54 protein-coding genes and 2 tRNA genes (1 of these 56 running past the window's edge) are annotated in these 56,523 nt (G+C 71.0%); 20 read left to right on the forward strand and 36 right to left on the reverse strand.

Annotation, left to right across the window (positions count from 1 at the left end; translation table 11 throughout):
- Positions 1-36 precede the first annotated feature (36 nt).
- Positions 37-1,179, forward strand: a complete 1,143-nt coding sequence (locus tag AB0K28_RS19480; protein ID WP_364371634.1) for a histidine kinase — start codon at positions 37-39, stop codon at positions 1,177-1,179.
- Positions 1,180-1,196: 17 nt separating this feature from the next.
- Here AB0K28_RS19480 and AB0K28_RS19485 read toward each other — a convergent pair whose 3' ends face one another.
- Positions 1,197-2,567, reverse strand: a complete 1,371-nt coding sequence (locus AB0K28_RS19485; protein ID WP_345390202.1) for a cystathionine beta-synthase — start codon at positions 2,565-2,567, stop codon at positions 1,197-1,199.
- 145 nt (positions 2,568-2,712) lie between these two features.
- Here AB0K28_RS19485 and AB0K28_RS19490 point away from each other — a divergent pair, with 145 nt between their 5' ends.
- The 3 genes from AB0K28_RS19490 to AB0K28_RS19500 all read left to right on the forward strand — a co-directional run bounded on the left by AB0K28_RS19490 (position 2,713) and on the right by AB0K28_RS19500 (position 6,401).
- Complete coding sequence (locus AB0K28_RS19490) at positions 2,713-3,681, forward strand: SGNH/GDSL hydrolase family protein (protein WP_364371638.1); 969 nt, start codon at positions 2,713-2,715, stop codon at positions 3,679-3,681.
- Between the two features lie 74 nt (positions 3,682-3,755).
- Positions 3,756-5,111, forward strand: coding sequence for a PQQ-binding-like beta-propeller repeat protein (locus tag AB0K28_RS19495; RefSeq protein WP_364371641.1), 1,356 nt, complete (start codon positions 3,756-3,758; stop codon positions 5,109-5,111).
- Positions 5,112-5,183: 72 nt separating this feature from the next.
- Positions 5,184-6,401: an acetyl-CoA C-acetyltransferase gene (locus AB0K28_RS19500; RefSeq protein ID WP_345390211.1), complete on the forward strand. Its 1,218-nt coding sequence runs from the start codon at positions 5,184-5,186 to the stop codon at positions 6,399-6,401.
- A 78-nt stretch (positions 6,402-6,479) separates the two neighbouring features.
- On the opposite strand, the gene AB0K28_RS19505 is transcribed toward AB0K28_RS19500, so the two are convergent.
- The 19 genes from AB0K28_RS19505 to AB0K28_RS19595 all read right to left on the reverse strand — a co-directional run bounded on the left by AB0K28_RS19505 (position 6,480) and on the right by AB0K28_RS19595 (position 23,775).
- Positions 6,480-6,887, reverse strand: coding sequence for a PPOX class F420-dependent oxidoreductase (locus tag AB0K28_RS19505; protein WP_364371644.1), 408 nt, complete (start codon positions 6,885-6,887; stop codon positions 6,480-6,482).
- 52 nt (positions 6,888-6,939) lie between these two features.
- The gene (locus AB0K28_RS19510; RefSeq protein ID WP_080045101.1) at positions 6,940-7,173 is read right to left on the reverse strand and encodes a DUF4287 domain-containing protein; all 234 of its coding nucleotides are present in this window, start codon (positions 7,171-7,173) and stop codon (positions 6,940-6,942) included.
- A gap of 166 nt (positions 7,174-7,339) precedes the next feature.
- Positions 7,340-8,134 (reverse strand): Bax inhibitor-1/YccA family protein, encoded by a 795-nt coding sequence (locus AB0K28_RS19515; RefSeq protein ID WP_364371648.1) that lies wholly within the window; start codon positions 8,132-8,134, stop codon positions 7,340-7,342.
- Between the two features lie 555 nt (positions 8,135-8,689).
- Positions 8,690-8,762, reverse strand: a tRNA-Leu gene (locus AB0K28_RS19520).
- Positions 8,763-8,811: 49 nt separating this feature from the next.
- The gene (locus AB0K28_RS19525; RefSeq protein ID WP_364371656.1) at positions 8,812-9,348 is read right to left on the reverse strand and encodes a peptide deformylase; all 537 of its coding nucleotides are present in this window, start codon (positions 9,346-9,348) and stop codon (positions 8,812-8,814) included.
- Complete coding sequence (locus tag AB0K28_RS19530; protein WP_345390223.1) at positions 9,345-9,860, reverse strand: ACT domain-containing protein; 516 nt, start codon at positions 9,858-9,860, stop codon at positions 9,345-9,347. Before AB0K28_RS19530 ends, AB0K28_RS19525 begins: the two co-directional genes overlap by 4 nt.
- Before the next feature lie 80 nt (positions 9,861-9,940).
- Positions 9,941-11,257 carry an NAD(P)/FAD-dependent oxidoreductase gene (locus AB0K28_RS19535; RefSeq protein WP_364371659.1) on the reverse strand — a complete coding sequence of 439 codons (1,317 nt, stop codon included), beginning with the start codon at positions 11,255-11,257 and terminating at the stop codon, positions 9,941-9,943.
- Positions 11,258-11,354: 97 nt separating this feature from the next.
- The gene (locus AB0K28_RS19540; protein WP_364371662.1) at positions 11,355-12,149 is read right to left on the reverse strand and encodes a uracil-DNA glycosylase; all 795 of its coding nucleotides are present in this window, start codon (positions 12,147-12,149) and stop codon (positions 11,355-11,357) included.
- An 18-nt stretch (positions 12,150-12,167) separates the two neighbouring features.
- Positions 12,168-13,076 (reverse strand): hypothetical protein, encoded by a 909-nt coding sequence (locus AB0K28_RS19545; RefSeq protein ID WP_364371665.1) that lies wholly within the window; start codon positions 13,074-13,076, stop codon positions 12,168-12,170.
- Positions 13,073-13,399, reverse strand: a complete 327-nt coding sequence (locus tag AB0K28_RS19550) for a PadR family transcriptional regulator (RefSeq protein WP_345390232.1) — start codon at positions 13,397-13,399, stop codon at positions 13,073-13,075. The genes AB0K28_RS19545 and AB0K28_RS19550 overlap by 4 nt, the downstream gene beginning before the upstream one ends.
- A 131-nt stretch (positions 13,400-13,530) precedes the next feature.
- Positions 13,531-14,688, reverse strand: coding sequence for a hypothetical protein (locus tag AB0K28_RS19555; RefSeq protein WP_364371668.1), 1,158 nt, complete (start codon positions 14,686-14,688; stop codon positions 13,531-13,533).
- Positions 14,689-14,860: 172 nt separating this feature from the next.
- Positions 14,861-15,808, reverse strand: a complete 948-nt coding sequence (locus tag AB0K28_RS19560) for a Ppx/GppA phosphatase family protein (RefSeq protein WP_364371671.1) — start codon at positions 15,806-15,808, stop codon at positions 14,861-14,863.
- The gene (locus AB0K28_RS19565) at positions 15,799-16,287 is read right to left on the reverse strand and encodes a DUF501 domain-containing protein (RefSeq protein ID WP_345409400.1); all 489 of its coding nucleotides are present in this window, start codon (positions 16,285-16,287) and stop codon (positions 15,799-15,801) included. Before AB0K28_RS19565 ends, AB0K28_RS19560 begins: the two co-directional genes overlap by 10 nt.
- Positions 16,277-16,837: a septum formation initiator family protein gene (locus AB0K28_RS19570; protein ID WP_364371674.1), complete on the reverse strand. Its 561-nt coding sequence runs from the start codon at positions 16,835-16,837 to the stop codon at positions 16,277-16,279. The genes AB0K28_RS19565 and AB0K28_RS19570 overlap by 11 nt, the downstream gene beginning before the upstream one ends.
- Positions 16,838-16,905: 68 nt before the next feature.
- The gene (gene eno / locus AB0K28_RS19575) at positions 16,906-18,183 is read right to left on the reverse strand and encodes a phosphopyruvate hydratase (protein ID WP_345390244.1); all 1,278 of its coding nucleotides are present in this window, start codon (positions 18,181-18,183) and stop codon (positions 16,906-16,908) included.
- 90 nt (positions 18,184-18,273) lie between these two features.
- The gene (locus tag AB0K28_RS19580; RefSeq protein ID WP_364371677.1) at positions 18,274-19,206 is read right to left on the reverse strand and encodes a MazG family protein; all 933 of its coding nucleotides are present in this window, start codon (positions 19,204-19,206) and stop codon (positions 18,274-18,276) included.
- A 2-nt stretch (positions 19,207-19,208) separates the two neighbouring features.
- Positions 19,209-19,802, reverse strand: coding sequence for a SurA N-terminal domain-containing protein (locus AB0K28_RS19585; protein WP_364371680.1), 594 nt, complete (start codon positions 19,800-19,802; stop codon positions 19,209-19,211).
- A 29-nt stretch (positions 19,803-19,831) separates the two neighbouring features.
- The gene (gene mfd, locus AB0K28_RS19590; RefSeq protein WP_364371683.1) at positions 19,832-23,320 is read right to left on the reverse strand and encodes a transcription-repair coupling factor; all 3,489 of its coding nucleotides are present in this window, start codon (positions 23,318-23,320) and stop codon (positions 19,832-19,834) included.
- Between the two features lie 92 nt (positions 23,321-23,412).
- The gene (locus tag AB0K28_RS19595; RefSeq protein ID WP_345390253.1) at positions 23,413-23,775 is read right to left on the reverse strand and encodes a signal peptidase I; all 363 of its coding nucleotides are present in this window, start codon (positions 23,773-23,775) and stop codon (positions 23,413-23,415) included.
- 62 nt (positions 23,776-23,837) lie between these two features.
- Between AB0K28_RS19595 and AB0K28_RS19600 the strand changes: the two genes are divergently transcribed.
- Positions 23,838-24,557 carry a methyltransferase domain-containing protein gene (locus tag AB0K28_RS19600; protein ID WP_345390256.1) on the forward strand — a complete coding sequence of 240 codons (720 nt, stop codon included), beginning with the start codon at positions 23,838-23,840 and terminating at the stop codon, positions 24,555-24,557.
- Positions 24,558-24,620: 63 nt separating this feature from the next.
- A complete protein-coding gene (gene cysC, locus AB0K28_RS19605) occupies positions 24,621-25,844 on the forward strand; it encodes an adenylyl-sulfate kinase (RefSeq protein ID WP_364371685.1) in 1,224 nt (407 codons plus the stop codon).
- Positions 25,845-25,850: 6 nt separating this feature from the next.
- On the opposite strand, the gene AB0K28_RS19610 is transcribed toward cysC, so the two are convergent.
- Positions 25,851-26,885 (reverse strand): hypothetical protein, encoded by a 1,035-nt coding sequence (locus tag AB0K28_RS19610; RefSeq protein WP_345390259.1) that lies wholly within the window; start codon positions 26,883-26,885, stop codon positions 25,851-25,853.
- Positions 26,886-27,229: 344 nt separating this feature from the next.
- Between AB0K28_RS19610 and AB0K28_RS19615 the strand changes: the two genes are divergently transcribed.
- Genes AB0K28_RS19615 through AB0K28_RS19640 form a run of 6 tightly spaced genes read left to right on the forward strand, consistent with a single transcriptional unit; the run spans position 27,230 to position 33,674 of the window.
- Positions 27,230-28,525: a Wzz/FepE/Etk N-terminal domain-containing protein gene (locus tag AB0K28_RS19615; RefSeq protein WP_364371688.1), complete on the forward strand. Its 1,296-nt coding sequence runs from the start codon at positions 27,230-27,232 to the stop codon at positions 28,523-28,525.
- Entirely contained in the window at positions 28,522-29,808 is a 1,287-nt protein-coding gene (locus tag AB0K28_RS19620) for a hypothetical protein (RefSeq protein WP_364371691.1), read from the forward strand. The genes AB0K28_RS19615 and AB0K28_RS19620 overlap by 4 nt, the downstream gene beginning before the upstream one ends.
- Complete coding sequence (locus tag AB0K28_RS19625; protein ID WP_364371694.1) at positions 29,805-30,701, forward strand: hypothetical protein; 897 nt, start codon at positions 29,805-29,807, stop codon at positions 30,699-30,701. The genes AB0K28_RS19620 and AB0K28_RS19625 overlap by 4 nt, the downstream gene beginning before the upstream one ends.
- Positions 30,698-31,552, forward strand: a complete 855-nt coding sequence (locus tag AB0K28_RS19630) for a sulfotransferase domain-containing protein (RefSeq protein WP_364371697.1) — start codon at positions 30,698-30,700, stop codon at positions 31,550-31,552. Before AB0K28_RS19625 ends, AB0K28_RS19630 begins: the two co-directional genes overlap by 4 nt.
- Positions 31,540-32,796, forward strand: a complete 1,257-nt coding sequence (locus tag AB0K28_RS19635) for a polysaccharide biosynthesis C-terminal domain-containing protein (RefSeq protein WP_364371700.1) — start codon at positions 31,540-31,542, stop codon at positions 32,794-32,796. Before AB0K28_RS19630 ends, AB0K28_RS19635 begins: the two co-directional genes overlap by 13 nt.
- Positions 32,793-33,674 (forward strand): sulfotransferase, encoded by an 882-nt coding sequence (locus tag AB0K28_RS19640; RefSeq protein ID WP_364371703.1) that lies wholly within the window; start codon positions 32,793-32,795, stop codon positions 33,672-33,674. The genes AB0K28_RS19635 and AB0K28_RS19640 overlap by 4 nt, the downstream gene beginning before the upstream one ends.
- Here the strand turns inward: AB0K28_RS19640 and AB0K28_RS19645 are convergent.
- From AB0K28_RS19645 to AB0K28_RS19700, 12 genes are all read right to left on the reverse strand, one after another.
- A complete protein-coding gene (locus tag AB0K28_RS19645) occupies positions 33,664-34,479 on the reverse strand; it encodes a WecB/TagA/CpsF family glycosyltransferase (RefSeq protein ID WP_364371706.1) in 816 nt (271 codons plus the stop codon). The genes AB0K28_RS19640 and AB0K28_RS19645 overlap by 11 nt on opposite strands.
- Positions 34,476-35,378 (reverse strand): glycosyltransferase family A protein, encoded by a 903-nt coding sequence (locus AB0K28_RS19650; RefSeq protein ID WP_364371709.1) that lies wholly within the window; start codon positions 35,376-35,378, stop codon positions 34,476-34,478. Before AB0K28_RS19650 ends, AB0K28_RS19645 begins: the two co-directional genes overlap by 4 nt.
- Positions 35,375-36,265: a sulfotransferase gene (locus AB0K28_RS19655; protein ID WP_345390283.1), complete on the reverse strand. Its 891-nt coding sequence runs from the start codon at positions 36,263-36,265 to the stop codon at positions 35,375-35,377. Before AB0K28_RS19655 ends, AB0K28_RS19650 begins: the two co-directional genes overlap by 4 nt.
- Positions 36,266-36,352: 87 nt before the next feature.
- Positions 36,353-37,618: a sulfate adenylyltransferase subunit CysN gene (cysN, locus tag AB0K28_RS19660; RefSeq protein ID WP_364371712.1), complete on the reverse strand. Its 1,266-nt coding sequence runs from the start codon at positions 37,616-37,618 to the stop codon at positions 36,353-36,355.
- Positions 37,618-38,532 carry a sulfate adenylyltransferase subunit CysD gene (gene cysD, locus AB0K28_RS19665; protein WP_364371715.1) on the reverse strand — a complete coding sequence of 305 codons (915 nt, stop codon included), beginning with the start codon at positions 38,530-38,532 and terminating at the stop codon, positions 37,618-37,620. The genes cysN and cysD overlap by 1 nt, the downstream gene beginning before the upstream one ends.
- Positions 38,533-38,551: 19 nt before the next feature.
- Positions 38,552-39,331 carry a 3'(2'),5'-bisphosphate nucleotidase CysQ gene (locus tag AB0K28_RS19670; RefSeq protein WP_345390289.1) on the reverse strand — a complete coding sequence of 260 codons (780 nt, stop codon included), beginning with the start codon at positions 39,329-39,331 and terminating at the stop codon, positions 38,552-38,554.
- A complete protein-coding gene (locus AB0K28_RS19675; protein WP_364371718.1) occupies positions 39,331-40,770 on the reverse strand; it encodes a sugar transferase in 1,440 nt (479 codons plus the stop codon). Before AB0K28_RS19675 ends, AB0K28_RS19670 begins: the two co-directional genes overlap by 1 nt.
- Before the next feature lie 108 nt (positions 40,771-40,878).
- Positions 40,879-41,463 carry an aminoacyl-tRNA hydrolase gene (pth, locus tag AB0K28_RS19680; protein ID WP_345390295.1) on the reverse strand — a complete coding sequence of 195 codons (585 nt, stop codon included), beginning with the start codon at positions 41,461-41,463 and terminating at the stop codon, positions 40,879-40,881.
- Positions 41,464-41,530: 67 nt separating this feature from the next.
- Complete coding sequence (locus AB0K28_RS19685; protein ID WP_345390298.1) at positions 41,531-42,142, reverse strand: 50S ribosomal protein L25/general stress protein Ctc; 612 nt, start codon at positions 42,140-42,142, stop codon at positions 41,531-41,533.
- A gap of 102 nt (positions 42,143-42,244) precedes the next feature.
- Entirely contained in the window at positions 42,245-43,222 is a 978-nt protein-coding gene (locus tag AB0K28_RS19690; protein ID WP_364371723.1) for a ribose-phosphate diphosphokinase, read from the reverse strand.
- Positions 43,219-44,667, reverse strand: a complete 1,449-nt coding sequence (gene glmU / locus AB0K28_RS19695; RefSeq protein ID WP_364371726.1) for a bifunctional UDP-N-acetylglucosamine diphosphorylase/glucosamine-1-phosphate N-acetyltransferase GlmU — start codon at positions 44,665-44,667, stop codon at positions 43,219-43,221. Before glmU ends, AB0K28_RS19690 begins: the two co-directional genes overlap by 4 nt.
- Before the next feature lie 141 nt (positions 44,668-44,808).
- Positions 44,809-44,880: transfer RNA gene (locus AB0K28_RS19700), tRNA-Gln, on the reverse strand.
- A gap of 252 nt (positions 44,881-45,132) precedes the next feature.
- Here AB0K28_RS19700 and AB0K28_RS19705 point away from each other — a divergent pair.
- From AB0K28_RS19705 to AB0K28_RS19720, 4 genes are all read left to right on the forward strand, one after another.
- Positions 45,133-46,071, forward strand: a complete 939-nt coding sequence (locus AB0K28_RS19705; RefSeq protein WP_364371729.1) for an acyl-CoA desaturase — start codon at positions 45,133-45,135, stop codon at positions 46,069-46,071.
- 76 nt (positions 46,072-46,147) lie between these two features.
- Positions 46,148-47,011 carry a TetR/AcrR family transcriptional regulator gene (locus tag AB0K28_RS19710; RefSeq protein ID WP_364371829.1) on the forward strand — a complete coding sequence of 288 codons (864 nt, stop codon included), beginning with the start codon at positions 46,148-46,150 and terminating at the stop codon, positions 47,009-47,011.
- Between the two features lie 118 nt (positions 47,012-47,129).
- Entirely contained in the window at positions 47,130-49,190 is a 2,061-nt protein-coding gene (locus tag AB0K28_RS19715) for an RNA degradosome polyphosphate kinase (protein ID WP_364371732.1), read from the forward strand.
- The gene (locus AB0K28_RS19720) at positions 49,180-50,019 is read left to right on the forward strand and encodes an NUDIX hydrolase (protein WP_364371735.1); all 840 of its coding nucleotides are present in this window, start codon (positions 49,180-49,182) and stop codon (positions 50,017-50,019) included. Before AB0K28_RS19715 ends, AB0K28_RS19720 begins: the two co-directional genes overlap by 11 nt.
- A 75-nt stretch (positions 50,020-50,094) precedes the next feature.
- Here the strand turns inward: AB0K28_RS19720 and AB0K28_RS19725 are convergent, their stop codons facing one another.
- Together AB0K28_RS19725 and AB0K28_RS19730 are read right to left on the reverse strand one after the other, a co-directional pair.
- Positions 50,095-51,549, reverse strand: coding sequence for a CYTH and CHAD domain-containing protein (locus AB0K28_RS19725; protein WP_345390310.1), 1,455 nt, complete (start codon positions 51,547-51,549; stop codon positions 50,095-50,097).
- 63 nt (positions 51,550-51,612) lie between these two features.
- Positions 51,613-52,359 (reverse strand): trans-aconitate 2-methyltransferase, encoded by a 747-nt coding sequence (locus tag AB0K28_RS19730; protein WP_364371738.1) that lies wholly within the window; start codon positions 52,357-52,359, stop codon positions 51,613-51,615.
- A gap of 81 nt (positions 52,360-52,440) precedes the next feature.
- On the opposite strand from AB0K28_RS19730, the gene AB0K28_RS19735 reads away from it, so the two are divergent.
- The 3 genes from AB0K28_RS19735 (at position 52,441) to AB0K28_RS19745 (ending at position 54,280) form a co-directional block, all read left to right on the forward strand.
- On the forward strand, positions 52,441-52,947 hold the full coding sequence (locus AB0K28_RS19735; RefSeq protein WP_364371741.1) for a MarR family transcriptional regulator: 507 nt from the start codon (positions 52,441-52,443) through the stop codon (positions 52,945-52,947).
- A 68-nt stretch (positions 52,948-53,015) separates the two neighbouring features.
- Positions 53,016-53,348 carry a helix-turn-helix transcriptional regulator gene (locus AB0K28_RS19740; RefSeq protein WP_345390321.1) on the forward strand — a complete coding sequence of 111 codons (333 nt, stop codon included), beginning with the start codon at positions 53,016-53,018 and terminating at the stop codon, positions 53,346-53,348.
- Positions 53,345-54,280 (forward strand): hypothetical protein, encoded by a 936-nt coding sequence (locus AB0K28_RS19745; protein WP_364371744.1) that lies wholly within the window; start codon positions 53,345-53,347, stop codon positions 54,278-54,280. The genes AB0K28_RS19740 and AB0K28_RS19745 overlap by 4 nt, the downstream gene beginning before the upstream one ends.
- Before the next feature lie 33 nt (positions 54,281-54,313).
- Here the strand turns inward: AB0K28_RS19745 and AB0K28_RS19750 are convergent, their stop codons facing one another.
- Positions 54,314-56,128, reverse strand: coding sequence for an ABC-F family ATP-binding cassette domain-containing protein (locus AB0K28_RS19750; RefSeq protein ID WP_345390330.1), 1,815 nt, complete (start codon positions 56,126-56,128; stop codon positions 54,314-54,316).
- A 159-nt stretch (positions 56,129-56,287) separates the two neighbouring features.
- On the opposite strand from AB0K28_RS19750, the gene AB0K28_RS19755 reads away from it, so the two are divergent.
- Positions 56,288-56,523, forward strand: partial view of an Orn/Lys/Arg decarboxylase N-terminal domain-containing protein gene (locus AB0K28_RS19755; RefSeq protein ID WP_364371747.1) — the 5' portion only. It continues 2,002 nt past the right edge of the window; the window shows 236 of its 2,238 coding nt (coding positions 1-236); the start codon lies at positions 56,288-56,290; its stop codon lies beyond the right edge, outside the window.

Raw genomic sequence — 56,523 nt, forward strand, 5'->3', positions numbered from 1 at the left:
TACGCCTTGTCCGACTTCAGGCTTAGGCTCGACGCCGTGGGGGACTCGAAACGCGTCGTGTACTGGATCCGCCGGCTCAGCGAGCTGGCCATGTACGGCTGGCTCGGCCTCCTCCTGCTGATCGATGTCGTGTTCGCCGCGGGTCTGGGGCCTCAGCAGTGGCTCGTCCCGATCTGCGGAGTGGCCGGCATCACGGCGCTGGTGCTGCGGCGCAGGTACCGTACGCAGGGCTACCTCGCCCTGCTCGGCCTGTCGTTCGTGACGTCGATGGCGCTGGCCGCCATCGGCAACGGCGGCCTGCCCGGCATGACGGAGACCGGCTCCCTGCTCATCCTGACCCTCGGCGTGCTGCGGCACGCCGAGCCGGTACGCAACGCCGCCCTGCTGTCCTGCCTCGGCCTCGCCGTCCTGATGGCCGAGGCCGGCGGCCGCGAGTACCACAACGCGGGGCTGATGTTCTCGTTCCTGCTGTTCGCGAGCTGGACGCTGACCGCGGGCGTCGGCGGCTACCTGCGCTTCCAGCAGGAGCGGCGGATCGAGGCGGTCCACTCCGTACGCAGGGCGGAGCGCCTTGAGCTGGCCAGGGAGCTGCATGACCTGGTCGCCCACCACATCACCGGCATCGTGGTGCAGGCCCAGGCCGCGCGTACGGTCGCCGAGAGCAGCCCGCAGGCCGTGCTGCCCGCGCTGGACGCGATCGCCTCGGCCGGCTCGGACGCGCTGACGTCGATGCGCCGCATGGTCACCGTGCTGCGCGCGGCGGACGAGGCAGGCAGGACGCCCGGCGTCACGCTGGCCGACCTGCGCATGATGACCGAGCGGTTCTCGGCCGAGGGGCCGAAGGTGGCCTTCGAGATCGGGCAGGGCATCGACGACCGTACGCTGCCGCCCGAGGTCATGACCACCCTGCACCGGGTGCTCCTGGAGGCGCTGACGAACGTGCGCAAGCACGCGGCGCGCACCGCCTGGGTGGAGGCGGAGCTACGCCGCCTTGAGCAGCTGGTGACGCTGCGGGTACGGAACTTCGGCTCCGGCTCGGATTCGCGCGTGTCCCGGCTCGGCGGCGGGTTCGGGCTGGTGGGCATGGCCGAGCGGGTGGAGGCGCTGGGGGGACGGCTCTACGCGGGCCCGTCCCCCGAGGGCGCGTGGGAAGTGGTGGCCGAGTTCCCGCTCTCCTGACAGGGAGCGGGAGCCCGTCAGTGGTTGGCCAGGAAGGCGAGCAGGTCCTGGCGGGTGATCAGCCCGGCCGGCTTGCCGTCCTCCAGCACAACCGCCGCATCGGCCTTCTCCAGCGCTTCCACCGCAATGGCCACAGGTTCACCAGAGCCGATCGTGGGTAGCGGCGCGGACATGTGATCGGAGATCGGATCGTCGGAGGAGAGCCTGCCGTGATAGAGGGCTTCGAGGAGATCGCGCTCGACGATGGATCCGACCACCTCGGCCGCCATGACCGGCGGCTCCTCCTTCATGACCGGCAGCTGCGACACCGAGTATTCGCGCATGATCGAGATGGCCGTGCCGACCGTCTCGTGCGGGTGCACGTGCACGAACTCCGGCAGCCCCGCCCCCTTGCGGGCCAGCACGTCGCCGACCGTGCCCTCGTCGGAGGACGTGATCAGGAAGCCGTAGTCGGCCATCCAGTCGTCGTTGAAGATCTTCGACAGGTAGCCGCGGCCGCCGTCGGGCAGCAGCACCACCACCACGTCGTCGGGCGCCGCCGTGGCCGCCACCCGCAGCGCCGCCACCACGGCCATGCCGCACGACCCGCCGACCAGCAGCCCTTCCTCGCGGGCGAGCCTGCGGGTCATGTTGAAGGAGTCCTTGTCGGACACGGCGATGATCTCGTCGCAGATCTCCGTGTCGTACGTGGCCGGCCAGATGTCCTCGCCCACGCCCTCCACGAGGTAGGGCCGCCCGGACCCGCCGGAGTAGACCGAGCCCTCGGGGTCGGCCCCGATGATCTTCACCCGGCCGCCGGAGACCTCCTTGAGGTAGCGCCCGGTGCCGGAGATCGTGCCGCCCGTGCCGATGCCCGCCACGAAGTGCGTGACCCGGCCCTCGGTCTGCTCCCAGATCTCGGGCCCCGTCGAGTGGTAGTGGGAGTCGGGGTTGTTCGGGTTGGAGTATTGGTCGGGCTTCCAGGCGTTGGGGATCTCGCGGGCCAGCCGGTCGGAGACCGAGTAGTAGGACTCGGGGTGGTCGGGCGAGACGGCGGTCGGGCAGACCACCACCTCGGCGCCGTACGCCCGCAGCACCGAGATCTTGTCCTGGGCCACCTTGTCGGGCACCACGAACAGGCACCTGTAGCCCTTCTGCTGGGCCACGATGGCCAGGCCGACGCCGGTGTTGCCCGAGGTCGGCTCGACGATCACGCCGCCGGGACGCAGCGCGCCCGACTTCTCGGCGGCCTCGATCATGCGCACCGCGATGCGGTCCTTGACCGAGCCCCCGGGGTTGAAGTACTCGACCTTGGCGAGCACCTGCGCGGGCACGCCCGCGGTGACTTTGTGCAGCCTGACGAGGGGCGTGTTGCCCATCAGGTCGACCAGGGAATCGTAAACGCGCACCGAGGTGTTCACCTTCTTTGCCGAAGCTTGGTCAGCTTGTCGATGGCCGAGGTCCAGTGGGGGTGGCCGGCCCTCGGTTAGTTTCATGCAAACGCTACCGCCGAGTTCGACTGGGGAGGGCACGTACGTGGTGTGGCCGGCTGGCATGGCACGCGCGGCAAGGAAGATCGCTACCGCTGCGGCGTTCGGAGGTGGCGGGCTGACGGCTCTCGGAGCCACGGCGTACGGCCTGCTGATCGCCGAAGGGCTGCTGGCACGCAAGGCCATCGGCCGCCCGCACGGCCTGGACGGCCCGCACTCCGACGGCGTCTACGGCGCCCATTTTCCCGGCGAGCCGATCAGGATGGCCATGCTGGGCGACTCCACGTCCGTCGGCCTGGGCATGACCGACCCGGCGCGGACGCCCGCGGTGCTGCTGGCCAACGGCCTGGCCGCGGTGGCCGACCGGCCGGTCGAGCTGAAGGTGGTGGGCAAGTCGGGCGCGCCGTCGGCGGAGCTGGCCGAGCAGGTGGACGCCGCGCTGCCCATGAGCCCCGACCTGGCGGTGATCTTCGTGGGGGCCAACGACATCATCACGCAGACGTCGCCCGCCACAGCCGTACGCCATCTGGTCAAGGCCGTGCGGCGGCTGCGTGACGCGGGGGCGGAGGTGGTTGTGGGCACGTGTCCCGACCTCGGCACCGTGCGGCCCATCGCGCAGCCGCTGCGCTGGGTGACGCGGCGCTGGAGCCGGCAGCTCGCCGCGGCGCAGACGGTGGCGGTGGTGGACGCGGGCGGCCGTACGGTGGCGTTCGCCGACGTCCTGGGCCCGGAGTTCGCTACAAATCCGACAGAAATGTTCGGACCGGATCGTTTCCATCCATCTGACCGAGGTTACGCGCAGGCCGCTTACGCGGTGCTACCGTCGGTGTGCGCTGCGTTGGGGCTGTGGCCTGAGCCGCGGCCCGCGCGCGGCGAAGCACTGCAACCGATCTACCTCGCGGCGGCTACGGCCGCGGAGGAGCCCGGCACCGAGGTCTCCGCGACCCGGGTCGACGGGCGGGCGACGGGCCTGCACGGCAAGTGGGCGACGTTGTTCCGCCGGCGGCTCGGCGAGGCGGTCAACGACACCTGACACCTGCGCACCCTCGACCGGTCACCCTCCGCTCCCGAGTCGCCACTCCCCGTCCTCATTGGAGTGGATTGCCCGTGCGCCGGCCCTCGTGGAAACCGTCCCTCGCCCTCGCTGGCACCTTCACCGCCGGCCTCGCCGTCGCCGGCTGCTCCGGCAGCGACGCCGCCACCTCCGCCTACCCCTCCTGGCACAACACCAGGATCAACGTCGTCAGCAGGGTGGCGGTGGGCGCCGACGTGGTCGCCGTCACCTCGATGAGGCCGGAGGGCGCGCTGGAGACCGTCGCCATGAGCCTGCGCGACGGCCGGCAGTTGTGGGCCCATCCGGCCACCATGGCGGGCCGCCTGCCCGGCATGGGCGTCTCGGCCCCCGCGCTCGTGCGGCAGGCCGACGGTCACAGCGTGGTGGTGGCGCTCGATCCCGCCAAGCAGGGCCGCTGGAACGCCACACTCATCGCCCGCGACGCGCGTACGGGGGCGAAGAAGTGGACCAGGCCCGTGCACTCGACGTTCGGCCCGCAGCGCTGCGGCCCCTACGTGTGCCTGTCCGAGCACACGGCGCTGGCCAAGGCCCGCATGGTGGTGCTCGACCCGGCGACGGGCAAGCAGTTGTGGAAGCTGCCCGGCATCTCCGAGGTCGAGTGGTCGGACAAGAGCCGGGTGCTGCTGCTCAGGCTGGCCGCCAACCCCATGGTGGAGTCGTACGAGCTGAAGACCGGCAAGCTGCAGTGGCAGCAGCCGATCGAGCAGGCGCTCGGCCCCGGCATCGACCTGTCGGGCGGCTGGGCGTTCGGGGCGGCGGGCGACGACCTGGTGGGCTACGTCGCCCCGTACACGAACCCGAAGACGAAGAAGGTCTCGGCGTTCGGGCTGTTCAGCGTCAAGATCGCCGACGGGACCATCAACTGGATGCGGCCCTCTGTCGTACGCGTCTATCCGAGCGGCAGCCCGGGGCTCGCCCCCGTCGTCCGTCCCGTCGACCCCAACGGCGCCTACGGCGGCTTCGCCCGGCTCGACCCGGCCAGCGGGCGGGTGGTCGGCCAGATCACCGCCTCCGAGGTGCCCGGCTCCGGCTGGTGGCTGGCCTTCCCCGATCGCATGGACAAGCTGGGCTTCCTGCAGCACCGCGCCAAGGGCACGGCCTTCGACCTGGCGGCCGGCCGTCCGGTGCCGGCGGAGGGCGAGCGCGGCTGGTCGTTCTGCGTCACCGACCCCAAGCCGCTGCCGCTGCGCGGCCAGCCGCCCGGCTTCTACTCCACGGCCGCGCTCTGCGAGTACGACCTCGGCACCGGCAAGCGCATCACTCCCCCTTCGACGCCGCCGCCCTGGTTCACCGGCAGCCAGGAGGGCTGGCGGCTGTGGCGGGACGAGCGGGGCGGCCTGCACGCGGTGAACGACCAGACGGCGAACTCGCCCGGAATGTACGGATAAGAACGGCCCCGTCGGCCCCTGCGCAGAGAACTGGAATATAGTTCTACTATAAGCGCCGACAAAGGAGGGGCCATGCCCGAGGCAGTCATCGTCGCAACCGCGCGTTCCCCGATCGGACGAGCCTTCAAGGGGTCGCTCAAGGACATCAGGCCCGATGATCTGACCGTCCAGATGATCAAGGCGGCGCTGGCCAAGGTGCCCCAGCTCGACCCCGCCTCGATCGAGGACATCATGCTCGGTTGCGGCCTGCCCGGCGGCGAGCAGGGCTTCAACATGGCCAGGGTCGTGGCGGTGATGCTGGGCCTCGACGACGTGCCCGGCACCACCGTGACCCGCTACTGCTCCTCGTCGCTGCAGACCACCCGGATGGCCTTCCACGCCATCAAGGCGGGCGAGGGCGACGTGTTCGTCTCGGCGGGCGTCGAGACCGTCTCCCGCTTCACCAAGGGCAACTCCGACTCGCTGCCCGACACGCACAACCCGGCCTTCCTCGGCGCCCGCGAGCGCAGCAAGGGGCTCGCCGAGGGCGGCCACGTCTGGCACGACCCGCGCGAGGACGGCGAGCTGCCCGACGTCTACATCGCCATGGGCCAGACCGCCGAGAACCTCGCCCAGCTCAAGGGCGTCTCCCGCCAGGAGCAGGACGAGTTCGGCGTGCGCTCGCAGAACCTCGCCGAGAAGGCGCTGGCCGACGGGTTCTGGCAGAAGGACATCACGCCGGTGACGCTGCCCGACGGCACCGTGGTGGCCAAGGACGACGGGCCCAGGGCGGGCACCACGTACGAGAAGGTCTCCACCCTCGCGCCCGTCTTCCGCCCCGACGGCACGGTCACCGCCGGCAACTGCTGCCCGCTCAACGACGGCGCCGCGGCGGTCGTCATCATGAGCGACGTCAAGGCAGCCGAGCTGGGCATCACGCCGCTGGCCAGGATCGTCTCGACCGGCGTGACCGGCCTGTCGCCCGAGATCATGGGACTCGGCCCGGTCGAGGCGTCGAAGCAGGCACTGGCCAGGGCCGGCATGTCGATCGACGACATCGACCTGGTGGAGATCAACGAGGCGTTCGCCGCGCAGGTCATCCCGTCGTACCGGGAGCTCGGCATCGACATCGACCGGCTCAACGTCAACGGCGGCGCCATCGCGGTGGGCCACCCGTTCGGCATGACCGGCGCGCGCATCACCTCGACGCTGATCAACGGCCTCCAGCACCACGACAAGAGCATCGGCCTGGAGACGATGTGCGTGGGCGGCGGCCAGGGCATGGCCATGGTCATCGAGCGCCTGAGCTGAGCGTGCGGGCCGCGCGCCACGACGGCGTGCGGCCTCAGTGCGGGCCGCGCGACCGGGGACGCCTCCCGGCGTGCGGCCTCAGCCGTGGCGGTCGGGGCCGGCGTGGACCGGGGTGATGCGCATGAGGACGCGGCGCTCGCGTTCCATGGCGGCGCGGTAGTCGTCCCAGTCGGGGTGCTCGCCCGAGATGTCGCGGTAGTAGGTGATCAGCCGCTCCATCGCCTCGGGCAGGTGGACGATCTCGGCGGTGCCGTCGACCTGGATCCACTCGCCGAAGAAGCGGTCGGTGAAGACGCACAGCGACACGTGGGGGTCGCGCAGCGCGTTGCGCACCTTGGCCGCGGTCTCGCGGGTGCTGATCACGACGTGGTCACCCTGCACGCCTGCCGTGACCGGCGACATCTGCGGGCGCCCATCGCGGTGCCGGGTCAGCAGGACGGCGTGGTGGTGATCGCGGAGGAAACCGAGGGCCTTGTTGAGATCCATACCCCCATGATGACGCGCCCGCGCTTACGGCACGGGCGCGTGACGGTTGGGCTTAGATGAAGCCCATGCGGTTACGGCGGTGCCGCTCGTGCTCGTGTACGATCGCGGCGGCGTAGCCGTGGGTCAGCCCGTGCTCGTCGGCGAGCCAGTTGGCCCGTTCGTCGCACCTCAGGAAGCTCGGGCCGTTGTCGATGGCTTGGAACCACTCTGGGAGTTCGCGTCCCGTGATGGTCGGGACCCTGGCGATGAGCTTTGTCTGCGTCTCCGGTGAGTGGTTCAAGGACATGGGCACCTCCGCGGATTAAGGTCCTTTGCTTGACACTGCAACACGGACGTGCGAATGGCAAGCCCTCAGTCCGGCATCATTTTGTGACGGCAGGTAGATTTTCCGTCGCAGAGCGAAAGGGCCCCGCCGGTGCGGCGGAGCCCTTCACGAGACGGTTGCGAGCAGGTCAGTCGCTACTGGTGAAGTAGCTGATGAACCGCAGCACCTCCAGGTAGATCCACACCAGGCTCAGCGTGAGGCCGAAGGCGCACTGCCAGGCGAACTTCTCCGGCGCGCCCTGCTTGACGCCCTGCTCGATCGAGTCGAAGTCGAGCAGCAGGAAGAAGCAGCCGAGCAGGATCATGGCGATGCTGAAGATCCAGCCGAGCGGGCTGTCGGTGCGCAGGCCCAGGCCGCCGTCGACCCAGATGCCCATGACGAGGTTGACCAGGACCAGGCCGAGCGCGGCGAGACCGGCCGCGATGGTGAACTTCACCAGCTTGGGTGTCACGCGAACGATGCGCAGCGCGTAGACGGTCAGCACCGCGCCGAACGCGAACGCCGTTCCTAGGACCGCCTGCAGCACGATGCCGCTGATCATGCCTTCGAAGACAGCGCTGATCTTGCCGAGGAAGACGCCCTCGAACACCGCGTACGCCAGGATGAGCGCCGGGTTGGTGCTCTGGGTGAACGAGGCGATCAGGCCGAGGACCAGCGCGATGACCGCCGCGCCGATGGCGACCACCGGGGGGACGTCGAGGATCCAGGCCGCGGCGGCGGCGACGACCAGCGCGCCGAGGGTCAGGAACCCTCGGACCACGACGTCGTCCAGCGTCATGGTCCGGTGTGCCGGCCGGGAAGGTGGTGCGTACGACGGCGAGTCGTACATGTTCTGCAGCTGGTCGGGGGACGGGGTGGGACCGGCCCAGCCCGTCGCGGCCTGCTGCCGCGACCTGCTGAATACGGGGTTCTTGCTCTCCATCGCTGCCTCCTGTGACGACGAGCCTACGGTGCGCGCCGCCACCTTGGTCAACTGACGCTCATATGGATGTTCATACGGGATGTCGGCTGCGTTCACAACGATCCGGCCCGCCCCGGAGTTCCCGCGGTCGTGAATTGCCCGCGGGCGGCCTCCGGCAGGGCATCGACGTGCGCCGATGCGCCCAGGGGAAGAGTATGGCCCCTTTCCGTCGCGGGAAAGGGCGGTTGTCAGGCGTAGTCAGGCATTCACAGAAAGGAATCTCCGCAAAGGGCGGAGAAAGCAGAAAACCCGGGGCCTGTCAATGTCGGGGGGCCGGCGAAAACTTTTCGGACGGGCAAACAGCGGCGGTCGGGCGGTCCGTACGCGCCGGAGGTCAGGACCGGCGGTGGTGCCGCTCGGCGGCCGCGTGGCCGGGTATCCACCAGCAGTGATCACACGGTGACAGGACAAACTCGATAACAACTCGATATCGGCCGGTAACACCGTAGTGATGGTCTGTCTCGCGATGGCGGTAAACCTCCAGGTCAGAGACCTGGAGTCAATGGAGATGGCAAGTGCCCCCGGCGGGATTCGAACCCGCACGTCAACCCTTTTAAGGGGTTTGCCTCTGCCATTGGGCTACGGGGGCGCCGCAATCATACGAAACAGACCATGCTTCCGAGGAGCACAACTTCGCATCAAGCGTCACAAGTGTGAAGCTTGCGGTGAAGTGATAGCGCTCCAGGGACTCTGTCCAAGAAGAGTAGACCGTCTAGATGGTCCAGTTGGTGCTGAATGCAGCGAGCTTCCACGGCATCCGCTTCGATGGTGACGGTCTCCCCGGATCCTGGCAAATGCCCATGTACGGTGATACGCGTCGCTCTCCGTACGTCGGCGGTCAGCCCGGGGATCGACGCGCACCCCTCACGCCCCTCGTCCCAATCGGCTGCCCCCGCGAGCCTGGGATTGACGAGGACGGTCTCTCCGGCCCAGGAACGACTCCTGGGGTGGCGACCGGCGTCAAAGGCGATCAGCCGCCAGCTGAGGCCGATCTGAGGGGCCGCCAGCCCCGTCGTGGCGGGCGTGCGGCGCAGGGTCGCCAGCAGATCGGCCGCGGCGGCCACCACCTCGGGGTCGCCCGGGTCCACGGGCTCCGCCACGGCGGACAGGACGGGATGCGGGGCGCCGAGCACGTCCCGCACGGTGCCGGCCGGTCTCGGGCCCCGCCGGTTCACAACAGGTCCGGTTCGACGGGACGGAAGGTGATGTCGGAGTCGAGGCTCGCGCCGACGGCCGCCAGCCTGCGCATGAGCGCGGCGACGTCGACGTCCTTCGGCAGCTCGACGTCCGCGATGAGCACGTACAGGCGGCCGGTGAGCCGTGTGCTCATGCCGGTGATGTTGCCGCCGTCCTCGGCCAGCACGGCGCTGACGGCGGAGACGATGCCGGGACGGTCGGGGCCGTGCACGGTCAGCACGTAGCCCAGCCCGCCGCCGTAGCCGCCGCAGAAGTGGCGGCGGGCGGCGATCGCCGAGGCGGTGACCACGAGATCGGGAGCACCCACCCGTTTGGTCAGCTCGGCGGGATCGAGGTCGCCCGAGACCAGGAGCATCATCGCGACGTGCCCGCCCAGCAACGTCATGGTCGAGTCCTGGATGTTCACCCCGCAGTCGGCGAGCGACCCGGTTACCGCGGCGATCACGCCTGGCCGGTCGACGCCCAGCACGGTCACCGCTGACAGACCCACCCGTGGCACCCCTTCCGCTTGCTCCATGGGCGCCGAGAACGCCCCGGCGCATGGATCGCCGGGGCGCTGCCGTACCCGAGCTAGCGGCGAGTCGTCGCCACCGCCGCCCTGAAGCCGTCGCGGGGGTGCTCCATCTCTCCCAGAGAGATCGTCTCTCGCTTGAAGAACAGAGCCAGAGTCCAGTCGACGACCACACGGACCTTGCGGTTCAGCGTCGGCACCCGCGACAGATGGTAGGTGCGGTGCATGAACCACGCAGGGAATCCGCGAAGCTTGACGCCATAGACATTGGCCACGCCCTGATGCAGGCCGAGTCCGGCGACCGATCCGACGTACTTGTGGCGGTAATCGACCAGTTCCTCGCCGCGGAGGTGGCGGACGATGTTGTCGGCCAGCACCTTCGCCTGGCGGACGGCGTGCTGGGCGTTGGGCGCGCAGTACTGGCCCGGGTTGGTCACGTCGGGCACCCCCGCGGCGTCGCCCGCCGCGAACGCGCCGGGCGAGCCCGCCACGGTGAGCATGGCCGTGGTCTTGATCCGGCCGCGCTCGTCGAGCGGCAGGTCGCTGTCGCCGACCACCGGGCTGGGCTTGACGCCGGCCGTCCAGACGAGCGTCTCGGCGTCGAACTCGGTGCCGTCCGACAGCACCACGTGGCCGCCCACGCAGGACTCGAGCCGGGTGTCGAGCTTGACCTCGATGCCGCGCTCGCGCAGCTGCTCCAGCGTCCACCGGCCCATCTCGGGCCCGACCTCGGGCAGCACCCGGTTCGTCGCCTCGACGAGCACCCAGCGGATGTCGGACGGCTTGATGTTGCGGTAGTAGCGGGTCGAGTGCTTGGCCATGTCCTCCAGCTCGGCCAGCGCCTCGACGCCCGCGAAGCCGGCCCCGACCACCACGAACGTCAGCGCCCTGCGCCGCACCTCGGGATCCTCGGTCGACTCGGCCACGTCGAGCAGGTGGAGCACCCGGTTGCGCAGCGCGATCGCCTCGCCGACCGTCTTGAAGCCGATGCCGATGTCGGTGAGCCCGGGGATGGGCAGCGTGCGGGAGATCGACCCGGCGGCCATCACGATCACGTCGTACGCGATCTCGCGCGGCTCGCCCTCGGCCGGCTGGAAGGTGACGACGCGCCCGGCGTGGTCGACCTTGGTCACGGTGCCGTTCAGGATGTGCGCCTGGGGCAGGACCCGCCGCAGCGGGGCCACCATGTGGCGCGGCGAGAGGTTGCCCGCCGCCGCCTCCGGGAGGAACGGCTGGTAGGTCATGTAGGACTGGGGGTCGATGATCGTGATGCGGGCTTCGCCGCCGCGCAGTTCGCTCCGGAGCTTGCGCTGCAGCCTGAGCGCTGTGTAGAGGCCGACGTAGCCGCCGCCGACGATCACAATGTGCTTGTTCATCCTGAGGCCCCATCCCTCGTGGAAAGTGCTTGTGAAAGCATTCACAAGCCTACGTCAAGGGCTCTCGAAGAAGCCAGCCGAGAGGCGGTGGGACGCGTCACACAGCCAGCGACCCGGCCCTGGAGAAGACGTCGTCCAGCATCTGGGCGGTGACGCGGCCGGTGAAGGTGTTCTGCTGACTGGGGTGGTAGCAGCCCATGAGCGTGACGGGCGACCCGCCGTGACGAACCTCCACCTCCACCCCGTGACCGAACGGCGGGCGGCTGCGCGGCAGCTCGTAACCCGCCTCCTTGAGCGCCGGCCACATGGCCTGCCAGGCGTAGCCGCCGAGCGCCACGACCACCCGTACGGTCCCGGCCACCAGCGCGATCTCCCTGGACATCCACGGGAAACAGGTGGCCTTCTCCTGCGGGGTCGGCTTGTTCGCCGGCGGCGCGCAGCGCACCGACGCCAGCACGCGGGTGCCGATCAGCCGCTGGCCGTCGCCCGCGTACGTGCTGGTCTCCTGCGCGGCGAGGCCGCACCGGTGGAGCGAGGCGAACAGCCAGTCGCCGCTGCGGTCGCCGGTGAAGATGCGGCCCGTCCTGTTGCCCCCGTGGGCCGCCGGCGCCAGCCCGACCAGCAGGATCCGCGGCCGCTCGTCGCCCCACCCGGGGACGGGACGGCCCCAGTACGTCTCGTCCGCGAACGCCCGCCGCTTGGTCCGCGCGACCTCCTCGCGCCACTCGACCAGGCGGGGGCAGGCGCGGCAGACGGACTGCGCGGCCGTGAGCTCCTCGATCGTGCCGGCGGCGGCGGCGATGCGTTTCACGTCGGCGGGGTCGAGGGCGACCGGGGTGTCAGCGGTCGCCGGGTCGTCGGGCCAGCCGGTGCCAGGAGGTACGAAGCTCATGACACCGATGGTGCCCGATCACTCGGAGCGCTTGGGCTCCGGCGTGGCGCTCGGGTCCGCTGCGCCCTCGGTGGGGCCCTCGGTGGGGCCCTCGGTGGGGCCCTCGGTGGGGCCCTCGGTGGGACAGGCGGACGGCGTCGCCGTGGCCGCTCCGGCGCCCTCCCGCCGGTCGATCAGCGGCAGCGGGTAGCGGTTGCGCACCGGCTCGCCGCACGACCTGTCGATCTCGAAGCCGAAGGACTCAGGCCGGGTGGTGAACGGCTTGCCGTCCTGGTCGTAGAGGTAGACGTCGGTCAGCGGGGTGCCGTCCTTGGCGTACGCCCGCAGGTTGGCCACCCCCTGGGCGCTGCCACCGCCCACCAGCAGCACGTTCGCGGCCGTCTGGACCTGCGGCGACGGGTCGGCGCCCGCCCCCGCGAAGCCCGCGAGCAGCGCCATGGCGGCCAGCGCGTTCGCGGCCACCGCGGTCAGCACGACGGAGCGCCCCCGTGGCCGCCGGCCGAGCCAGACCGAGGCGATGATCGCGAGCACCACGAGCGCCCAGTCTGGCGGGGTCGCGGGGACGAGCCTGGCCTCGCTCGACAGCATGAGGGTGGTGAGCATGCCCAGGGCGTAGCCGCGCAGCACCCACCAGCCGGGCCTCAGCTCGCGCAGGAAGCCCGCGAGACCGCTGCTCGAACCGGTGCGCAGCAGGGCGGCGCGGGCCCGGCTCAGGAGCGTGGGGGCGCGCCTGACGCCGCTCGCCCCGTAGGCGGCGGACAACTCGGCGGCGTACGCCTCGGGCGGGCCGAGCCTGGTGTCGAGCGGCAGGTCCGACTCGGCGGCGATCTCCGCCAGGTGGTCGTCGAGGTCCTCCAGCAGCTCCTCCCTGTCGGGATGGCCGGCCAGGGCCTCGCGTACGGCCTGTGCGTACTGGTCGGGGGTCATGGTCGTTCCTCCTTGAGCAGGGCTGCCATGGTGGCCGAGAAGGAGGCCCAGGTCTTGGCGGAGTCGGCGTACAGGCGCCGGCCGGTGTCGTTGAGCCCGTAGTACTTGCGGTGCGGCCCCTCGTCGGAGGCCACCACGTACGAGGTCAGCGCGCCCGCTTTGAACAGGCGGCGCAGGGTGCCGTAGACGGAGGCGTCGCCGACCTCGTCGAGCCCGGCCTCCCTGAGCCTGCGTACGACGTCGTAGCCGTAGCCGTCACGCTCGTCGAGCACGGCCAGGACGGCCAGGTCGAGCACGCCCTTGAGAAGCTGGCTGCTGTCCACGCGTCACACGGTACTGTGCAATGCACAGTAGTAGCAAACGGAAAAACCGGGCGGCTCCCGAAGGTGCCGCCCGGTTCAGCCGATCAGTACGGCGCCGCGCTCCTGGTCAGGCCAGAGGCGTGCCGCACTTGTCAGAGCGCGTCCCCGATCTTGGTCTCGGGTGCGGGCGCGGAGTCGGTCGGCATCTCCGTCGGCTTGGGCTCCGGCCTGCAGGGCGCGTAGCGGTCGCTGGAGGAGTCGCTGTTGTCCGGCCCGGTGACGGAGAGCGTCACCACGCCGCCCTTGGTGGCGTGGCCACTCAGAGCGGTGGAGAACCCGGGAATGACGATGGTGCCGCCGTCACGGCCGAAGTAGGTCGAGCCGTCACTGACGGTACGACCGTTGAGCGACCAGCGGTAGGTGACCCGGCCCGCACCGGTGGAGGTGACGGAGCCGCTGGCCCTGACTGAGCAGTCGGTGCCGGTCGTGGCGTGGGCGGAGGCGGAGATCTTGGTGTGCGGCTTCGGAGCCTCGTAGTCCTTGCACCAGACCTTGTAGTAGGCCCGGTTGGACGACGCGCTGTCGGGGCTCAGGACCTGCAGCTGCGCCCAGCCGCGCTGGCTGTGACGCGGGGAGATGCTGAGGCCGACCTTCCGCGAGTCGCGGACCTTGATCTTGCCGTAGTCGACGGCGTCACCGTTGACCACCCAGCGGTAACGCACCCAGGCCGGGCGCGAGGAGCTGATCACGCCGGTGAAGCCGATCCTGGCGCCAGGGGCGCAGCGACCGGCGTAGGAGCTCGGGCTGGCCCACGCGCGGGCGCTGATGGTGGGGTCGAGCTGGGTGCGCTCGACCTCCTTCAGCGACTGGCAGTTGACCGAGAAGTAGCCCTTCTTGGACGTGACCTTCTTCGGGCCGAGGACCTGAACGGCCTCCCAGCCCTTCTTGACGTCCTCGGTGAAGGTGATGGACTGCTTGACCGTGACGGTCTTGGTGCCCTTGCCCTTGACCGTGACGGTCTTGACCTTGCTCTTGGAGCCGTCGCCGTGCAGCCAGCGGTAGGCCACCTTGGTGGAGCCCTTGACCGGGACCTTGATCTTGGCCGAGAAGTTGACCTTGACCGGGCAGGACCCCTCGTAGGCGCCGGGCGCGGCCTTCGGCGTGGTGGCCGAGACCTTCGCCTTGGACGCGGGCTTGGCGGCCGTGGCCGCCTGGGCGGGCCCGGCGACCAGGCCCGCGGCCAGCGCCGCCAGTGCCGCGGTCGAGGCGCCGAAGGCAGCGGCCTTACGGGCTAACCCAACAGACATCATGTGAGAGTGCTCCATTCCGTGAGGGAAGAGACGCGCTCGGGAACGGTCGCCAAGCCTGCGCCTTTCGCGCACGGCGATATGGCAAAGCCCCCGTAATGCCCCTTTACCTAAGCACAATACAGATCGCACGCTCAACACGATCACGGATTATGAAATGTCCGGATTTCTTCAGCTATCGCGCTAGAGACCATGCCATTCCGTCGAGGATGTCGTGCTCACTCACGACAACCTGCGAAAACGCGAAACGACGGACGATGCGGTCCAGAATGAGAGCGCCGGCCCCGATCACGTCCACCCGGCCCGGATGCATCACCGGCACCTGCGCGCGTTCACCATGGGTCATCGCGAGCAGCCGCCGCGTCACCTCGTGCACCTGCTCGGCCGAAATGACCGAATGGTGGATGCGCGCCGGGTCGTAGTGAGGCAAGTCCTGCGCGATGCCCGACACCGTCGTCACCGAGCCGGCGAGGCCGACCAGCGTCTTCGCCCGGTGCACCGGCACCTCGGCCTCGACCCGGTCGAGCGCGGCCTCGATGTCGGAGACCACGGCCTCCAGCGCCGGCGCCGACGGCGGGTCGCCGGCGTCACGCAGGTGCCGCTCGGTCAGCCGTACGCAGCCGATGTCGACCGACAGCGAGCCCTCCGCATGCACGGAGCCGACCACGAACTCCGTCGAGCCGCCGCCGATGTCCACCACCAGGTAGGGGGCGAGCGGGCCGCGCGGCACCTCGGTCTCGGGCGACAGCCGGGAAAGGCCCCTGGTGGCGCCGGTGAACGACAGCTCGGCCTCCTCGGCGCCTGTCACCACCTCGGGCTCCACCCCGAAGATCTTCCGCACGCCGGTCACGAACTCCTGCCGGTTGGCCGCGTCGCGGGTCGCGCTCGTCGCCACCACGCGCGTCGCGACGGCGCCGTGACGCTCGATGAGCTCCTGGTATTCGCTCATCCGCGCGAACGTGCGCTCCAGCGCCTCGGGCGCCAGCCTGCCGGTGCGGTCGACGCCCTGGCCCAGCCGGACGATCTCCATCCGCCGCTCGACGTCGCTCAGCGCGTCGTCGCCGAGGTCGGCGATGAGCAGGCGTACGGAGTTGGTGCCACAGTCGATGGCGGCTACACGCATGGTCCGTCACTCCACCAGTCGGGGAGTGCGTCCAGCGCCTCCCTGCCGAACGGGTTGCTCCCGGGCACCGCCAGCTCGTGGGCCACGAGCGCGTGCAGGCACTTGACCCGCTCCGGCATCCCGCCCGTGCTCTGCATGTCACGCGGCAGCGGCGTCAGGCCCTCCTCGCGGGCCGCCTGGTCGCGCCTGGCCACGTAGTCCTCGTGAGCCGCCTGGTAGGCCGCCGCCAGCTCCGGCTCGGTCGCCAGCCTGGCCTGCATCTCCCGCATCAGGCCGGACCCTTCGAGCGTGCCGATGGCCGAGGCCGCCTTGGGACAGGTCAGGTAGTAAAGGGTCGGGAAGGGCGAGCCGTCGGGCAACCGCGGAGCGGTCTCCACCACGTCGGGGTTGCCGCACGGGCAGCGGTGCGCGACCGCGCGCAACCCTCTGGGCGGCCGTCCGAGCTGCTGCTCGACGACCTCGACGTCCTTACTGTCCAACACGTTCCCTTCCTGTCACCGACCCGCCGCTCGGCTGCTCCGTCGGTTCGCCGCTCGGCTCTTTCGTCGGCTGCTTCGTCGGCTGCTCAGTGGGCTTTTTCGTCGGCTGCTCAGTGGGCTTTTTCGAGGGCTGCTCGTGGGGGACGTCCTGCTGCCCCGTGACGGCCCTGCGGCCCGTGCCCTTGTCGGCGGCCTGCACCGACTCCCACAGCGTCTCGTACCACGGCGGCACCTGCGCAGGCTGCTTGACCGCCGCCTGCGCCCTGCCCTGCTCGGGCTCCATCACCACGTAGCACTTCTCGCCCGGCCCGCAGTAGTGCAGCCGCTCCTTGGCCGTCTTCTTGATCCAGTTGGGGTCGTCGCTCTGCCTGTCGCGGGCCAGCAACGCCTGCTTCTCGGCCTCGACCCTGGCCTTCTCCGCGCGCAGCTCCGAGATGCTGCGGCGCAGGCTGATGTATTCGCGGACAGGGTAGGCCAGGCTCATCGCGATCGCGCACACCACGACGGCCAGGATGGCCGCCCGCCCGGTGAGCTGCGGTCTCTTCGCCACTTGCTGCACACCCCCTCAAGTGCGGCTCGCGGCCGGAGAAATCGGGGTGCCGCGAGCCGTACTCGAAACTAGCGCCGGAAACGCGGGAACGCCGCGCGACCCGCGTAGCGGGCGGCGTCATCGAGCAGCTCCTCGATGCGCAGCAGCTGGTTGTACTTGGCCACCCGGTCGGAGCGCGCGGGGGCGCCGGTCTTGATCTGGCCGCAGTTGACCGCGACCGCGAGGTCGGCGATCGTCGTGTCCTCCGTCTCACCGGAGCGGTGGCTCATCATGCAGCGGTAGCCGCTGCGGTGGGCCAGGTCGACCGCGTCGAGGGTCTCCGACAGCGTGCCGATCTGGTTGACCTTGACCAGCAGGGCGTTGGCCGCGCCCTCGGTGATGCCGCGCTCGAGGCGCTCGGGGTTGGTGACGAACAGGTCGTCGCCGACGAGCTGCACCTTGCCGCCGAGCGAGGCGGTGATGGCCTTCCAGCCCTCCCAGTCCTCCTCGTCGAGCGGGTCCTCGATGGAGACGAGCGGGTAGTTGTCGACCAGGTCCTCGTAGAAGGCGATGAGCTCCTGCGCCGACAGGCCCTTGCCGTCGATCGTGTAGACGCCGTCCTTGTGGAACTCGGTGGCGGCCACGTCGAGCGCCAGCGCGATGTCCTCGCCCGGCACGTAGCCGGCCCGCTCGATGGCGACCAGGATGAGGTCGAGCGCGTCGCGGTTGGAGGGCAGGCTGGGGGCGAAGCCGCCCTCGTCGCCCAGGCCCGTGGCGTAGCCCTTCTCCTTCAGCACGCTCTTGAGCGCGTGGTAGACCTCGGTGCCCATGCGCACCGCCTCGCGGAACGACTCGGCCCCGATCGGCGCGATCATGAACTCCTGGATGTCCACGTTGGTGTCGGCGTGGGCGCCGCCGTTGAGGATGTTCATCATCGGCACGGGCAGCACGTGGGCGTTGGGGCCGCCGAGGTAGCGGAAGAGCGGCAGGTCAGCGCTGTCGGCGGCGGCCTTGGCCACGGCCAGCGAGACGCCCAGGATGGCGTTGGCGCCGAGCTTCGCCTTGTTGGGCGTGCGGTCCAGGTCGATCATGATCTGGTCGATGATCCGCTGGTCCTCGGCCTCGATCCCGCTGATCTCCTCCTGGATCTCATCGGTCACCGCCAGGACGGCCTTCTCCACGCCCTTGCCGCCGTAACGCTTGCCGCCGTCGCGCAGCTCGACCGCCTCGAACTGGCCGGTGGACGCCCCGCTCGGCACGGCCGCCCGGCCGGTGCTGCCGTCGTCGAGAACGACCTCGACCTCGACCGTCGGGTTGCCCCGGGAGTCGAGGATCTCGCGAGCGTATACGACCTCGATGGTAGCCACGGGATGCGCTCCTAAATCGAAAGGTGATATGCCATCAGAGCCTATCGGTACGGCTGCCCCGCGCAGGCTTCCAGGTCACGGCCGCCCAGCTCAGCCCGACGACTCCCAGGCCCGCACCCGGTCGCGGTACGCCCGCGCCGCGCTCCGCAGCTCCGCCTCGGCGTCCAGGCCCGCCTCGGCCGCCCGCCTGACGAGGTCGAACAGCTCCCTGGCCACCCCCTGGCCGACCGCCGCCGACAGCGACTCGGGCGCGCCCGCCCGCTCGGCCCTGCGCACCAGCTGGGCCGCGAGCGACAGGGCGGGCTGCCCCATCGGCACCCCGTCGAGCACCGACTCGGTGCCCTTGGCCGCTCGCTCGGCCGCCTTGATCGCCTCCCAGTTGGCGTTGACCTCGTCGGCGCTCTCGGCGCGTACGGACCCGAACACGTGCGGGTGCCGCCTGACCAGCTTCTCCACGATGCCGGCCGCCACGTCGTCGATGTCGAAGTCGCCCGCCACCCGCGCGTGGAAGACCACCTGCAGCAGCAGGTCGCCCAGCTCCTCGCGCAGCGCCGGATAGTCGCCCTGCTCGATCGTCTCGAGCACCTCGTACGCCTCTTCGAGCAGGTACGGCACCAGCGACTCGTGCGTCTGCTTGCGATCCCACGGGCACTCGGTGCGCAGCCGGTCCATCACCGCCACCAGGTCGAGCACCCGCGCGCCCGGCAGGTCGTAGGAGCCGGGCACCACCTCGATGACCGGCGGCTCGTCGAGCGAGAGCGCGGCGTGGCCGACGGCCCGCATGAAGTCCTCGCCGTCGTGCTCGGCCAGCCACACCACGGTCTCGGCGGCGGCCCGCCGCGCGAGCGCCGCCGGGTCGGGCTCGACGACCTCGGCCTCGATGCCGGCGTCGGCGAGATAGGGCAGGTGCGGGTGGTCGGCCGCGCCGGTCAGCACCGGGCCGGAGCGCAGCGCCTGCCACGCCTGATGGCTCAGCAGGCCCGGCGCGACCCTGGGCGAGGTGGTGACGACGATCAGCGGCACGGTCAGCCCTGCGCCTGGGGCGCCTGCTGGGTGGCCTTGCCGAACCTGCCGGTGTCGACGAACAGCGCCGGGTTCTCCTGCGAGCGCTGCTGGTTGAGCTGGCCGTAGCGCGGGTTGAAGACCGGCTTGATGGAGTTGAACTCCTGCAGCAGCTTCTCCTGCCCGGTCTGGCCGAACTGCTGCTGCAGCTTCGACAGGCCCACCATGGCCCGGCCGTAGTCGCGGGCGTCGGTCGGCGCGACGGCGTTGGCCAGCAGGTTGATCTCGGCGGACTGGTACTGGCCGGGCTCCTTGAGCACGGCGTCCACCTCGCTCTCGCTGACCCGCACGTTGTGGCGGGCCATGAGCTGCTTGGACACGGCCACGTTGACCAGCCGCTGCAGCACGGCCTGGGTCGCCGGCACGCCGAGCGCGGACTCGTCCAGCTGGGCGCGCTTGAGCGCGGCCACGTAGGCCTGGGTGTCATCGCTGAGCTTGTTCATGGAGATGCGCTCGTTGCCCACCACGGCCGCGGCTCCGGCCTGCATGGGCGAGGAGCAGGCGGACAGTGCCACGGCGGCCGCCGCGGCGGCCACAGCCACTCGTATCGACTTCACGTACGTCCCTTCCGACCAGAAAACCGCCGCTAGCTTACCCGGGCGGGTTCGAGGAACATGGCCTCGACCAGGTCACCACACCATTTGAGCAGGTCGAGATCGCGCAGCGGCTGCCCGCCCAGCGGTTTGGTCTTGGGCACCGGCACCAGCAGCGTCTCCGCGGCCTGCTTGTATATCGCCTTCTTGTAGAGCCGGTCGAGCCGCACCTGCTGCGACTCCTTGAGCCTCGCGGGGCCGAACTTGATGTTCTGGCCCTGCAGCGTGACGTCGGTGAGCCCGGCCGCGCGCGCCCTGATGCGGAACCGCGCGACCTCCAGCAGGTTCTCGACCTCCGCCGGCGGCTTGCCGTAGCGGTCGGTCAGCTCGGCGCGCACCTCGTCGATGTCGATCGGGGCGGCGATGGCCGCGATGCGCTTGTACGCCTCCAGCCGCAGCCGCTCCGAGGTGACGTAGTCGTGCGGGATGTGGGCGTTGATCGGCAGCTCGACCTTGACGTCCTGCTGCTCCTCCTGCACCTCGGCGCCCGACAGCTTGGCCTTCTGCTCCTGCACGGCCTCGGCCATCAGGCGGACGTACAGGTCGAAGCCGACTCCCGCGATGAAGCCCGACTGCTCGGCGCCCAGCACGTTGCCGGCGCCGCGGATCTCCAGGTCCTTCATGGCGACGTACATGCCGGCGCCCATCTCGGTGTGCTGCGAGATCGTGGCCAGCCGCTCGTGGGCGGTCTCGGTCAGCGGCTTCTCCGGCGGGTAGAGGAAGTAGGCGTAGCCGCGCTCCCTGCCCCGCCCGACGCGCCCGCGCAGCTGGTGGAGCTGCGACAGGCCGTAGTTGTCCGCCCTGTCCACGATCAGCGTGTTGGCGTTGGGCACGTCGAGACCCGACTCGACGATCGTGGTGGAGACGAGCAGGTCGTACTCGCGCTCCCAGAACCCGACCATGATCTTCTCGAGCTGGTGCTCGTTCATCTGCCCGTGCGCCACCGCGATGCGCGCCTCGGGGACCAGCTCGCGCAGCCGCGCGGCGACCCGGTTGATCGAGGCCACCCGGTTGTGCACGAAGAAGATCTGGCCGTCGCGCATCAGCTCGCGCCGGATCGCCGCGGCGATCTGCTTCTCCTCGTACGGCCCCACGAACGTGAGGATCGGGTGCCGCTCCTCCGGCGGGGTGAGGATCGTGGACATCTCGCGGATGCCGGTCAGCCCCATCTCCAGCGTGCGCGGGATCGGCGTGGCGGACATCGCCAGCACGTCGACCTGGGTGCGCAGGTGCTTCATCGCCTCTTTGTGCTCGACGCCGAAGCGCTGCTCCTCGTCGATGATGATGAGCCCGAGGTCCTTGAACCTGACCTCGGGGCTGAGCAGCCGGTGGGTGCCGATGACCACGTCGACGGCGCCGGTCCTGAGCCCGTCGAGGGTGCCCTTGACCTCGCCGTCGGTCTGGAAGCGGGAGATCGGCTTGATCGTGACGGGGAAGCTGGAGAAGCGTTCGGCGAAGGTGGACATGTGCTGCTGCACCAGCAGCGTCGTCGGCACCAGCACCGCGACCTGCTTGCCGTCCTGGACGGCCTTGAACGCCGCGCGCACCGCGATCTCGGTCTTGCCGTAGCCGACGTCGCCGCAGATCAGCCGGTCCATCGGGACGCCGCGCTCCATGTCGCGCTTGACCTCGTCGATGGCTTCGAGCTGGTCGCCCGTCTCGGCGTACGGGAAGGCGTCCTCCATCTCGCGCTGCCACGGCGTGTCGGCGCCGAACGCGTGGCCCGGCGAGGCCATGCGGGCGGAGTAGAGCCTGATCAGCTCGCCGGCGATCTCCTTGACCGCCTTCTTCGCCCGCGACTTGGCCTTGGCCCAGTCGGCGCCGCCCATGCGGTTGAGCGTGGGCGCCTCGCCGCCGACGTAGCGGGTGACCTCGTCGAGCTGGTCGGTGGGGACGTAGAGGCGGTCGCCCTTGGCGTATTCGATGACCAGGTATTCGCGGGTGGCGCCCTGGACCGTGCGCTGCACCATCTCGACGTAGCGGCCGACGCCGTGCTGCTCGTGCACGACGTGGTCGCCGACCTTGAGCTGGAGCGGGTCGACCATGTTGCGGCGGCGGGAGGGCAGGCGCCGCATGTCCTTGGTGGACGCCTTCTGGCCGACCAGGTCGAGGTGGGTGAGGACGGCGAGCCCCGGGGTGATGAAGCCGTGCTCGATGAGGCCGGTCGAGACGTGGACGACCTTCGGCTCCGGCGCCTTGTCGAGGTAGCGCCGCAGCCTGGCCGGGACGTCGACGCCCTTGAGCAGCTCGACCATGCGCTCGGCCGGGCCGTGACCCTCGCTGAGCAGCACCACGGCCTTGTCGTCGGCCAGCCAGCTCTTGATGTCGGCCAGCGCCTTGGCGGTGTCGCCGCGGTAGGCCTCGGAGTCGTGGGCGTCGAGCTCGACGCCCGAGCCGAACGGCGCCATCGACCACCACGGCTGGCCGAGCGCGTCGGCGTGCTCGCGGATCTCCTCCAGCGAGCGGAACGCGGCCGCGCCGAGATCGATCGGGGCCTCGCCGCCGGCCGCCGCGTTGATCCAGGAGGCTTCGAGGAACTCCTGCGAGGTGCGTACGAGCTCCTCCGCCCGCCCCCTGATCCGCTCGGGATCGCACACGAACACCGCGGACCTGACGGGCAGGTGGTCGAGCAGCAGGTCCATCTCCCCGGCCAGCACGGGCGCGAACGCCTCCATGCCCTCGACGGGGGTGCCGTCGGCGAGCTGGTCGAGCACCTCGGCCAGCGCCGGATGTTCCTCGGCCAGCTCCCGCGCCCTGGCCCGCACCTGGCCGGTGAGCAGCAGCTCACGGCACGGCGGCGCGAACAGCCCCTCCTCGGCCGCCTCCAGCGAACGCTGGTCGGCCACCTTGAACCAGCGGATCTCCTCGACCGTGTCGCCCCAGAACTCCAGCCGCAGCGGATGCTCCTCGGTGGGCGGGAACACGTCGAGCAGCCCGCCGCGCACGGCCACCTCGCCGCGCCGCTCCACCATGTCGACCCGGTGGTAGCCGTTGTCGACCAGGTTGCGCACCACCTCGTCGAGGTCGGCCTCGTCACCGGCCCGCAACCTGATGGGCTCAAGGTCGCCGAGCCCCTTCACGATGGGCTGCAGCAACGCGCGCACCGGCGCGACGACCACGCTGAGCGGCCCGGCGGCGGCGTCGCCCTTGACCGGGTGCGCCAGCCTGCGCAGCACCGCGAGCCGCTGGCCCACGGTGTCGCTGCGCGGCGAGAGCCGCTCGTGCGGCAGCGTCTCCCACGCCGGGAACACCGCCACCGACGCGGGCTCGACCAGGCTGGTGAGCGCGGCCGCCAGATCTTCCGCCTCGCGCCCCGTGGCGGTCACCGCGAGCACGGTGCGCTGGTCGTGCCCGGCCAGCGCGGCCACCCCGAAGGGCCGCAGCGCGGACGGCGCGATCAGCGCCACATCGCCGCCCTCTTCGAGAGCGGCGGTCAGCTTCGGGTCGGCGCGAACAAGGTCAAGTAGCCCGGAAAGACTCATCAGATACGCCCACAGCCCCACGACGGCAACACGACTACCCCCGGCCGGGTCAGGTCGCGGGGGTTCGTGACAAGCCTACTCGCCGTGAAAGCTCAGCCGACGCGGTAACCAGGCACGGAGGGCCAGCGTACGGTGAGGACCGTGGACGGCGCCTCCGCCCGCCACGAGTGGCCGACGCCCTTGCCCCACACCACATAGTCGCCCGGCTCGGCCAGCAGCACGCTGCGGCCGGGCAGCTCGACCCGGAACCTGCCGTTGATGAGCACCAGCAGCGCGGTGCGCACCTCGCCCTCGACCCAGACGGCCCGCTCCTCACCGGCCTCGTGCACACCCCACTTGATCTCGACGTCCTCGCTGTGTCTTGGGTCACCCGGGGGTTTGAAGTGACCGAGCAGCCATCCCCGGTCGAGGGCCGCGTCCACGCCCGCGTTCCCCACGTAAACCTCATCGCTCACGGGCCAGGACGCTAGCAGGGAAATGCCTAACTGATCCCACTCGGTTGATTACTGTAGGTGACATGTCTGAGGTGCGATCGGTCGCCCAGAGAGGCGACCTCTTCGGTCAGCGGCTCCGCGAGCACTGCGCCGGGCAGCCGATCCGGCGGCTCGACGTCCTGGTCGCCGGGTGCGCCCACGACGAGCCGCTGGTGCTCGACCACATCGAGACCAGGGCCATGGGAGCCGACGAGGACCTGCCCGCGGTCAGGAGGGTGGTGGAGGAGCGGGCCGACCTGGTCTCCTACTCACTCGGCGACCTGCGCTCGGTGCCGCTGCCGCCGCGCGGCTTCGACGTGATCCAGCTGTCGTTCCTGCTGGAGCGCGTACGCCACGCGGAGCTGGTCTTCGACCGGCTGCTGCAGTCGCTGCGGCCCGGCGGGCTGGTGCTGCTGCGGGTCCGCGACCGCCGCTCGGCCTACGGCCTGCTCGACCGCATCACGCCGGGCTGGCTGCGCCGGGTGCTGTGGCGGGCCGTCGTCCGTCCCGGCACGCCAGGGCCGCTGCCCGCCGTGTACGAGCCGCTCGCCTCCAGCGACGGCCTGCACGCGTTCTGCCTGAGCAGGGGCCTGATGATCACCGACGACGAGCGCACGACCAGCGGGCCCGCGCGCGCCCGCCGGCCGGGAGCCGCCGCGGTGGCGCTGGTGTCCAAGCTGACCAGCGGCCGCTACCCCGCCTCCCACGACGAGATCACCATGGTGATCAGAAAGCCCCAGCACCACTTCGCCCGCCTCATCTGACGGTCGTGACAGGTGCCGGGGAACGGCACACTGGTAGCGACCGTGCACACTCGAACAGTTGGGATGCAGATCGTGGAGTGGACCCCCGACCCGCGCGAGCTGGCCGACCTGGAGCTCCTGTTGTCGGGCGCGTACGAGCCTCTGACGGGGTTCCTGGGCCACGACGACCTGCACACCGTGCACGAGCGCGGCACGCTGGCCGACGGCACCCCGTGGCCCGCGCCCGTGACCCTCCACGTCCACGCCGACCTGTCCCCCGGCGACGAGGTCACCCTCCTCGATCCCGAGGGGCTGCCGCTGGCGGCGCTCACCGTGACCGGCCACGAGCCCGACGGGCTGACCTCGGGCCCGGTCAAGGCGCTCGGCACGCCCGAGCACGGCCCGTTCTCCCGGCTGCGGCGCACGCCGGCCCAGGTCAAGGAGGAGCTCGGCGGGCGGCCCGCGCTGGCCGTCACGATGCGGGGGCCGCTCGACGACCTGTCGGAGGTGGCGGCCACCGCCAAGGAGCTCGACGCGGTGATCCTGCTGCTGCCGCTCGCGTACGGCGAGGCCGGCCCCGGTGTCGTGCGCGCCGCGCTGCGCGCCAAGGAGCAGTTGCCCGCGGGCACGCTCGTCGTCCCGGTGCCGCTGGCGCCGCGCGACGAGCCGGAGATCGACCTGGAGCTGCGCGAACACGTCGCCGCCTCCTACGGCGCCGCCGAGCACCTCGCGGGCCCCGACCCCGTGCGCATCCCAGGCCCGCCCCACCGCCGCGGCCTGGTCGTCTTCTTCACCGGCCTGTCGGGCTCGGGCAAGTCCACGATCGCCCGCGGCCTGCGCGACGCGCTGCTGGAGCTGGGCAGCCGCACGGTCACCTACCTCGACGGCGACGTCGTGCGGCAGCTGCTGTCGAAGGGCCTGACGTTCTCCAAGGCCGACCGCGACCTCAACATCCGCCGCATCGGCTTCGTCGCCGCAGAGGCGGCCCGGCACGGCGGCCTGGCCATCTGCGCGCCGATCGCCCCCTATGCGGCGACCCGCGACGAGGTGCGGGAGATGGTCGAGTCGGTGGGCGCCGACTTCCTGCTCGTCCACGTCGCCACGCCGCTGGAGGAGTGTGAGCGGCGCGACCGCAAGGGCCTCTACGCCAAGGCCCGCGCCGGCCTGATCCCCGAGTTCACCGGCGTCTCCGACCCCTACGAGGAGCCCGACGACGCCGACCTGGTGATCGACACCACCCACCTGTCGATCGACGCGGCCGTCTCGCGCGTGCTCGACACGGTCAAGAGCGGCGGCTGGGTGCGCTGAGCGCTCTCAGGGCCGGGGCACGGGCGTCGAGCGGAAGTAGGGGTCGCGTGCCAGGCGGGTGAACGCCTTGTCGGCGCTGCCGTCGGAGTCGAAGCTGGTGTCGCCGCGCGGCGCCTGCGGCGAGTCGAAGTAGAGCAGCGCCTTGATCTGCGGGTAGCGCTTGATCTGGCGCAGCACGGTCTCGTAGAACGTGCGCTTGAACGAGCGGTCGTACGAGCGCTCGAACACGCCCCACTCCGCCACCATGACGGGCTTGCCGGGGAAGCGGGCCTGCATCCACCGATAGAAGCCCGACCATTCCGGATATTCCTTGCGGGTCTTGTTGACGAGGCCGTCGAAGTCCTGCACCCGGTCGTCGGCGTATGGGTCCATCGCCACCCAGTCGACCACGTCGTCACCCGGGTAGAGGTCTTCGAACCACGGCTTGGCCGCCCAGTTGGGCGCCCCCATGTACGTCATGACCACCACCGCGTTGCGCACGCCCTGCTGCCGCAGCCGCAGCACGACGTGGCGGAACATGGCGGCGTAGTCGGTGGCCTGCATGCCGGAGCCCGATCGGGCGTCGACGTCGTTCTCCGGCTCGTGGTGCAGGGTGAGGAAGAACCGCTCGGGGAACGTGCGTCTGATGTGGGCGGCCAGCCGGTCGATCCTGCGGTCGAGCCGGCCCGCGGCGATCTGCGCCCAGGTGTGGTCGAACGACGGCTTCCAGTTGACCATGAGCAGCCGCGGCCTCGCGGGGTCGCGCGCCAGCCTGACCTCAGCGGGCGTGGGGAACAGCTCGCGCTCGCGGTGATAGACGTGCAGCACGTCGGCCGCCGCGCCCATGCGCAGCTCGGCGCCGTGCAGCGCCTGCTCGATCGGCACCCCGGTGAACACCTCGGGCGCCATGCCCCACCAGGCGCCGCACGACGGGATCAGCTTGGAGGTGGCCGTGCAGGCGGGCGAGCCCGCCGCCTGCTTGGCCGCGGGGGCTTGAACCGGCGCCGGGACGGGCGAGCCCGCGGCGGTGGAGCAGGCGGCCAGCGCCGCCGCCAAAGCCACCAGAGTGCCGCCGGACGTTGCTTGTCGTGATATTCCCCGTAGCTGCAAAGTCTTCCAACCCCTTCGTCGAACGACTCCCGGCTCTCACACCTGAACCTTGCCATGTCATTCCTGGAACTTCAGCCAGTGTGAGAGTCTGCCCAGCTCGTGGCGGGTAAAGGCCCACTCCTTAAATACCGAAATATCGCCTTTTCGCGGCATTTCTTCGGCGGGTTATCCAGGAAAAATCTTGAAGTATTGAACCGGGGTGATCACCCTCCGCCCTATAGTGGGCGCACCACTTCGGCGGTGACGCGATGGCGCCAGGCGGCCACGCAACGTACACACTCAGGAGACCATCCCCCATGAGCTCCGGCACCGACCTGGACGCCCACCTCTCGCTGCTGCGCAGGCGGTGGCTGGCCCTCGTGGGCTGCGTCGTCGTCGGCGGCACGGCCGCGCTGGCGCTGCTGCGGCTCGTCCCCGCCGCCTACACCGCCACCACGCACGTGCTCGTCCAGCCGCTCGGCATCGGCGAACCGGCCAACCAGGTGACCGGCCGCCAGCGCGAGGCGCTCAACCTCGACACCGAGGCCCAGGTCGCCCAGTCGGCGGTGGTCGCCGCGCGGGCCGCCCGCACGCTGGGCGTCGACGCCGTCGAGCCGGTCGAGGTGGCCGTGCCGCCCAACTCCTCGGTGCTGCTGCTGTCGGTGACCGCCGCCGACCCCGACGGCGCGGCGGCGCGCTCTGCCGCGTACGCCGAGGCGTACCTCGCCAACCGCCGCGAGAGCGCGCTGACCGCCATGGCCAAGCAGCAGGAGGCGGTGCTGAGCAAGCTCAAGCACGTCAACGCCGGCATCGACCGGGTGATCAAGCAGGTCGCCGCGCTGCCCAAGGGCAGCCCCGAGCACACGATCGCCGTCCAGCGCCAGGGCGTGCTCAACCGGCAGGCCGCCGGCCTGGCCGTCAGGTACGACGCCCTGCGCACGGTCGCCGTCATCCCCGGCTCGATCATCAGCCAGCCAGTGCCGCCCGCCGCGCCCAGCTCCCCCAGCCTGCCCCTCTTCCTCGGCACCGGTCTCATGCTCGGCCTGCTGGCCGGCTCGGCCGCCGCCTACGCCCGCGACCGCCTCGACACCCGCCTGCGCACGCCCGCCGACGTCGAAAGGCTCACCGGCCTGCCCGTGCTCGGCGACCTGTCAGGCCCGCGCGAGCACGGCGTGCTGCACGACCTGGCGAGCGCGCTCGTCGCCGCCTGCCCCGGCAAGCGGCTGCTGGTCAGGTCGCTGCCCGCCGACCTCTACGCCTCCTCGCTCGCCGAGCCGCTGGCCGTGAGCGCGCCGCTGGTCGTGCTCGACGGCTCCGACGTCCGCGACCTGTCCAGGGCCGACGCCGCCGTGCTGCTCCTGGGGCTGGGCCAGGTCACCTCGGACGACGTGGTGGCGGCCACGCGCCGGCTGGCCCGCCACGAGGTGCCGGTCATCGGCGTCGTGACCGCCACCGACGCCGTCCCCTCGTTCGTGCCGCTGCTGGAGCCGCATCCGCCCGCCTCGCTCGGCAAGCTCGTCGCGACCGGCGAACTGCGGCTCGCCCAGAGCCCGCAGGAGGAGACGAGCCCCCTGCACGCGCTGCACCAGCGGCGGCCGGGCCGGCCGACGTGATCGGACCCGCGTGGCCCATCGCGGCGCTGCTGGTCGGCTACCCGCTCTGGTGGGCGCTCGGGTTCGGCGGGCTGGCGGTCGTGGTGCTGGCCGTGCCCATGGCGGTGCTGCTGTGGCGGCGGCGGCCGGTCAAGGTGCCGCGCGGGTTCGGGCTGTGGCTGCTGCTCCTCGCCGGCTACCTGATCAGCGGCCTGATGCTGGGCGAGTCGCCGCCGGGCACGTACGGCGAGTTCGGGGCGGGCCGGCTGATCGGCTACGGCATGCGGCTCGCGCTCTACTGCGCGGTCCTCGTCATGGTGCTCTACCTCGGCAACCTCACCGAGCGCGAGCTGCCGCAGCTCCGCCTGGTCCGGATGCTGGGGGTGCTGTTCGTCACCACCGTCGCGGGCGGGCTGCTCGGCCTGCTCCACCCCGGATTCGAGTTCACCTCGCCGGTCGAGCTGCTGCTGCCCGAGTGGATCAGCGAGAACCCGTTCGTGCGCAACCTCATCCACCCGACGGCCGCGCAGACCCAGAAGGTGCTCGGGTTCTCGCTGCCCAGGCCGGAGGCGCCGTACGAGTGGGCCAACGCCTGGGGCAGCAACGCGTCGGTGCTGCTGGTGTGGTTCGTGGTCGGCTGGTGGGTGTACGGGCGGGCGCGGCACAAGGTCTTCGTGGCCGTCGTGGTGGCGCTGGCGGCCGTGCCGATCGTCTACTCGCTCAACAGGGGCCTGTGGATCGGGCTCGGGCTGGCCGTGCTCTACCTGATCGTACGGGTGGGCGGGCGCACCAGGGCGGCGCTGTGCGCGGCGGTCGCGGCCGGGGCGCTGGCGTTCCTGCTCAGCCCGCTCGCGCCGCTGTTCGCCCAGCGGCTCGACCGTCCCCACTCCAACGACATCAGGGCCTTCACGGTGAGCGCGACCCTCGCCGCCGCCACCCACTCCCCCGTGATCGGCTACGGCAACACCCGCAACGCCACGGGCAACCACCGCTCGATCACCACCGGCAAGACCGGCTGGTGCCGCACCTGCGGGCACCCGCCGCTCGGCAGCGACGGGCAGCTCTGGCTGCTCGTCATCACGCAGGGGTTCACGGGGGCCGCACTCTACGTGGCGTTCTTCCTCGGCGCGATCCGCCGCCACTGGCGCGACCGCAGCCCGATCGGGCTCGGCGGGGTGCTCGTGATGGGGTTCGTGCTGCTCTACATGTTCGTCTACGACGGGCTCGTCACGCCGCTCAGCCTCTATCTCATCTCGTTCGCCCTGCTGTGGCGGAACGCGCAACCGGCCGGGGGAACGTCATGAGCGACGCCGCGGTGCGGCTCGGGTATCTCGCCGAGACCGTACGCCTGCTGTTTCCGGGCTCGGGCTCGCCCCGCCCGTACACCGTGCTGCCGCACCCCGCCGTGCCGCGCAGGCTGGCGCCGCGCCGCTGGTGGCACCTCGGGTCGCGGGTGGAGGTGCCGGTCGAGGGGTCGATCGCGGCCCACCTGAGCGAGGTGTTCGGGCGCCCGGTCGAGACCGTGCTCCACGTACGTCCCGCGCGCCGCGCCAACCGCAAGCCCATCCTGGAGGCCCGCGCGGACGGCCGGCGACTGGCGTTCGTCAAGATCGGCGACACCGACCGCGCCCGCCGGCTCGTCGCCGCCGAGGCCGCGGCCCTGCGCAGGCTGGCCGTGCTCCCCTTGCGCACGGTCACCGTGCCCGAGGTGCTGCACCACGGCGACTGGCGCGGGCTGTCCGTGCTCGCCCTGTCGCCGCTGCCGGTGCGCCGCGGCCGGGTGCCGGCGCCGCTGCTGCTCGATGCGGTCAAGGAGATCGCCGCCACCGGCGGGAACCGCCCGGCCTGGCACGGCGACCTCGCCCCCTGGAACCTGTGCCGGGGCCCCGGCGGGCGGCTGCTGGTCTGGGACTGGGAGCGCTACGAGACCGGCGTCCCGCTCGGCTTCGACCTGCTGCACCACTTCTTCCACCGGGCCCTGCGCGGAATGCGCCCGCCGGTCGCGGCCAGAGCCTGCGTCGCCCAGTCCGTACGCCTGCTCGCCCCCCTGGGCCTGTCGGGGGCCACGGCCAAGCGAACGGCGCTGCGTTACCTCATCGCGCTGGCCGACCGGCACGCCGCCGACGGTCACACGCCGCTCGGCCCGCCGCAGTCATGGCTCAACCCGGCCGTCGATCACGAGGAGTTGCTCCCATGAGGACGACGAAGCGCTCGGTCCTGTCGCTGTCGCGGGTCACCGGACGAGTCACCTCGGGTGCCCGCGTCCTGCCGTCGTTCCTGATCGTGGGCGCGCAGCGGTGCGGCACGACCTCGCTCTACCGGGCCCTGGCCCAGCATCCGCTGCTGCTCAAACCCGTGCTGCACAAGGGCGTCCACTACTTCGACGTGGCCTACTCGCGCGGCATGCCCTGGTACCAGGGGCACTTCCCGCTGCGGGTGGGCGCCGCGCTGCTCACCCACCGGTACGGCCACCGCCCCCAGGCGTACGAATCCTCCCCCTACTACCTGTTCCACCCCCTGGCCGGCCAGCGCATCGCCGCCGACCTGCCGGGCGTCAAGCTGATCGTGCTCGTCCGCGACCCCGTCGAACGCGCCTGCTCCGCCCACGCCCACGAGCTGGCCAGGGGCTTCGAGACGGAGTCCCACTTCGAGCACGCGCTGGAGCTGGAGGAGGGGCGGCTGGCGGGCGCCGAGGAGCGGCTGCGCGCCTCGCCGCACGCGCTGCACCACTCCCACCGCCACCACGCCTACCTGGCCAGGGGCCGCTACGCCGACCAGCTCGACCGGCTTGAGCCGCTGTTCGGCCGCGACCGCATGCTCGTGCTCGACAGCCACCGCTTCTTCGCCGAACCCGAGACCGCCTACGACCGGGTGCTGGAGTTCCTCGGCCTGCCGCACCTCGGCTATCCCGTCTTCGAGCGGTACAACCGGCGTTCGCTGCCGCGCCCGGTGCCCCGCGCGCTGGCGGCGAGGCTGCGCGACCACTTCGAGCCCTACGACGCGCGGCTCGTCCGCTGGCTGGACGGTGAGCCCTCGTGGCGGCAGTGATCGTCCGCAGGGGCCTCGCGGGGCTGTCCGGCGCGGCCTTCGGCGCGGTGGCGCAGGTCGTGCTCGTGATCGTGGTGACCAGGACCTACCCGGCGGCCGAGGCCGGCGCGTTCTTCACCGCGACCGCGCTGGCGCTGATGGCCGCCGGCATCGCCAAGCTCGACGCCGGCAACGGGCTCATCTACTTCATCGCCCGCGCCAGGTCCTACGACTATCGCGGCATCTCCGGCTACATCAGGGCCGCCGTGCTGCCCTGCCTGGTCGTGGCGGTGGCGGCCGGGATCATGCTGTTCCCCCGGCTCGGGCCCGCCGCCGGGCTGCTGCCCGTGATCGTGGCCGCCGACGTGCTGCTCGCCGCCGGGCGCGGGTTCGGGTCCGTACGGCCCACCGTGCTGCTCGACGGGCTGCTCGTGCCCGGGGGGCAGCTCGTGCTGGTGTCCGCCGCCGCGCTCGCCGGGGCCGGTGGCTGGTGGCTGCTGCCGGCGTGGGCGGCGCCGTACGTGCCGGTGCTGGTCGTCGCGGCCCTCTGGCTGCGCAGGCGGGTGGAGTGGACTCCATACCTGCCGGGGACGGCGCGCGACCTGTGGCGGCACACCGCGCCGCGCTCGCTCGCGGGTGCCATCCAGGCGGTCTTCCAGCGGGTGGACATCGTGATCGTGGCGCTGCTCGCCGGGCCCGCGCCTGCCGCCGTCTACACCGCCGCGACCCGGGTCAAGGTCGTCGGGCAGCTCGCCAACCAGGGGCTGGCGCAGGCCGTACAGGCGGGGCTGGTCAGGGCGCTGGCCGACGGCGAGCGGGAGCGGGCGCGCGAGCTGTACCAGGCCGCCACCGCGTGGCTCGTGGTGCTCACCTGGCCGCTCTGGCTCGCGTACGCGGGGCTCGCGCCGTGGCTGCTGCGCGTGTTCGGCCCCGCGTACGGCGCCGCCGCCCCCATCGCGCTCGTCCTGGCCGCCACGATGATGGTGGCGACCGCCTGCGGCATGGTGGACGTCGTGCTGACCGCCGCGGGCCACACCGGCGTCAGCCTGCTCAACCTGCTGGCCGCCATCGCCTGCACGGTGCTGCTCGATCTGGCGCTCATCCCGGCGTACGGGGCGCTCGGCGCGGTCGCCGGCTGGTCTGGCGGCATGCTGGTGAAGAACCTGCTGCCGCTGTGGCAGCTGCACCGCCGCTACGGGCTGCACCCGTTCGGCCGGCACACCCTGCCCGCGCTGCGCGGCTCGCTGCCGCGGCGGTCCGCATGACCGTGCTGGTAACCGGGCTGCCGCGCAGCGGCACGAGCTGGACCGGCCGGATGCTGGCCGCCAGCGGCGAGCTGATCTACGTCAACGAGCCGCTCAACCCCCAGCACCCGCCGGGCCGCTGTCCCGGCGTGCTCGCCGCTCAGGTGACGCACCGGTTCCAGTACATCTGCGACTCCAACTCCGCCTCCTGGCTGCCCGCCTTCCGCGACACGGCGGCGCTGCGCTACCGGTGGCTGGCCGAGCTGCGCGCCAACCACTCCCCCTACGACCTGGCCCGGCTGGTGCGCTACGGCACCGCGTTCGCGTTCGGGCGGCTCACCGGGCGGCGGGCGCTGCTGGACGACCCGTTCGCGGTGCTGAGCGCGGGGTGGTTCGCGCGGCGGCTGGGGTGCCGGGTGATCGCTGTCGTCCGTGATCCGGTGTCGTTCGTGGCGAGCTGGCAGCGGCTCGGCTGGTCCGTCTCCCTGGACGAGCTGCTCACCCAGCCGCTGCTCGTCCGCGACCATCCCGAGGTGCTGGAGCTGCGGGCGCTCGCCGGCTCGCCGGACCGGGTGGCCACGGCGGCGGCGCTGTGGCGGGTCACGACGGGCGTCCTGCGCCGCACTCCGGGCATCCTGGTCGTCTCGTACGAGTCGCTCGCCGCCGACCCGGTGCCCGGTTTCCGTGAGCTGTACGCGTACGCGAAGTTGCGCTGGTCCTCCGCCGCCGAGCGCCGCATCACCCGGGCCTGCACCGGCGACGGGCGGGCGGCGGCCTTCGCCTGGTCGGGGCTGTCGCGCACGGCCTACCGCCGCATGGACCCCCGCCTCGCCCTGGCGAACCCGGCCCGCGGCCTCTCCTCCGAAGACGTCGAGCGCGTCCGCGCGCTCACCCGGTGAGGCGGTGGGTCAGCCTCTTCGCCAGGCAGTCACCGAGCAGGCGGGCCGCGAACGGCAGGTCGTCCACGAGGTAGCGGCGCGCCAGCCGTCCCGGCTCGCTGACCAGCCGGTACGCCCACTCCAGCCCCGCCTGCCGCAGCCAGCCCGGCGCCCTGGCCACGGTGCCGGCGGCGAACGCGATGGCCGCGCCGCAGCCGACGTACCAGGCTTCGGGCAGTTCCCGCCGTAACTCGGTGATGAGGAGGTCCTGGCGGGGGAACCCGAGCCCGACGAACACCAGCCGCGGCGCCGCCGCCACCACCTTCCCCATGACCCTCGCCACCCCGCCGGGTGTGCCGTCGAACCCGTACGGCGGCGCGTGCGCCCCGCTCACCCGCAGGCCGGGGCAGGCGTCGGCGAGCCGGTCCGCTGCCCGGTGCACCACCCCGGGCGAGCCGCCGCCCAGCAGGTACACCGGCCAGCCCCGCTCGGCGGCCAGCCCGCTGAGCGACCAGATGAGGTCGGCCCCGGTGACGCGCTCGGGCAGCGGGGTGCCGAGCAGCCTGGCCGCCCACACCAGCGGCATGCCGTCGGCGACGACCAGATCGGCCGACCGGATGAGGGCCCGTAGTGCGGGGTTCGCGGCGGCGGCGCGGCAGATGTCCACGTTCGGGGTGACGATGCGCCCGCCCCGGCCTGCCCCCAGCGCCGTCCCCACCCGCTGGAGGACCTCCTCCTCGCGTACGGCGTCCACCTCGACGCCGCCGACCCGCACCCGCCCCGGCGTCGCCGGAGAGGGTGGTGCGGCCGTGATCGGCGCGGTCAAATGCCGTGCCCTCGCCGGTGCAGCGCCGCCAGCACCGCGGAGGCGGGGACGAGCCCGGCCGCCACCGCGGCGGCGATCGCGCCGCGCGGCTCCAGCGGGCGGGTGGTGACGGTGCGGGCGGCCCACCGCAGGGCCGCCCGCCGCTGCCCCAGCGCCGCGTGGCTGAAGGCCAGCTGGCCGTAGACCCGTGCCGCGCCGCACGGGTCCACGGCCAGTTCGGGGTGCCGGGCGAGCATCCACTCCAGCCCGGCAATGCGGTCGGCCCAGCGGGCCGCGTAGTGGGACCTCGCCCAGCGCACCAGCACAAGCGGCCGGTCGACGTGGACGAGCGGCCGCCGCTTGGCGGCGCGCAGGGCCAGGTCCCAGTCCTCGTTCTGTCCTGAGGGCGCGCTCTCGTCGGGCCGCAGCGCGCCGCGCCGGAAGAGGAACGTCGACGAATGCACCATCATCATGCGCGACCGGGTGAGGTCGGCCGCGGTCACCGTGTCGGTGCCGGCCAGCCGGGCGACCCGCCGCCGCCCGTGCTCCACCTCGATCCCGCAGCTCGCGAACTCGCCCCCGGCCCGCGTCAGCGCCTCCACCTGCGCCGCGAGCTTGCCCGGCCGCCACACGTCATCGTCGTCACAGAACGCGACCAGCTCGGTCTCACAGGCATCGATCCCGGTGTTCCGCGCCCCGGGCAGCCCCGATGTCCGCCGGTTCCCCAGTACCCGTGACGGCAACCCCCGCAACGACCGCCCCGCCTGAAGCGGGAGCGTTGAGTCGCCGTCGGTGACCACCACGACGTCGAGGGGGCCGGTGTACTGCTGGGCCAGCACCGCCTCCACGGCCTCGCGCAGCTCGGTGGGGCGGTCGCCGCGGGTGGGGATGATGACGCCGATCGAGGGGAGGCGGGTCATGCGGCCCCGCCGCCGTAGCCGTAGCGGGTGCGGAGGGGCCAGGTGAGCGCGTCGACCAGGCGGCGGTCGCGGCCGGGCAGGGCCGAGCGCCAGGAGTCGTCGCGGCGCAGCTCGACCTGCCCGACCCGGAACCGCATGGGGTTGCCCGAGGCCGTGTGGGAGGCGGTGAGCCAGGCGGTGCGGCCGTCGAGGAAGCCGGGCTCGGACAGGCCGAGCCGCCCGGCCAGCGACGTCAGGGCGGGGCCGGGGTCGGCGAGCAGGTCTTCGTACCGGATCCTGGTGACGCGTGCACCGCGCCGGGCGAGCAGCTCGATCGCGGCGTTCTGTGCCGACCAGTGCACGGCGGTGCGGGCGGGGCTCCACCGGGTCATCGGCCGCCCGTCCTCGGGCCGGTGGACGGTCCTGCTCCAGGAGTGGGCGACGGCGCGCGGGTCGCGTACGACGTGCACGACGTGGACGTCGGCTCCGCCGGCGACGAGGCAGCAGGCCAGTGAGGCGTGCTTGCTGGAGTCGATGACGACAGGAGCGTCGGCGGCGGAGTAGAGCCGCAGGTAGGCCCGGGTGTACTCGGCCAGGTCGGGATGGCCGATGCGGGGGATCCTGCGGGTGCGGTCGATGCGCCCGCGCAGGGCCAGCACGCGCTCGGCGAGCGGACGGGTCCACCCGCCGAAGGCCCGCTCCCCCACCCGCCGCCAGAAGGGGCAGGCGGGGAAGGCGGTGCCGCACCCGCACGGCTCACCGGCGAGCACCCCGCGCTCCCACAGATGCACCACTTCGCCGAGCGCCACCACCCCGGGCAGCTCACCGAGGAGCCGCTCAATCAGGGTGGTGCCGCTGCGGCCGAGGCCGCCCAGGTAGACGACCCTGGGAGTAGCGCGATCTGTCACGGAAGGCAGGGCTTTCGCATCGATGAATACCGAACGCGACGACCCTACAACCCACGGTAATCGTCAGGTCAAGGAACAGAAAAAGATCTACCTGGCCGAGTCGATGATCATGCCGGCGCCGACGGTGCTGTTGGTGGCCTCGTCGACCAGGATGAACCCGCCGGTCAGCCGGTTGCGCGCGTAGTCGTCGACGAACAGCGGCTGGGTGACCCGCAGCGAGACGCGGCCGATCTCGTTGAGCGCGAGCGCGGTCGCCTCCTCGTCGCGGTGCAGCGTGTTGACGTCGAGCCGGTAGTGCAGGTCGCGTACGAGCGCCCTGGCGGTCCTGGTGGTGTGCTTGATGGTCAGCTTGGAACGCGGTGTCAGCTTCACCCCGTCGGCCATCCAGCAGACCATCGCCTCCAGCTCCTGCGCCGACTGCGGCTGGTTGTTGGGCCTGGCGATCATGTCGCCGCGCGAGATGTCGAGGTCGTCCTCGAAGCGCAGCGTCACCGACATGGGCGGGAACGCCTCCTCCACCGGCCCGTCGAAGGTGTCGATCGAGGCGATGCGGGTGGTCAGGCCCGACGGCAGGTGCACGACCTCGTCGCCGGGCTTGAGCACGCCGCCCGCCACCTGGCCCGCGTAGCCGCGGTAGTCGTGGAAGGCGGGGTCGGTGGCCCGCTGCGGCCTGATGACGTACTGCACGGGGAAGCGCACGTCGGTCAGGTTGCGGTCGGACGCGATGTGCACGTTCTCCAGGTGGTGCAGCAGCGACGTGCCGAGGTACCAGGGCATGTTCTCCGACCGTGACACGACGTTGTCGCCGTTGAGCGCCGAGATCGGGATGAACGTCAGGTCGGTGACGTTGAGCTTGGAGGCGAACGCGGTGAACTCCTCGCGGATCTCCTCGAAACGCTCCTGGGAGTAGTCGACGAGGTCCATCTTGTTGACCGCGAGCACGAGGTGCGGCACCCGCAGCAGCGAGGTCAGGAACGCGTGCCGCCGCGACTGCTCCAGCACGCCCTTGCGCGCGTCGATGAGGATGATGGCGAGGTCGGCGGTGGAGGCGCCGGTCACCATGTTCCGGGTGTATTGGATGTGCCCCGGCGTGTCGGCGATGATGAACTTCCTGCGCGGGGTCGCGAAATACCGGTACGCCACGTCGATCGTGATGCCCTGCTCCCGCTCGGCCCGCAGGCCGTCGGTCAGCAGCGACAGATCGGTGTATTCGGTGCCCCGGTCGCGCGAGGTCCGCTCGACCGCCTCGAGCTGGTCCTCGAAGATCGCCTTGGAGTCGTACAGCAGGCGCCCGATGAGGGTGGACTTGCCGTCATCGACGCTTCCTGCGGTGGCAAAGCGCAGAATGTCCATCAGAAGTAGCCCTCTCGCTTGCGGTCCTCCATGGCGGCCTCGGATGAGCGGTCGTCGGCCCTGGTGGCCCCCCGCTCGGTGATCCTGGTGGCCGCGATCTCCTCGATGATCGCCTCGACCGTCGTGGCCGTGGACTGCACGGCGCCCGTGCAGGTCATGTCGCCCACGGTGCGGTAGCGCACCACCGCCTCGAACAGCGGCTCGTCCTCGCCGCGCTGCACCACCTCGGAGTCGGGCAGCAGCATGCCGTCGCGCTCGAACACCTTGCGGGTGTGGGAGAAGTAGATGGACGGGATCTCGATGCCCTCGCTCCGGATGTAGTCCCAGATGTCCAGCTCGGTCCAGTTGGACAGCGGGAAGACCCGGATGTGCTCGCCCTTGCGGATGCGGGAGTTGTAGAGGTTCCACAACTCGGGCCGCTGGTTCTTCGGGTCCCACTGGCCGAAGTCGTCGCGGAAGGAGAACACCCGCTCCTTGGCCCGCGCCTTCTCCTCGTCGCGCCTGGCGCCGCCGAAGACCGCGTCGAACTCGTGCTCCTCGATCGCGTCGAGCAGCGTCGTGGTCTGCAGCCGGTTGCGCGAGGCGCGCCGGCCGGTGTCCTCGACGACGCGGCCCTGGTCGATGGAGTCCTGGACGCTGGCGACGATCAGCCGGGCGCCCAGCTCGGCCGAGCGCCGGTCGCGGAACTCGATGACCTCGTCGAAGTTGTGCCCGGTGTCGACGTGCATGAGCGGGAACGGGATCGGCGCGGGCCAGAACGCCTTCTCCGCGATGCGGAGCATGACGATCGAGTCTTTACCCCCGGAGAAGAGCAGACACGGACGCTCGAACTCGGCGGCCACCTCGCGCATGATGTGGATGGCCTCGGCCTCGAGCACGTCGAGCTGCGACGTCGTGTAGTCGCGCTGCAGCATGGAAGCTTCCTCCGGCGGGTCAGCGGTGCAGGTCGCGGATGCCGGCGAGCAGGGATGCCGCCAGCTCTGGTAGGGAAACCAGGATATCCGGTAGGGACGGGTCGGCTTGGTTGTAGGTCAGCTCGGAGCCGTCGATGCGGCTGGCGTGGGCCCCCGCGGCCAGCGCGACGGCGACCGGCGCGGCGGAGTCCCACTCGTATTGGCCGCCCGCGTGGACGTACGCCTCGACCTCGCCGGTCAGCACCGCGGAGATCTTGGCCCCGGCCGAGCCGATCGGCACGAGGTCGGCGCCGACGAGGTAGGCCAGCTTCTGGACGAACTCGGGCGGCCTGCTGCGGCTCACCGCGATGCGGAAGCGGCCCTTGTCGTAGGTGGGCAGCTTCGGCGGGTCGGCGGTCGTCAGCGTGCGGCCCTGGGACGGCAGCGCCACGGCGCCGGCGGTGAGCCGCCCGCGCTCCCACAGCGCCACGTGGACCGCCCAGTCGGCGCGCCCCTCGCCTTCGGGGGTCTGCTCGGAGAACTCGCGGGTGCCGTCGAGCGGATCGACGATCCACACCCGGTCGGCGCTCAGCCTGCGCGGGTCGAGCCGCTCCTCGCGGGTGGCCTCCTCCGACAGCACGCTGTCGCTGGGCCGCAGCCGGGCCAGGCACTCCATGAGATGGAGGTGGGAGGACCTGTCGCCCTCGGCGCGCAGCGCGGCGGGGTCGGAGTAGCCCACCCGCTCGCGCACCCGCAGCAGCCGCTCTCCTGCCTCGGTCGCCAGGTCTGCGGCGAGGGCGTGGTCGTCGCGAATCGTCATCAATATGCTCCTTGCCCGCGGGCGACGGCCGACCAAGTCTTCCACAGGATCTGGAGGTCCAACATGAGGGACCAGTTCTCTACATAGCGCAGGTCGAGACGGACAGATTCCTCCCACGATAGGTCAGATCGGCCACTGACCTGCCACAGCCCGGTCAGCCCAGGGCGTACGAGGAGTCGTCTGCGCACGTCGTCACCGTAGCGCGCCACCTCTTCAGGCAGCGGCGGCCGTGGGCCGACGAGCGACATGTGCCCGAACACGACGTTGATGAGCTGAGGCAGCTCGTCGAGTGAATGGCGGCGCATGAACGCGCCCAGCGGCGTGACCCGCGGGTCGTTCCTGAGCTTGAACAGCACGCCGTCGCGGTCGCTGACGAGAGTGACCTTCTGCTGCTCGGAACCGCGCCGCATCGTACGGAACTTCACGATCGTGAACAGCCTCCCGTCCCTGCCCACCCGGGTCTGCCGGAACAGCGCCGGGCCCGGGCTCGTCGCGCGTACGGCCACCGCCAGCCCGGCCAGCAGCGGCGCGAGCAGCACCAGCAGCGCGAGCGCCACCAGGCGGTCGAAGACGTTCTTGACCAGCTGCCGGGCACCGGCCAGCTCGGGGTGCTCGACGTGCAGCAACGGCATCCCGGCGACCGGCCTGATCATGGTACGCGGCCCCGCGACGTCCATCAGCGCCGGGGCCACCACCAGCTCGGTGAGCGTGCGCTCCAGCCGCCAGGCCAGCCGGCGCAGCGCCTGCCCGTCCATCTCGGGGCAGGCCAGCACGGCCACGGTGTCGGCGTCGTGCTGCTCGACCGCGAGCGGCACGTCGCTGAGGTCGCCGGCCACGGCCACGTCGGCGACGCGCTGCCCGTGGTGCCCGCCGGGCAGGCAGGCGGCGACGACCTGCATGCCGTGGTGGCGCTCTCTGCGGAAGAGCCGGACCAGCTCGACGACGGAGGCGGCGTGGCCGACGGCGACCACGCGGCGCATGCACGCGCCGGCCGCCCTGCGACGGTGCAGGTTGCGGCGCAGCGCGTAGCGTGCGGCGAGGGTGAGCAGGGTGACCAGGGGCAGCGCCAGCACGACGTAGCCGCGGGCGACGTCGGTCTTGGTGACGTAGGAGCCGATGGCGGTGGCGGCGGTCAGCGCCACGCCGGCCTGGACGACCCGGCGGAACTCCTCGGGACCGTCGCCGAGCATGCGCGGCTCGTACGCCCGGTTGAGCGCCACGGCCCCGCACCACACGACCGGCAGCACGAGCGAGACCAGGAGATAGGGAAGGACGTAGGGGGTGGGCCCGCCGAACCTGACGGCGAATGCGGCCCCGGCTCCGAGGCCGGCGCCGCACAAATCGCCCAGCACCGCCCACAACCGATATGTACGCACCCAGGAGCGCGTGCGCGGTGCTGCCTTCCCCCAGCAGCCCCCATGGCCGGTCCTCACAGCCATGAGCCCCTCACCGCGCACGCGTGCCTCCAGGTGACCACTCCTGAACGGACAGTGACCGATCGTAGCCGCGCTACGTCCCCGGAACCGGCGAACGAAGCAATGAGACGATCAGCGAGGAGGGCCGGAAATGTGGAGATCAGCCCGGTGGAAGTCGTTCTGGGTGGCCTCGAGGCCGCGGGTCATCAGCGACTCGACCACGTCGGCGGCCCGGTCGACCAGGAACGGCAGATCCTTGCGCTCCATGGTGGCGAAGTCTCTGAGCACGAAGGAGGCCGGGTCCATGCGGCCGGGCGGACGCCCGATGCCGAAGCGCACCCGCAGGTAGTCGCGGGTGCCGAGGACCTTGGTGATGGACTTGAGCCCGTTGTGGCCGTTGTCGCCGCCGCCCAGCTTGGCGCGCAGCGCGCCGTAGGGCACGTCGAGCTCGTCGTGCACGACGATCAGCCGCTCAGGGCCGATCTTGTAGAAGTCGCAGAGCGCCTTGACGGGCCCGCCGGACAGATTCATGTACGTCAGGGGCTTGGCCAGCACGGCTGCGCGCGTCTCGCACACCTCGGCCCTGCTCTTGTGCGCCTTGAACCGCCCGCCCGCCCTGGCGGCCAGCTCGTCGAGCACCATGAAGCCCGCGTTGTGCCGGTTGCCCGCGTATTCGGGCCCCGGATTGCCCAGTCCGGCGATCAGCCAGCGATCCATGAGAGTCCCCTCACAGCGGAACGGGACGGCTCGAGTCCGGCCGCCCCGTTCACGAATGAACCCGTCGCTACTCGGCGGCGGGAGCCTCCGCGGCCTCGCCCTCGGCGGCCTCGCCCTCGCCTTCACCCTCGGCGGCGGCCTCGACCGGCTTGTTGATGACCTGCAGCACGACGGCCTCGGGGTCGGCGGCGAGCGTGCTGCCCTGCGGGAGCCGCAGCTGCGCGGCGGTGACGACGGTGCCGATCTCCAGGCCCTCGACGTCGACCTCGACGCCGGTGGGGATGTGGGTGGCCTCGGCCTCCACGGCGATGGAGACGAGCTGCTGGTCGAGCAGGCCGTCGGAGTGCACGTCGCCGGCCGTGGTGACCGGGATCTCGACCGTGACCTTCTCGCCGCGGCGGACCAGGAGCAGGTCGACGTGCTCGACGAAGCCCTTGATCGGGTCGCGCTGGACGCCCTTGGGCAGCGCCAGCTCGTCGACGCCGTCACCCTGGAGACGGATCAGCACGTTGGGCGTGCGCAGGGCGAGCAGCACCTCGTGGCCGGGCAGGGTGAGGTGCTTGGGGTCGATGCCGTGCCCGTAGAGAACGGCGGGCACCTTGTCGGCGCGGCGGATCTTGCGAGCGGCGCCCTTGCCGAAGGTGGTGCGCTCTTCGGCGGCGATACGTACTTCAGACACGACATCTCCTAGGGATGTGAGTGTGGACGGCTTGGTCGCGCGCTCTCCCTCACCCGCCCTAGCGGAAGGCGTTACGAGCGCAACCTGTTCAGTCTAAGGGGCTCAGCTGTCTCCCTCGAACAGACTCGTGACCGAGCCGTCCTGGAAGATCTCGGTGATGGCGCGCGCGATCAGCGGCGCGATGGACAGCACGGTGAGCTTGTCGAAGCGGCTCTCCTGCGACAGGGGCAGCGTGTTGGTGACGATGACCTCGGAGATGCGGGAGTTCTTCAGCCGGTCGACGGCCGGGTCGGAGAAGACCGCGTGGGTGGCCGCCACGATGACGTTGGTGGCGCCCTGCTCGTAGAGGGCGTCGGCGGCCTTGCAGATGGTGCCGGCGGTGTCGATCATGTCGTCGATGAGCACGCAGGTGCGCCCGCGCACCTTGCCGACGACCTCGCTGACCTTGACCGAGTTGGCGACGTCGAGGTCGCGCCGCTTGTGGATGAACGCCAGCGGCGTGCCGAGGGTGTCGGCCCAGCGCTCCGACAGGCGCACGCGGCCGGTGTCGGGCGAGACGACCGTGGTGTTGGCGAGGTCGAGCTTGTTCTTGAGGTAGCTCTCCAGCACCGGCATGGCGAACAGGTGGTCGACGGGGCCGTCGAAGAAGCCCTGGATCTGCGAGGTGTGCAGGTCGATCGACATGAGCCGGTCGGCGCCCGCGGTCTTGAACAGGTCGGCGATCAGCCTGGCCGTGATCGGCTCGCGGCCGCGGCCCTTCTTGTCCTGCCTGGAGTAGCCGAAGAACGGCATGACCACGGTGATGCGCTTGGCGGATGCCCGCTTGAGCGCGTCGACCATGATGAGCTGTTCCATGATCCACTTGTTGATGGGCCCGGTGTGGCTCTGGATGACGAAGGCGTCACATCCGCGTACGGACTCCAGATAGCGGGCGTAGATCTCGCCGTTGGCGAAGTCGATGAGTTTGGTGGGGGTAAGGGAGACGCCGACATGCTCGGCGACCTCCTCGGCCAGCTCCGGGTGTGCCCGCCCGGAGAAGAGCATGAGGTTCTTCTCCCCGGGCTGCTTGATGCTGGTCACTCGCTGTTCTCCTGCTCTCGCTCGGCCAGCGCCCGTTGGGCGGCCGCGGCCGACTTCGTGCCCGCGCGCCTGCGCAAGACCCATTTCTCGATGTTGCGCTGCCGCGCTCGTGCAACGCCGATGGCGCCGGGGGGTACGTCGTCGACGATGGTCGAGCCGGCGGCGGTGTAGGCGCCGTCGTGGACCGTCACCGGAGCGACGAGCATGGTGTCACAGCCGACGAATGCGCCGTCGCCCACTGTGGTGTGGTTCTTCTCCACTCCGTCGTAGTTGACGAAGACGGTGGAGGCGCCGATGTTGACGTCGTCGCCGATGGTGGCGTCGCCCGCGTAGGACAGGTGCGGGACCTTGGAGCGTTCGCCGACCTTGGTGTTCTTCATCTCCACGAAGGTGCCCGCCTTGGACCTGTGCCCGAGCACGGTGCCGGGGCGCAGGTAGGCGTAGGGACCGACGTTGGCCTCCGGGCCGATCTCGGCGTGGTCGCAGACGGCGTTGCGCACCACCGCGCCCGCGCCGACGACGGTGGAGGTGAGCGTGGTGGCGGGCCCGACCTCGGCGCCGGCGCCGATGACGGTCTCGCCGTGGAGCTGGGTGCCGGGGTGGACGACGGCGTCGGCCTCGATGCGGACGCCGACGTCGACCCAGGTGCTGTCGGGGTCGATGATCGTGACGCCGGCGCGCATGTGGGCTTCGAGCAGGCGCCGGTTGAGGATCTTGCGGGCGGCGGCGAGCTGCACGCGGTCGTTGACGCCCTCGACCTCGACGTGGTCGGCGGCGACGCACGCGCCCACGCGGTGGCCGTCGCGGCGCAGGATGGACAGGACGTCGGTGAGGTATTCCTCGCCCTGGGCGTTGTCGGTGGAGACGCGCTTGACGGCGTCGGCCAGCAGCAGGCCGTCGAAGGCGTAGATGCCGGAGTTCATCTCCTTGATCGCGCGCTGCTCCGGCGAGGCGTCCTTCTCCTCGACGATCTCCAGCACGGCGCCGCCGTCGTCGCGGATGATCCGGCCGTAGCCGGTCGGGTCGGGCACCTCGGCGGTCAGCACGGTGACGGCGTTGCCCTCGGCGGCGTGCCGGTCGAGCAGCCCCGCCAGGGTCTCGGTGCGCAGCAGGGGCACATCGCCGTAGGTGACGAGGACGGTGCCGGAGATCGTGCCGACCTCTTCGAGCACCGTGCGTACGGCGTGACCGGTGCCGCGCTGCTCACGCTGGACGACGGCGCGCGCGTCGGGGCTGGTGGCGGACAGATGGCCGCCGACTCGTTCGAGCGCGTGGCCGATGACCACGATGAGCCGCTCAGGGTCGAGGTCGCGGGCGGCGCCGAGCATGTGGTCGACCAGCGCGCGGCCGCACAGCTCGTGCAGGACTTTCGGGGTCTGGCTCTTCATCCGGGTGCCCTCGCCGGCGGCGAGGACGATGACGGCTGCCGGGCGCGGCACACTCACGGACTGAGGCTCCCTGTGACTGGACGGATCAGGGCGTTCGGTACGTCAACCGCACCGCTGCACATTGTGCAGCTACCCCCCCGACACCGTGAGGATACCTGGCCTCCCCCCGAACTTCTCTCCGGGGGGAGCACCTCAAGGCTCCCGGAAGAGGACTCGAACCCCTACAAAGTGGACCAAAACCACTTGTCCTGCCGATTAGACGATCCGGGACAGCTCGGACACGTGATGTCCGGCACTCCCCTACGATACCGACCCCGCGCGCCGCCGCGCGCCCGTATTCCCCTCTCGCCCGCCCCATAACAGAGCCACCGCAGGGGCGCAAGACACGGATCCTCCGCTACTCGTCCGGCCCCGCTTCACGTTCTCGACATTACGGGCTTAGCTCTTCCGAACCTACGCTGGCGTAGGTTACGGTTGCGTAGCCCGGACATTCAATCTCATACATGCCGTCGGAGGTAGCCCATGACCGTTGTCGCCGAGCGCTCCACCCCTGCCCCCAAGCCGGAGTTCGAACCAGAACCCAAGTCAAAGTCGGAACTCGTCACCTTCGGCCTGGTGGTCGGCCTGCCTCTCGTCGCGATCGCCGCGGCCGTGCCGCTCGCATGGGGATGGGGACTCGGCTGGACGGACATCGCCATCGCCTTCGTCTTCTACGTCGTCTCCGGCCTCGGCGTCACCGTCGGCCTGCACCGCTACTTCACGCACGGCTCCTTCAAGGCAAAGCGGCCGCTGAAGATCGCGATGGGCATCGCGGGCAGCCTGTCGCTGGAGATGTCGGTGCTCGACTGGGTGGCCACCCACCGCAAGCACCACAAGTTCTCCGACAAGGAGGGCGACCCGCACTCCCCGTGGCGCTTCGGCCCCGGCTTCAAGAACATGGCCAAGGGCCTGCTCTACGCCCACATGGGCTGGCTGTTCGAGAGCGAGCGGACCAACAGGGAGAAGTACGCCCCCGACCTGTGCAAGGACGATGACGTCCGCAAGCTGCACAAGTGGTTCGGCGCCCTCGCGCTCACCTCGATCCTGCTGCCCGGCGTGCTGGGCATGCTGTTCACCTGGTCCTGGCAGGGCGGACTGACCGCGCTGTTCTGGGGCTCGCTCGTCCGCATCGGCCTGCTGCACCACGTCACCTGGTCGATCAACTCGATCTGCCACGTCTTCGGCGAGGAGGACTTCCAGGTACGCGACAAGTCGCGCAACGTGTGGTGGCTGGCCATCCCTTCCTTCGGCGAGTCCTGGCACAACCTGCACCACAGCGACCCGACCTGCGCCCGTCACGGCGCGCTCAAGGGCCAGATCGACCTGAGCGCCGGCCTCATCCGCATCTTCGAGAAGCTGGGCTGGGTGTACGACGTCCGCTGGCCGACGCCTGAGCGTCTGGCGGCGAAGCGCATTGCCTGACGATCAGCCGATGAGCGGCGGCACGGCCGTGGCCGTCATTATGGAAACCGTGACCGAACCCCGATCTCGCAGGCGCATGTCCGGTAGCGAGCGAAGAGAGCAGCTGATCAGCATCAGCCGCACCCTCTTCGCGGAGAAGGGGTTCGACGGGACCTCTATCGAAGAGATCGCAGCTACCGCACAGGTGTCGAAGCCCGTGGTGTACGAGCATTTCGGTGGCAAGGAAGGCGTCTACGCGGTCGTCGTGGACCGCGAGATGCAGAAGCTCCTCGGCATGATCACCGAGGCGCTGTCGGCCGCTCATTCCCTGGTGAAGCTGGAGCGGGCCGCGCTGGCCCTGCTCCGCTACATCGAGGAGAGCAGCGAGGGTTTCCGCATCCTGGTCCGCGACTCCCACGCCGCGTCGGGCACCGGCACGTTCGCCAGCCTGATCAGCGAGATCGCGAGTCAGGTCGAGGACGTGCTGGCCGACGAGTTCGCGGCCAGGGGCTACGACCCCAAGCTGGCCCCCATGTACGCCCAGATGCTGGTCGGCATGGTGGCGCTGACCGGGCAGTGGTGGCTCGACGTGCGCAAGCCGGGCCGCGAGGAGGTCGCGGCCCACCTGGTCAACCTGGCCTGGAACGGCCTGACCGCGCTCGACGCCAACCCGTCGCTCACCGTCTCGGGGCGCGCCCTGGCGGCCAAGCCGCGCGCGGCCAGCGAGAAGGAGCTGCGCGAGCTGGAGAAGGCCCGCGAGAAGGAGCTCAAGGAGGCGGAGAAGATCCGCCAGCGGGAGCTCAAGGAGGCCGAGAAGGCCCGCGTACGCGAGCTGAAGGAGCGCGAGCGGCTGCTGAAGGAGGCGGAGAAGGCCCGCGAGCGGGAGGAGAAGATCCGCCAGCGGGAGGCGCGGCTGGCCGAGCGCGCGGCACGGCTGGAGCAGGTAGATCATCCGGAGTGAGCCTTGAACGGCGCGGGCACCCGGGGTGACGATGGTGTGGAGCTGGGCCGACCCTCTGGGGTGAGCCGTTGCGGCGACGTTAACGTGCTGTTCAACCGAACGGGGCAACATACGCCATATGTCCGCGGAACCGTTCCCGTCTGTCCATGACCTGCCCCTCCCGCAGGAGCGGTTCCTCAACCGCGAGGAGAGCTGGCTCCAGTTCAACGAGCGGGTGCTGGCACTCGCCGAGGACCCCTCGCTGCCGCTGCTCGAACGCGTCCGCTTCCTCGCGATCTTCGCGAGCAACCTCGACGAGTTCTTCCGCGTCCGGGTGGCAGGCATGAAGCGGCGGATGGCGACCGGCCTGCTGCTGCGGACCAAGAGCGGGCTCAAGCCGCAGGAAGAGCTGATCAAGATCGCCGCGGTGGCCGACGGGCTGGCCAGGCGGCACGCGGAGGCCTATCACCGGCAGATCCGCCCCCAGCTCGCCGCCGAGGGCATCGAGATCGTACGCTGGGCGGATCTCGGGCGCGAGGAGCGTACGGAGCTGCGCAAGCTGTTCAGGGAGCGCATCAGGCCGGTGCTGACGCCGCTGGCCGTGGACCCCGCGCACCCGTTCCCCTACATCTCCGGGCTCAGCCTCAACCTCGCCGTCCTGGTGCGCAATCCGGCGACGAACCACACGGTGTTCGCCCGGGTCAAGGTGCCGTCGCAGCTGCCCAGGTTCGTCCAGGCGTCCAAAGACCGTTTCGTCCCTCTCGAAGATGTCATCGCCGCGCACCTCGGGCAGCTCTTCAAGGGCATGGAGATCGTCCAGCACCACGTCTTCCGCGTCACCAGGAACGAGGACCTCGACGTGGACGAGGACGTCACCGAGAACCTCATGCAGGCTCTGGAGAAGGAGCTGCTCAAGCGGCGCTTCGGGCCGCCCGTGCGGCTGGAGGTCGAGGACAGCATCACGCCCGAGGTGCTGGCGCCGCTCATCGAGGAGCTGGAGCTGGCCCCGCACGAGGTCTACCGGCTGCCTGGCCCGCTCGACCTGTCGGGCCTGCACGCCATCGCCGACCTCGACCGGGGCGAGCTGTGCTACCGGCCGTTCGTGCCGGCCGAGGTGATCAACGCCGAGGACGACGTCTTCGCGATCCTGCGCGAGCGCGACGTGCTGCTGCACCACCCGTACGACTCCTTCGCCACCAGCGTGCAGCGCTTCATCGAGGTCGCCGCCGAGGACCCCAGGGTGCTGGCGATCAAGCAGACCCTCTACCGCACCAGCGGCGACTCCCCCATCGTCAACGCCCTCATCGACGCCGCCGAGGCCGGCAAGCAGGTCGTGGTGGTCGTCGAGATCAAGGCCCGCTTCGACGAGCACGCCAACATCTCCTGGGCGCGCAAGCTCGAACGCGCCGGCTGCCACGTCGTCTACGGCGTGGTCGGCCTGAAGACCCACTGCAAACTGGCCCTCGCCGTCCGCCAGGAGCCATCGGGCGAGCTGCGCCGCTACTGCCACATCGGCACCGGCAACTACAACCCCAAGACCGCCCGCCAGTACGAGGACTTCGGCCTGCTGACCGCGGACCCGCTGGTCGGCGAGGACGTCACCGACCTGTTCATCCACCTGACCGGCTACTCCCACCACTCCGCCTACCGGCGGCTGCTGGTCGCGCCCCACTCCATGCGCAGCGGCCTGATGGCCAGGATCGAGCGGGAGATCGCCCACCAGCGGGCCGGGCGGCCCGCGCGGATCCGCATCAAGACGAACTCGATGGTGGACGAGCCCATCATCGACGCGCTCTACCGGGCGTCCAGGGCCGGCGTGCAGGTGGACATCTGGGTACGCGGCATCTGCATCCTGCGGCCCGGCATCCCCGAGCTGTCGGAGAACATCAGGGTCCGCTCGGTCCTGGGGCGCTTCCTGGAGCACTCCCGCGTCTACGAGTTCGGCCTCGGCCGCCGCCCCGAAGTGTGGATCGGCAGCGCCGACATCATGCGCCGCAACCTCGACCGCCGCGTCGAGGCCCTGGTCAAGGTGACCTCGCAGCAGCACAAGGCGTACCTGATGGAGCTGATGGACCGCGCCATGGACGAGGAGACCAGCACCTGGTGGCTCAACTCCGACGGCACCTGGACCCACCACCCCGGCGCGGACCTGCAGAGCCACCTCATCGGCACGCGCCGCTGGAGGACCGTTGACGACTGACGACCTCATCAGGGCGGCGGGCGCGGTGATCCTGCGCGGCTCGTCCGAGGTGGCCCTCGTGCACCGGCCGCGCTACGCGGACTGGACGTTCCCCAAGGGCAAGCTCCACCCTGGCGAGCACGTCGTCGCCGCCGCCCTGCGCGAGGTGCGCGAGGAGACCGGGCTGACCGTCGTGCTCGGCCGGCCGCTGCCGCCCGTCCACTACCGCAGCTCCGGGCGGCTCAAGCGGGTCGACTACTGGGTGGGGCGGGTGGCCGACGACGCCGGACTGATCCCTGATGACGAGGTCGACGAGCTGCGCTGGGTGCCGGTGGAGGAGGCGGAGGGGCTGCTGTCGTACACGTGGGACGTCGCGCTGCTGCGCTCCCTCGGTGACGCGCCGCTCGACACCGTGCCGCTCGTGCTCGTCCGGCACGGCTCGGCGGGCTCGCGCGACGAGTGGGACGGTGACGACGAGGCCCGCCCGCTCGACGAGCGCGGCGCCGCCCAGGCCGCGGTCCTCGCCGCCGTGCTGCCCGCCTACCGGCCCGGTCGTCTCGTCAGCTCGCCCAGTGCCCGCTGCGTGCAGACGCTGGAGCCGTACGCGCGGGTCGCCGGGGCCGCGATCGAGGTCGATCCGCTGCTCAGCGAGGAGGACCAGGACCCGCGCTGGACCCCTGAGCTGGTGGCCGCGCTGCCCCCGCACGCCGTCGTGTGCAGCCACGGCAAGGTGCTGCCCGGCCTCGTCCAGGCGCTGGCCGGGCAGGACGTACGGCTGCCCAAGGGCGGCCTCGCGGTGCTGCACCGGGCCGGCGAGCGGGTGGTCGCCGTCGAGCAGCACGCAACCTGACGGCCACAGCGGCACGCGACCTGACGATCACAGCAGCACGCGACCTGACCGCCACAGCGGCACGCGACCTGACGGTCACAAAACCTTCGCGACCGCCTTGCAGGTCTTCTTCCACACCTTGGGGAAACCGGCGTGCGCGCGCTCGGCGGCCCCGCGTTCGATGCCGATGAGCAGGCCATAGGTGAAGGTGTCCGCGCCGGCTTCCCTGGCGCGCGCGGCCTCCTCGGCCAGCAGCCCCTGGGCGACCACGCCGTCCTGGTACGCGCCCAGCGCCTCCTGGACGTCCTCCGCCGGCCCGGCCAGCTTTCCGAGACCCAGGGCCTCTGCGGTGTAACGGGCGCGTTTGGCCGCCTTGCGTACGTCGTGCATGGCGACCTCGCGGCGGGCCGGGTCGTCGATGGCCTGGGCGCGGTCGTACGCGCGGGTCACCCGCGCCCATGTGGCTGCGGCGATTTCAGGCAGTTCTCTTTGTGCGGGCCTGTCCGCCGCCTCGCCCCACTCCGGGGCGGCGACCAGGGCGTCCAGGTCGTCGAGGAGCCGGTAGTAGCGCTCGTCGCTGAGTGTCTCCCTGATCCGCCCGTACGCCTGCCGCTCGCGTTCTCGCAGGTCGTCGCCCAGCCGGGTGCGGACGGGGCCGACGACCAGCTCGGGCGCGAGGCCGTCCAGCTCCTTCGTGAACCTGGCCCTGATCACCTCCAGGTCGCGGGCCTCGCCGAGGACGTCGCCGATGCGGCGCAGCTCGTCCTGGATCGCGCGGGTGCCGGTCACGACGGTCCTGAACGCCTTGAGCGCGCTGCGCAGCCGCCGGGCGGCCACCCGCATCTGGTGCACGGCGTCCTCCTCGGCGCGGCGCACCCGCGGGTCCTGCGCCAGCAGCGCCTGAACCTGATCGCGCAGGTACGCGAGCACGACCTCGCCGGCGCTGCCCGGCTTCGTGGCGGCCGTGGTGATAGGGACGGGTTCGAGCAGTTTCGCCAGCTTGCTGCCTGCCTGCGACGGGGTCGCGCCTGACTTGCGCAGCCGCTTGCCGACCTTGGCCAGCAGCTTCTTCGTGCCGCCCGCGAGCAGCTCGGCCTCGACCTCGCGCCAGCGCACGACCTTGGGCTCGTCCCCGAGCACGGTGCCCTTGACGCGGTCGTCGGCGATCTCCACGAGGGCGGCCCCGTCCTCGTGCAGCACGGTCACGTTCCTGCGGGTGTCGAGCTCGGCCACCGGCACCAGCTCGGCGCCGCGGGTGTAGCCGCGGACCAGCTCGGCCAGCTCGGCCGGGACCGTCTTGCGGCTCAGCGGGCGGGTGATCTCCTGGCGGACGCCCTTGGCCTGGGGCAGCTTCAGATGCCAGCCCGCGTCGGCGCCGCCGCGCCGCCGCCTCAGCGTCACGCCGCGGGCGGCCAGCCGCAGATCCGGAGTGTCGTAGTAAAGGGCAACGAGATGCCGGCTCTCCGGGCCCGTGACCTCGGCCAGAGCGCTGAGGTCAGGGAGCTCGTAGTCCGGAGAGACGTCGAATTTGTCCTCTATCTCGATGCCCACCGCACCTCGCAAAAGTCCGGTCCAGCACCATCATGCCACTTCACGGGCCGTGTGGCCGCTTCGTCACTTCTGCACCACCACGAAGATCCGCCGGAACGGGAACGGCGTCCCGTAGCTCCGCGCCGGGTACGCCTCGGCGAGCAGTTTGCCCAGGTCGTTCTTGAACCGCCGCTGCTCGTCCTGGTCGAGCCGGTCCAGGATCGGGCGCAGGGCGGTGCCGGAGACCCAGTCGAGCACCGGGTTCTCGCCCTGCAGCATGTGCACGTACGTCGTCTCCCAGGCATCCACCATCGAGCCGCCCTGGTTGAGCAGGTCGACGTACTCCAGCGGTTCGCTCACCGGCGCGCCCCGCGTGAAGCCGCCGAGCCGGTCGGACCAGGCGCGCGAGTCGCACAGCTCGCGGATGGCGACGTGGCTGGGCGCGTCGAAGTTGCCCGGCACCTGGAAGGCCAGCCAGCCGCCCGGGGCCAGCCCCTCCATCCAGTGCTCCAGCACCGCGTGGTGGTCGGGCACCCACTGCAGCAGCGCGTTGGAGACGATCACGTCCACGGGGCGGTCGGGGCGCCAGGTGGAGGCGTCGGCGACCTGGAACCTGACGTCCGACCCCAGCTTCCTGGCCTTGCCGATCATCGCGGGCGAGGAGTCGAAGCCCTCGATCGTCGCATTGGGCCAGCGACTGGCCAGCTCGACGGTGAGTTCACCACTGCCGCAGCCCGCGTCCACGACATAATCGGGCTCGACCGCCCCCACTCTGGAGATCAGCTCGATGAACGGCCGCGACCGCTCGTCCGCGTAGACCGCGTATGTCACAGGGTCCCAGATATCTCTTGACATGAAGATAATTGATATCGAGAGAGATATCTCGATGTCAAGACAGTACACTTGTGTGTCATGACGGAGGATGCTAGAGACGAGGTCGATCGCCTCGTCGCGGCGTGGCGGACGGAGCGCCCCGACCTCGACGTCGAGCCGCTCCAGGTGCTCTCAAGGGTGTCACGGCTGGCCAAGCATCTCGACCGTGCCAGGCGGGCCGCGTTCGCCGAGCACGATCTGGAGCCGTGGGAGTTCGACGTGCTGACCGCGCTGCGGCGGGCCGGCAAGCCGTACGAGCTGAGCCCCGGCGCCCTGTTGCGGGCCACGTTGGTGACGTCGGGCACCATGACCAACCGCATCGACCGCCTCGCGCAGGCCGGTCTCGTACGCCGCCGCCCCGATCCCGAGGACCGGCGCGGCGTGCTCGTCTCACTGACGGAGACGGGGCTGGCACGAGTGGACGCCGCGTTCTCCGACCTGTTGCGGCGCGAACGGGAACTCCTCTCGGGCCTCGGTCCCGCCGACCAGCGCACCCTCGCCGCCCTCCTCCGCACCCTCCTCACCCCCTTCGACTCCCCCCTCTGACCCTTCGCGCGCCGAGTCCCTCGGACCGGCCGCCTTTCATAGTCAGATGATCGATATATATTGATCGTATGAGACAGATGCAGGAGCCGACCTTCCTCATCCTGACCGCGCTGGCCGCCGGGCCACAGCACGGATACGGCGTCATCACCGACGTGGAGCGCATCTCCGACGGCCAGGTCCGCCTGCGCGCCGGCACCCTGTACGCCGCCTTCGACCGGCTCCAGGCAGAGGGCCTGATCGCCGAGGACCGGGAGGAGATCGTCGACGGCCGGGTACGCCGCTACTACCGGCTGACCGGCGACGGCGCGACGAGGCTGGCGGCCGAGGCCGAGCGGCTGCGCAGACACGCCGCAGCAGCCACCCAACGCCTGCGCGCCATCGGCGCGGGAGGGCCGGCATGAGCCCGTTGGAAGCCCGCTACCGACGGCTGCTCGCCTGCTACCCCCACGACCACCGGGCGCGGCACGAGGCGGAGATGGTGGGGGTGCTGCTGGCGGGGGCACGCCCAGGCCAGACCCGTCCTGACCTGGCCGATGTGGCCGACCTGCTGCGGGGCGCGGTGCGGGTGCATGTCCGGCGGGCCTTCGGGCCGGACTCGGCGAGCGCCTGGCGCGACGGGCTGGCCGTCGCCGTGGGGCTGTGGCCGTTGCTGATGGCGGTCGCCGAGATGGCGACGGTGTCGCTGCGGTTCGCAGAATCCCTGCGCTGGGGCACGGCCTTCCTGGCGGAACCGCGCTCGATCTGGCTCCTGACCGCGCCTGCCCTGATCGCGGCCCTGCCCGCGCTGGCCGTGCTGTCCGGCCGCCGGCGGATCGCGGTGCTCGGCGTGGTCGCGTTCGCGCTGTATCAGGCCGGCCCGATACCGGTTGCTGAGCTGAGCCTGGACCGCCTGCTCTTCCCGAACTACGGCCTCCTCGTGCTGGCCGAGACGGTGGCGCTGGCCATCGCCTTCATGCCGGCGACCCACCGCGCGCTCCGGATGGTCCCCCGGCACGCTCTCCTGCTGTGGGGGGCGCTCGCCCTGGTGGGGCTCATCGCCAGCAAGGCCATCGTGCGCGCGCGCTGGGTGGACGCGATCGCCGACCACGTCCTCACGTCGTGGAAGCCGGTGCCGTGGCTGGTGGTGCTCGCGCTGGCGGCTGGGTACGCGTGCCGCTCCGCCGTGGGACGGCGAGCGGCGCTGCTGCTGTTCGTGCCCGCGGCGGCCCTGGGCGACCTCGGCGACCTGCCGTTCGTCCCCACCTCAACGGCCCTCGCACAACTCGGCTGCACAGCCCTGGCCTTCACCGCTGCGGCCTGGCTGGGCAGCTCCCGAAGGCGGGCCCCCGCCTGAGAGGCGGGCGGGGGCTCGCGTTTCTGCGTGGTGTCAGTCGCCCAGGCGGTCGGCCACTTCGAGCCACTCCGCCTCCACCGCTTCCTTCTGGGCTGCGATCTCGCGGAGTTCGGCGTCGAGCGAGCCAAGCTTGGCGTAGTCGCTGGCCGCTTCCGCCATGGCGGCGTGCAGCCGGGACTCCTGGTCGCTGAGCTTGTCGAGCTGCCGTTCGAGGCGGTTGAGCTCCTTGCGGAGTTCGCGTTCCTCCTTGGCCGACAGCCCGCTCGGCGCACCCGGGGCGCTCGGCTGCGGGGCGGCCGGCTCGGGGGCCGCCGTTGGAGCGCCCAGCCCGAGCCGGGCGGTCACGGCCGTGCCGGCGGCGCGGCGTTCGAGGTATTCGTCCACCCCGCCCGGCAGCAGCGACAGCTTGCCGTCGCCCAGCAGCGCCACGCACTTGTCGGTGATTCGCTCCAGGAAGTAGCGGTCGTGACTGACCAGGATCAGCGTGCCAGGCCAGGCGTCCAGCAGGTCTTCCAGCTCGTTCAGGGTCTCGATGTCGAGGTCGTTGGTGGGCTCGTCGAGCAGCAGCACGTTGGGGTCGTCCATCAGCAGCCGCAGCAGCTGCAGCCGCCGCCGCTCGCCGCCGGACAGGTCGCCGACCACCTTCCACTGCGCCTCGCCACGGAAGCCGAGGCGTTCGAGCAGCTGGGAGGCGGTCCACTCGCGCTTGCCGACCTGGAGGTACTTGCGGATCTCCTCCACCGACTCCAGCACGCGCCGCGTCGGGTCGACCTCGGCCAGCTCCTGCGACAGGTGCGCGAGGCGTACGGTCCTGCCCCTGACCACCCGCCCCGAGTCGGGTTTGATCGTGTCGGCCAGCAGGCGCAGCACCGACGACTTGCCCGACCCGTTCACCCCGATCAGCCCGATCCGGTCACCCGGCCCGAACTGCCACGTGAGGTGGTCGAGCACGAGCGGGCCCGCACCGGGGCCGCCGGCGTGGAGGGTGACGTCTTCGAGGTCGTAGACGGTCTTGCCGAGCCGGGCCGCCGCGAAGCGCATCAGCTCGACGGTCTCACGCGGCGGCGGCTCGTTCGCGATCAGCGCCTGGGCGGCCTCGATGCGGAACTTCGGCTTGGACGTACGGGCGGGCGGGCCGCGCCGCAGCCAGGCGATCTCCTTGCGCATGAGGTTCTGCCTGCGCTCCTCGGCGGCCTGGGCGATGCGGGCCCGCTCGGCCTTCGCCAGGACGTAGGCCGCGTATCCGCCCTCGTAGCGCTCGACCCGGCCGTCCACGACCTCCCACGTACGGGTAGAGACCGCGTCGAGGAACCACCGGTCGTGCGTCACGACCACCAGCGCGCTCTTGCGGTCGGCCAGGTGCCCGGCCAGCCACGCGATCGCCTCGATGTCGAGGTGGTTGGTGGGCTCGTCGAGCATGATCAGGTCGTGGTCGTCGATGAGCAGCTTGGCCAGCGCCGTACGCCTGCGCTCGCCGCCCGACAGGTCGCCCGTCCTGGAGTCGAGGTCAAGGTCGCCGATCAGGTTGGTGAGGATCTCGCGTACGCGCTGGTCGCCCGCCCACTCGTGCTCCGCCAGCCGGCCGAGGACCGTCTCGCGCACGGTGCTCGCCGGGTCGAGGGTGTCCTGCTGCGACAGCCAGCCCACGCGCAGGCTGCGGTTGTGGGTGACGCGGCCGCTGTCGGGGCGTACGGTGCCCGCCAGCACGGACAGCAGCGTCGTCTTGCCGCCGCCGTTGCGGCCGACGACACCGATGCGATCGCCGGCCTCGACACCGAGCGAGACGTCGGTGAGGAGCGGCTTGGGGCCGTAGGCGTGGGAGACGGACTCGAGATTGACCAGGTTCATGGCCTTCCCAGGGTATCGGCTTCCCGCCCGTCTCCTCGCTTCCTCCTCGTCCGCCCCCAACCTCGCCATTACACACCGTTGCTTTTCGACTCCTCCGCGTTACCATCATGGGTGACCGGTGTGACCTTCCCCGGCTTCCCCCCGATCACGGAGTGCCGCATGGAGCGAACGGTTCTGGTCGCCGTCACCGAACGTCCCGATGCCGACTCGGCGCTCGCCGAGCAGCTCCGCCGCGTCTGCTCCGCGATGGACGAGCTCGGGCTCCACGTACGCTGGACCCACCGCGACCACGACGCCCTGGCGGTGACCGGATCGGACGCGTCGCTCACGGCGGTGCTGGCCTCATGGGACGCGCCCGGCGCCGAACACCTGCTGGGCGCCGTCGCCAAACGGTT

This window comes from Nonomuraea sp. NPDC049504 (assembly GCF_040676845.1).
Lineage (GTDB): Bacteria > Actinomycetota > Actinomycetes > Streptosporangiales > Streptosporangiaceae > Nonomuraea > Nonomuraea salmonea.

Coding starts and splice junctions, on each gene's coding strand:
- AB0K28_RS19490 (WP_364371638.1), top strand. CDS start 2,713: ATGGCACGCGCGGCAAGGAAGATCGCTACCGCTGCGGCGTTCGGAGGT.
- AB0K28_RS19500 (WP_345390211.1), top strand. CDS start 5,184: ATGCCCGAGGCAGTCATCGTCGCAACCGCGCGTTCCCCGATCGGACGA.
- AB0K28_RS19505 (WP_364371644.1), bottom strand. CDS start 6,887: ATGGATCTCAACAAGGCCCTCGGTTTCCTCCGCGATCACCACCACGCC.
- AB0K28_RS19510 (WP_080045101.1), bottom strand. CDS start 7,173: ATGTCCTTGAACCACTCACCGGAGACGCAGACAAAGCTCATCGCCAGG.
- AB0K28_RS19515 (WP_364371648.1), bottom strand. CDS start 8,134: ATGGAGAGCAAGAACCCCGTATTCAGCAGGTCGCGGCAGCAGGCCGCG.
- AB0K28_RS19535 (WP_364371659.1), bottom strand. CDS start 11,257: ATGAACAAGCACATTGTGATCGTCGGCGGCGGCTACGTCGGCCTCTAC.
- AB0K28_RS19540 (WP_364371662.1), bottom strand. CDS start 12,149: ATGAGCTTCGTACCTCCTGGCACCGGCTGGCCCGACGACCCGGCGACC.
- AB0K28_RS19545 (WP_364371665.1), bottom strand. CDS start 13,076: ATGACCCCCGACCAGTACGCACAGGCCGTACGCGAGGCCCTGGCCGGC.
- AB0K28_RS19555 (WP_364371668.1), bottom strand. CDS start 14,688: ATGATGTCTGTTGGGTTAGCCCGTAAGGCCGCTGCCTTCGGCGCCTCG.
- AB0K28_RS19560 (WP_364371671.1), bottom strand. CDS start 15,808: ATGCGTGTAGCCGCCATCGACTGTGGCACCAACTCCGTACGCCTGCTC.
- mfd (WP_364371683.1), bottom strand. CDS start 23,320: ATGAGTCTTTCCGGGCTACTTGACCTTGTTCGCGCCGACCCGAAGCTG.
- AB0K28_RS19600 (WP_345390256.1), top strand. CDS start 23,838: ATGTCTGAGGTGCGATCGGTCGCCCAGAGAGGCGACCTCTTCGGTCAG.
- cysC (WP_364371685.1), top strand. CDS start 24,621: ATGCAGATCGTGGAGTGGACCCCCGACCCGCGCGAGCTGGCCGACCTG.
- AB0K28_RS19615 (WP_364371688.1), top strand. CDS start 27,230: ATGAGCTCCGGCACCGACCTGGACGCCCACCTCTCGCTGCTGCGCAGG.
- AB0K28_RS19625 (WP_364371694.1), top strand. CDS start 29,805: ATGAGCGACGCCGCGGTGCGGCTCGGGTATCTCGCCGAGACCGTACGC.
- AB0K28_RS19630 (WP_364371697.1), top strand. CDS start 30,698: ATGAGGACGACGAAGCGCTCGGTCCTGTCGCTGTCGCGGGTCACCGGA.
- AB0K28_RS19640 (WP_364371703.1), top strand. CDS start 32,793: ATGACCGTGCTGGTAACCGGGCTGCCGCGCAGCGGCACGAGCTGGACC.
- AB0K28_RS19650 (WP_364371709.1), bottom strand. CDS start 35,378: ATGACCCGCCTCCCCTCGATCGGCGTCATCATCCCCACCCGCGGCGAC.
- cysN (WP_364371712.1), bottom strand. CDS start 37,618: ATGGACATTCTGCGCTTTGCCACCGCAGGAAGCGTCGATGACGGCAAG.
- cysD (WP_364371715.1), bottom strand. CDS start 38,532: ATGCTGCAGCGCGACTACACGACGTCGCAGCTCGACGTGCTCGAGGCC.
- AB0K28_RS19670 (WP_345390289.1), bottom strand. CDS start 39,331: ATGACGATTCGCGACGACCACGCCCTCGCCGCAGACCTGGCGACCGAG.
- AB0K28_RS19675 (WP_364371718.1), bottom strand. CDS start 40,770: ATGGCTGTGAGGACCGGCCATGGGGGCTGCTGGGGGAAGGCAGCACCG.
- pth (WP_345390295.1), bottom strand. CDS start 41,463: ATGGATCGCTGGCTGATCGCCGGACTGGGCAATCCGGGGCCCGAATAC.
- AB0K28_RS19705 (WP_364371729.1), top strand. CDS start 45,133: ATGACCGTTGTCGCCGAGCGCTCCACCCCTGCCCCCAAGCCGGAGTTC.
- AB0K28_RS19710 (WP_364371829.1), top strand. CDS start 46,148: ATGTCCGGTAGCGAGCGAAGAGAGCAGCTGATCAGCATCAGCCGCACC.
- AB0K28_RS19715 (WP_364371732.1), top strand. CDS start 47,130: ATGTCCGCGGAACCGTTCCCGTCTGTCCATGACCTGCCCCTCCCGCAG.
- AB0K28_RS19735 (WP_364371741.1), top strand. CDS start 52,441: ATGACGGAGGATGCTAGAGACGAGGTCGATCGCCTCGTCGCGGCGTGG.
- AB0K28_RS19740 (WP_345390321.1), top strand. CDS start 53,016: ATGAGACAGATGCAGGAGCCGACCTTCCTCATCCTGACCGCGCTGGCC.
- AB0K28_RS19745 (WP_364371744.1), top strand. CDS start 53,345: ATGAGCCCGTTGGAAGCCCGCTACCGACGGCTGCTCGCCTGCTACCCC.
- AB0K28_RS19750 (WP_345390330.1), bottom strand. CDS start 56,128: ATGAACCTGGTCAATCTCGAGTCCGTCTCCCACGCCTACGGCCCCAAG.